The 50,087-nt window shown below is 71.3% G+C and carries 47 protein-coding genes; 20 read left to right on the forward strand and 27 right to left on the reverse strand.

Annotation, left to right across the window (positions count from 1 at the left end):
- A partial coding sequence (locus ABGB17_RS34380; RefSeq protein WP_347637691.1) for a cytochrome c oxidase assembly protein occupies nucleotides 1–705 on the forward strand: 705 nt, incomplete at its 5' end.
- Nucleotides 706–759: 54 nt separating this feature from the next.
- Here the strand turns inward: ABGB17_RS34380 and ABGB17_RS34385 are convergent.
- The 4 genes from ABGB17_RS34385 to ABGB17_RS34400 form a co-directional block, all read right to left on the reverse strand.
- Nucleotides 760–1,650, reverse strand: a complete 891-nt coding sequence (locus ABGB17_RS34385) for a CoA ester lyase (protein ID WP_347637693.1) — start codon at nucleotides 1,648–1,650, stop codon at nucleotides 760–762.
- Nucleotides 1,651–2,826: a CoA transferase gene (locus ABGB17_RS34390; RefSeq protein ID WP_347637695.1), complete on the reverse strand. Its 1,176-nt coding sequence runs from the start codon at nucleotides 2,824–2,826 to the stop codon at nucleotides 1,651–1,653.
- A gap of 12 nt (nucleotides 2,827–2,838) precedes the next feature.
- Nucleotides 2,839–3,717 (reverse strand): ribokinase, encoded by an 879-nt coding sequence (locus ABGB17_RS34395; protein ID WP_347637697.1) that lies wholly within the window; start codon nucleotides 3,715–3,717, stop codon nucleotides 2,839–2,841.
- Nucleotides 3,718–3,803: 86 nt separating this feature from the next.
- On the reverse strand, nucleotides 3,804–4,679 hold the full coding sequence (locus tag ABGB17_RS34400; RefSeq protein ID WP_347637699.1) for a helix-turn-helix transcriptional regulator: 876 nt from the start codon (nucleotides 4,677–4,679) through the stop codon (nucleotides 3,804–3,806).
- A 103-nt stretch (nucleotides 4,680–4,782) separates the two neighbouring features.
- On the opposite strand from ABGB17_RS34400, the gene ABGB17_RS34405 reads away from it, so the two are divergent.
- Nucleotides 4,783–6,165, forward strand: coding sequence for an MFS transporter (locus tag ABGB17_RS34405; RefSeq protein ID WP_347637701.1), 1,383 nt, complete (start codon nucleotides 4,783–4,785; stop codon nucleotides 6,163–6,165).
- 6 nt (nucleotides 6,166–6,171) lie between these two features.
- Here ABGB17_RS34405 and ABGB17_RS34410 read toward each other — a convergent pair whose 3' ends face one another.
- Nucleotides 6,172–7,125: a GNAT family N-acetyltransferase gene (locus ABGB17_RS34410; RefSeq protein ID WP_347637703.1), complete on the reverse strand. Its 954-nt coding sequence runs from the start codon at nucleotides 7,123–7,125 to the stop codon at nucleotides 6,172–6,174.
- Between the two features lie 107 nt (nucleotides 7,126–7,232).
- Here ABGB17_RS34410 and ABGB17_RS34415 point away from each other — a divergent pair, with 107 nt between their 5' ends.
- The gene (locus ABGB17_RS34415) at nucleotides 7,233–8,201 is read left to right on the forward strand and encodes a magnesium transporter CorA family protein (RefSeq protein WP_347637705.1); all 969 of its coding nucleotides are present in this window, start codon (nucleotides 7,233–7,235) and stop codon (nucleotides 8,199–8,201) included.
- On the opposite strand, the gene ABGB17_RS34420 is transcribed toward ABGB17_RS34415, so the two are convergent.
- Nucleotides 8,198–8,509: a hypothetical protein gene (locus tag ABGB17_RS34420; protein ID WP_347637707.1), complete on the reverse strand. Its 312-nt coding sequence runs from the start codon at nucleotides 8,507–8,509 to the stop codon at nucleotides 8,198–8,200. The two genes, ABGB17_RS34415 and ABGB17_RS34420, sit on opposite strands and share 4 nt — an antisense overlap.
- Nucleotides 8,510–9,040: 531 nt before the next feature.
- On the opposite strand from ABGB17_RS34420, the gene ABGB17_RS34425 reads away from it, so the two are divergent.
- Nucleotides 9,041–9,601, forward strand: a complete 561-nt coding sequence (locus ABGB17_RS34425) for a hypothetical protein (protein WP_347637709.1) — start codon at nucleotides 9,041–9,043, stop codon at nucleotides 9,599–9,601.
- Nucleotides 9,602–9,605: 4 nt separating this feature from the next.
- On the opposite strand, the gene ABGB17_RS34430 is transcribed toward ABGB17_RS34425, so the two are convergent.
- The 7 genes from ABGB17_RS34430 to ABGB17_RS34460 form a co-directional block, all read right to left on the reverse strand.
- Entirely contained in the window at nucleotides 9,606–10,040 is a 435-nt protein-coding gene (locus ABGB17_RS34430; RefSeq protein WP_347637711.1) for a nuclear transport factor 2 family protein, read from the reverse strand.
- 231 nt (nucleotides 10,041–10,271) lie between these two features.
- Nucleotides 10,272–10,478, reverse strand: coding sequence for a DUF397 domain-containing protein (locus ABGB17_RS34435; protein ID WP_347637713.1), 207 nt, complete (start codon nucleotides 10,476–10,478; stop codon nucleotides 10,272–10,274).
- Nucleotides 10,468–11,292, reverse strand: coding sequence for a helix-turn-helix transcriptional regulator (locus ABGB17_RS34440; RefSeq protein WP_347637715.1), 825 nt, complete (start codon nucleotides 11,290–11,292; stop codon nucleotides 10,468–10,470). The genes ABGB17_RS34435 and ABGB17_RS34440 overlap by 11 nt, the downstream gene beginning before the upstream one ends.
- Nucleotides 11,293–11,517: 225 nt before the next feature.
- Nucleotides 11,518–11,799: a hypothetical protein gene (locus ABGB17_RS34445; RefSeq protein WP_347637717.1), complete on the reverse strand. Its 282-nt coding sequence runs from the start codon at nucleotides 11,797–11,799 to the stop codon at nucleotides 11,518–11,520.
- A gap of 60 nt (nucleotides 11,800–11,859) precedes the next feature.
- A complete protein-coding gene (locus ABGB17_RS34450) occupies nucleotides 11,860–12,717 on the reverse strand; it encodes an alpha/beta hydrolase (RefSeq protein ID WP_347637719.1) in 858 nt (285 codons plus the stop codon).
- Nucleotides 12,718–12,810: 93 nt separating this feature from the next.
- Complete coding sequence (locus ABGB17_RS34455; RefSeq protein WP_347637722.1) at nucleotides 12,811–13,095, reverse strand: hypothetical protein; 285 nt, start codon at nucleotides 13,093–13,095, stop codon at nucleotides 12,811–12,813.
- A gap of 265 nt (nucleotides 13,096–13,360) precedes the next feature.
- Nucleotides 13,361–13,753, reverse strand: a complete 393-nt coding sequence (locus ABGB17_RS34460; RefSeq protein ID WP_347637724.1) for a RidA family protein — start codon at nucleotides 13,751–13,753, stop codon at nucleotides 13,361–13,363.
- An 87-nt stretch (nucleotides 13,754–13,840) separates the two neighbouring features.
- Here ABGB17_RS34460 and ABGB17_RS34465 point away from each other — a divergent pair, with 87 nt between their 5' ends.
- The 5 genes from ABGB17_RS34465 to ABGB17_RS34485 all read left to right on the forward strand — a co-directional run bounded on the left by ABGB17_RS34465 (nucleotide 13,841) and on the right by ABGB17_RS34485 (nucleotide 17,852).
- Nucleotides 13,841–14,323, forward strand: coding sequence for a MarR family transcriptional regulator (locus ABGB17_RS34465; protein WP_347637726.1), 483 nt, complete (start codon nucleotides 13,841–13,843; stop codon nucleotides 14,321–14,323).
- A complete protein-coding gene (locus ABGB17_RS34470; RefSeq protein WP_347637728.1) occupies nucleotides 14,316–15,170 on the forward strand; it encodes a haloalkane dehalogenase in 855 nt (284 codons plus the stop codon). Before ABGB17_RS34465 ends, ABGB17_RS34470 begins: the two co-directional genes overlap by 8 nt.
- 295 nt (nucleotides 15,171–15,465) lie before the next feature.
- Nucleotides 15,466–15,729: a helix-turn-helix transcriptional regulator gene (locus ABGB17_RS34475; protein WP_347637775.1), complete on the forward strand. Its 264-nt coding sequence runs from the start codon at nucleotides 15,466–15,468 to the stop codon at nucleotides 15,727–15,729.
- Nucleotides 15,726–16,658 carry a hypothetical protein gene (locus ABGB17_RS34480; protein WP_347637730.1) on the forward strand — a complete coding sequence of 311 codons (933 nt, stop codon included), beginning with the start codon at nucleotides 15,726–15,728 and terminating at the stop codon, nucleotides 16,656–16,658. Before ABGB17_RS34475 ends, ABGB17_RS34480 begins: the two co-directional genes overlap by 4 nt.
- 219 nt (nucleotides 16,659–16,877) lie before the next feature.
- A complete protein-coding gene (locus tag ABGB17_RS34485) occupies nucleotides 16,878–17,852 on the forward strand; it encodes an aldo/keto reductase (RefSeq protein WP_347637732.1) in 975 nt (324 codons plus the stop codon).
- A gap of 77 nt (nucleotides 17,853–17,929) precedes the next feature.
- Here ABGB17_RS34485 and ABGB17_RS34490 read toward each other — a convergent pair whose 3' ends face one another.
- The 3 genes from ABGB17_RS34490 to ABGB17_RS34500 are packed head-to-tail and all read right to left on the reverse strand — an operon-like array spanning nucleotide 17,930 to nucleotide 20,020.
- The gene (locus tag ABGB17_RS34490; protein ID WP_347637734.1) at nucleotides 17,930–18,496 is read right to left on the reverse strand and encodes a hypothetical protein; all 567 of its coding nucleotides are present in this window, start codon (nucleotides 18,494–18,496) and stop codon (nucleotides 17,930–17,932) included.
- A 2-nt stretch (nucleotides 18,497–18,498) separates the two neighbouring features.
- Entirely contained in the window at nucleotides 18,499–19,230 is a 732-nt protein-coding gene (locus tag ABGB17_RS34495) for a hypothetical protein (protein ID WP_347637736.1), read from the reverse strand.
- A gap of 28 nt (nucleotides 19,231–19,258) precedes the next feature.
- Nucleotides 19,259–20,020: a DUF2589 domain-containing protein gene (locus ABGB17_RS34500; protein WP_347637738.1), complete on the reverse strand. Its 762-nt coding sequence runs from the start codon at nucleotides 20,018–20,020 to the stop codon at nucleotides 19,259–19,261.
- Nucleotides 20,021–20,210: 190 nt separating this feature from the next.
- Between ABGB17_RS34500 and polX the strand changes: the two genes are divergently transcribed.
- The 4 genes from polX to ABGB17_RS34520 all read left to right on the forward strand — a co-directional run bounded on the left by polX (nucleotide 20,211) and on the right by ABGB17_RS34520 (nucleotide 27,362).
- On the forward strand, nucleotides 20,211–21,893 hold the full coding sequence (gene polX, locus ABGB17_RS34505) for a DNA polymerase/3'-5' exonuclease PolX (protein WP_347637740.1): 1,683 nt from the start codon (nucleotides 20,211–20,213) through the stop codon (nucleotides 21,891–21,893).
- A gap of 357 nt (nucleotides 21,894–22,250) precedes the next feature.
- A complete protein-coding gene (locus tag ABGB17_RS34510) occupies nucleotides 22,251–22,568 on the forward strand; it encodes a CU044_2847 family protein (RefSeq protein ID WP_347637742.1) in 318 nt (105 codons plus the stop codon).
- Between the two features lie 2 nt (nucleotides 22,569–22,570).
- Complete coding sequence (locus ABGB17_RS34515; protein WP_347637744.1) at nucleotides 22,571–26,794, forward strand: trypsin-like peptidase domain-containing protein; 4,224 nt, start codon at nucleotides 22,571–22,573, stop codon at nucleotides 26,792–26,794.
- 31 nt (nucleotides 26,795–26,825) lie between these two features.
- Nucleotides 26,826–27,362: a hypothetical protein gene (locus ABGB17_RS34520; RefSeq protein WP_347637746.1), complete on the forward strand. Its 537-nt coding sequence runs from the start codon at nucleotides 26,826–26,828 to the stop codon at nucleotides 27,360–27,362.
- Nucleotides 27,363–27,537: 175 nt separating this feature from the next.
- Here the strand turns inward: ABGB17_RS34520 and ABGB17_RS34525 are convergent, their stop codons facing one another.
- The 9 genes from ABGB17_RS34525 to ABGB17_RS34565 form a co-directional block, all read right to left on the reverse strand.
- Nucleotides 27,538–29,148 carry a cation acetate symporter gene (locus ABGB17_RS34525; protein WP_347637748.1) on the reverse strand — a complete coding sequence of 537 codons (1,611 nt, stop codon included), beginning with the start codon at nucleotides 29,146–29,148 and terminating at the stop codon, nucleotides 27,538–27,540.
- Nucleotides 29,141–29,434 (reverse strand): DUF485 domain-containing protein, encoded by a 294-nt coding sequence (locus ABGB17_RS34530; RefSeq protein WP_347637777.1) that lies wholly within the window; start codon nucleotides 29,432–29,434, stop codon nucleotides 29,141–29,143. The genes ABGB17_RS34525 and ABGB17_RS34530 overlap by 8 nt, the downstream gene beginning before the upstream one ends.
- Nucleotides 29,435–29,644: 210 nt before the next feature.
- Entirely contained in the window at nucleotides 29,645–31,375 is a 1,731-nt protein-coding gene (locus ABGB17_RS34535) for a cation acetate symporter (RefSeq protein WP_347637750.1), read from the reverse strand.
- Nucleotides 31,372–31,752 carry a hypothetical protein gene (locus ABGB17_RS34540; RefSeq protein WP_347637752.1) on the reverse strand — a complete coding sequence of 127 codons (381 nt, stop codon included), beginning with the start codon at nucleotides 31,750–31,752 and terminating at the stop codon, nucleotides 31,372–31,374. Before ABGB17_RS34540 ends, ABGB17_RS34535 begins: the two co-directional genes overlap by 4 nt.
- Complete coding sequence (locus tag ABGB17_RS34545; protein ID WP_347637753.1) at nucleotides 31,749–32,540, reverse strand: LytTR family DNA-binding domain-containing protein; 792 nt, start codon at nucleotides 32,538–32,540, stop codon at nucleotides 31,749–31,751. The genes ABGB17_RS34540 and ABGB17_RS34545 overlap by 4 nt, the downstream gene beginning before the upstream one ends.
- 94 nt (nucleotides 32,541–32,634) lie before the next feature.
- Entirely contained in the window at nucleotides 32,635–33,828 is a 1,194-nt protein-coding gene (locus ABGB17_RS34550; protein ID WP_347637779.1) for a histidine kinase, read from the reverse strand.
- Nucleotides 33,829–33,983: 155 nt separating this feature from the next.
- Nucleotides 33,984–34,415: an HIT family protein gene (locus ABGB17_RS34555; protein WP_347637755.1), complete on the reverse strand. Its 432-nt coding sequence runs from the start codon at nucleotides 34,413–34,415 to the stop codon at nucleotides 33,984–33,986.
- Nucleotides 34,412–35,569, reverse strand: coding sequence for an acyl-CoA dehydrogenase family protein (locus ABGB17_RS34560; protein WP_347637757.1), 1,158 nt, complete (start codon nucleotides 35,567–35,569; stop codon nucleotides 34,412–34,414). Before ABGB17_RS34560 ends, ABGB17_RS34555 begins: the two co-directional genes overlap by 4 nt.
- A gap of 16 nt (nucleotides 35,570–35,585) precedes the next feature.
- The gene (locus tag ABGB17_RS34565; RefSeq protein WP_347637759.1) at nucleotides 35,586–36,098 is read right to left on the reverse strand and encodes a MaoC family dehydratase; all 513 of its coding nucleotides are present in this window, start codon (nucleotides 36,096–36,098) and stop codon (nucleotides 35,586–35,588) included.
- 178 nt (nucleotides 36,099–36,276) lie between these two features.
- Here ABGB17_RS34565 and ABGB17_RS34570 point away from each other — a divergent pair, with 178 nt between their 5' ends.
- Entirely contained in the window at nucleotides 36,277–37,440 is a 1,164-nt protein-coding gene (locus tag ABGB17_RS34570) for a MalY/PatB family protein (protein ID WP_347637761.1), read from the forward strand.
- 3 nt (nucleotides 37,441–37,443) lie between these two features.
- Here the strand turns inward: ABGB17_RS34570 and ABGB17_RS34575 are convergent, their stop codons facing one another.
- Together ABGB17_RS34575 and ABGB17_RS34580 are read right to left on the reverse strand one after the other, a co-directional pair.
- Nucleotides 37,444–38,382 (reverse strand): diacylglycerol kinase family protein, encoded by a 939-nt coding sequence (locus ABGB17_RS34575; protein ID WP_347637763.1) that lies wholly within the window; start codon nucleotides 38,380–38,382, stop codon nucleotides 37,444–37,446.
- Between the two features lie 132 nt (nucleotides 38,383–38,514).
- Nucleotides 38,515–41,295 carry an immune inhibitor A domain-containing protein gene (locus ABGB17_RS34580; protein ID WP_347637765.1) on the reverse strand — a complete coding sequence of 927 codons (2,781 nt, stop codon included), beginning with the start codon at nucleotides 41,293–41,295 and terminating at the stop codon, nucleotides 38,515–38,517.
- A gap of 184 nt (nucleotides 41,296–41,479) precedes the next feature.
- Here ABGB17_RS34580 and ABGB17_RS34585 point away from each other — a divergent pair, with 184 nt between their 5' ends.
- The 6 genes from ABGB17_RS34585 to ABGB17_RS34610 form a co-directional block, all read left to right on the forward strand.
- Nucleotides 41,480–42,838: an FAD-linked oxidase C-terminal domain-containing protein gene (locus ABGB17_RS34585; protein ID WP_347637767.1), complete on the forward strand. Its 1,359-nt coding sequence runs from the start codon at nucleotides 41,480–41,482 to the stop codon at nucleotides 42,836–42,838.
- Between the two features lie 70 nt (nucleotides 42,839–42,908).
- Complete coding sequence (locus ABGB17_RS34590; RefSeq protein WP_347637769.1) at nucleotides 42,909–44,450, forward strand: protein kinase; 1,542 nt, start codon at nucleotides 42,909–42,911, stop codon at nucleotides 44,448–44,450.
- Between the two features lie 91 nt (nucleotides 44,451–44,541).
- Nucleotides 44,542–46,074, forward strand: a complete 1,533-nt coding sequence (locus ABGB17_RS34595) for a carboxyl transferase domain-containing protein (RefSeq protein ID WP_347637781.1) — start codon at nucleotides 44,542–44,544, stop codon at nucleotides 46,072–46,074.
- Between the two features lie 5 nt (nucleotides 46,075–46,079).
- Complete coding sequence (locus tag ABGB17_RS34600; RefSeq protein ID WP_347637771.1) at nucleotides 46,080–48,179, forward strand: biotin carboxylase N-terminal domain-containing protein; 2,100 nt, start codon at nucleotides 46,080–46,082, stop codon at nucleotides 48,177–48,179.
- On the forward strand, nucleotides 48,179–48,946 hold the full coding sequence (locus ABGB17_RS34605) for an enoyl-CoA hydratase-related protein (protein ID WP_347637773.1): 768 nt from the start codon (nucleotides 48,179–48,181) through the stop codon (nucleotides 48,944–48,946). Before ABGB17_RS34600 ends, ABGB17_RS34605 begins: the two co-directional genes overlap by 1 nt.
- A 68-nt stretch (nucleotides 48,947–49,014) precedes the next feature.
- Nucleotides 49,015–50,087 (forward strand): acyclic terpene utilization AtuA family protein (locus tag ABGB17_RS34610; RefSeq protein ID WP_347637783.1); only part of this gene is annotated, 1,073 nt, incomplete at its 3' end.

The following is a 50,087-nucleotide window of genomic DNA, read 5'->3' on the forward strand; positions in this document are numbered from 1 at the left end:
GTGTGGGCAGTGGCGCGGCAGGACGGGCGGTGGAGCCCGTGGCGGACGGGGGCTTTCCTGGTGGGGGCGGGGGTGCTGGGGCTGGGGGTCGCGGGGCCGGTGGCGGAGGCGGCGGCGGACTTCCGGGGGCACATGGTGCAGCACCTGCTGATCGGGATGTTCGCGCCGCTGGGGCTGGTGCTGGGGGCGCCGGTGACCTTGCTGCTGCGGTCGGTGCCGGTGGGGGTGGGGAGGCGGGTCGGGGGGGTGGTGCGGTCCCGGGTGTGTCACCTGCTCGCGAACCCGTGGACGGCGCTGGTGCTCAGCGTGGGGGGCATGGTGGTGCTGTACTGCACGCCGCTGTACCGGGTGGTGTCGGGGTCGGCGGTGCTCCACCATCTGGTGCACCTGCACTTCCTGCTGGCGGGGTACCTGTACGCCTGGGTGATCGCCGGGCCTGACCCGGCGCCGCGGCGGCCGGGGGTGCCGCACCGCCTGGTGGTGCTCGGGGTCGCGGTGGCCGTGCACGCCTCGTTGTCGCAGCTCATGTACGCAGGGCTGCTCGTGGACGTGCCGGCGCCTCCGGAGCAGCGGCGGGGGGCGGCCGAGTTGATGTACTACGGCGGGGACGTCGCCGAGCTGCTGCTGGCCTTCGCGCTGGTCGCCACCTGGCGGCCGGTCCGGCGTCCCGGGCTCGGCGGCAAGGCGGGCGTGGTCGGCCGTTGAGCGCGGGCAGGACGCGACGGCGTTCCCGATCCGGTTCGCGCGGGAGGTGGTCCCTCAGAGCTGTCGTCCGCCTGCGGCGTCGGCGAGGGTCGATCGGGCCTGGCGGACGATGGCCTCGTCCACGAAACGGCCGTCGGGGAGGACGGTGGCGCCGGAGCCGGAGGCGGTGAGGACGGCCTCGGCGGCGGCGATCTCGGGGGCGGTGGGGCGGTAGGCGGCCACGATGACGGGGAGTTGTGCGGGGTGGATGGCGGCCCGGCCGCGGAAACCCATGGCGCGGCCGAGGCGGCAGGAGGCGGCGAGGCCGTCCAGGTCGCGGAAGTCGGTGTAGACGGACTGGGCGGGGGCGGGCAGGCCGGCGGCCTTGGCGGCGACCACGATGCGGGACCGTGCCCAGGCGAGGCCCGTCTCGTCCCGTACGCCCAGCTCGGCCCGCAGGTCGGCCTCCCCGAGGCCGATGGACGCCACCGACGGGTGCGCGGTGGCGATCTCGTAGGCCCGTTCAAGGCCGACGGCCGACTCGACGAGCGGGTGCAGCGGCACGCCGGGCACGGCGTCCGCGACGGCCATGATCAGGGCGGGCGACTCGGCCTTCGGCAGGCGCAGCCCCGCGCTCCCCGCCGCCACCGCGGCGAGGGCCCGCAGGTCGGCCCGGCCCCAGGCGGTCCGTACGTCGTTCACCCGCACCTGCACCCGCGCCAAGGTGCCGTCCCCGTCCTGCCGTCGCGGCGCGGGCACATGACCGGCAGGCGCACCGGCGGGGTCGCGGGGGCGCTCCCCCTGCCGTAACGACGTCAGCAACGCGACCACGCCCGCGCGTGCGGCGTCCTTGGCGGCGGAGGCGACGGCGTCCTCCAGGTCGACGACGATCACGTCGGACGGGCCGGCGAGGGCCTTGGCGATCAGGTCGGGGCGGTCGGCGGGGGTGTAGAGCAAGGTGAGCATTCAGATCACGCCCTTGGCGCGCAGGGAGTCGAGGTCGGCGGGGGTGAGGCCGAGGGTGGTCAGGACGGCGGCGGTGTCGGAGCCGTGGGGGCGGCCCGGCCAGTTGATCCGGCCGGGGGTGGCGGACAGGCGGAACATGACGTTCTGCATGCGCATCGGCCCGAGGTCGGGATCCGTGACAGTGGTGACGGCGTCGAGGGCGCTGAGCTGCGGGTCCGTCATGACGTCGCGGACGTCGTAGATCGGCGCGACGGCGGCCTCGGCCTTCTCGAACGCCTCCAGCACCTCGTCGCGGGTCCGGGCGCCCACCCAGGCGGCGACGGCGGCGTCCAGCTCGTCGGCGTGCTCGGCCCGCCCGGCGCCGGTGGCGAACCACGGCCGCCCGGCCAGGTCGGGGCGGCCGACCAGGCGCATGACGCGCTCGGCGATGCTCTGCGCCGAGGTGGACACCGCGACCCACGTGCCGTCCGCGCAGCGGTAGGTGTTGCGCGGCGCGTTGTTGACGGAACGGTTGCCGGTGCGTGGCGGCACCACGCCGAGCCGGTCGTAGACGGTGGGCTGCGCGCCGAGCACGGTCAAGATGGGTTCGACGATCGACATGTCGACCACCTGCCCGGAGCCGGTCGTCTCCCGGGCCCGCAGCGCGGTCATCACCGCGTACGCCGTCGCCAGCGCGCAGATGCCGTCGGCCAGGCCGAACGGCGGCAGCGTGGGCGGGCCGTCCGGCTCACCGGTCATCGCGGCGAACCCGCTCATCGCCTCGGCGAGCGTGCCGAAGCCGGGGCGGCGGGCGTACGGCCCGAACTGCCCGAAGCCGGTGACCCGGGCCAGCACCAGGCCGGGGCTGGCGGCGCGCAGCCGGTCGTAGGAGAGGTTCCAGCGCTCCAGCGTGCCGGGCCTGAAGTTCTCGATGACGACGTCGGCGTCCGCGGCCAGCCGCACCAGCAGGTCCTGTCCCTCGCGGGCGGACAGGTTCAGCGTCATGGTGCGTTTGTTGCGGGCGAGCATCTTCCACCACAGGCCGCCCGGCCCGTGGCCGCGGGACGGGTCAGGTCTGGCGGGGTGCTCCACCTTGATGACGTCCGCCCCGAAGTCCCCGAGCAGCATCGCCGCCATCGGCCCGGCGAACAGCGTCGCCAGGTCCAGGACCCGGATGCCGTCCAGAGCGCCTTCCATGTGTTCCCCCGTTCATCGCAGCGCGGCGTCGATCTCCGCCCGGGCAGGCATCGACGTGCCGGCCCCGGGTCGCCGCACCGACAGGGCCGCCGCCGTGGCCGCGAACCGAAGCGCCTCGGGGGCCGGGCGGCCTTCGGCACGGGCGACGGCGAGCGCGCCGGCGAAGGCGTCCCCGGCCGCCGTGGTGTCCACCGCCCGGACCGGCACGGCGGGGACGTGCAGCCGCTCCCCCGTCCGCGATCCGTATCGTGCCCCCTGCGCGCCCAGAGTGATCACCGCTTCTGGCACGAGTTCCAGCAGCGCCTCCAGGGCCTCGCCCGGGTCGGCGTGGCCGGTGATGGCGGCGGCCTCGTGCTCGTTCGGCACGATCAGGCCGACGGCGGCGAGCAGTTCCGGCGGCAGTTCGGCGGCGGGGGCCGGGGTGAGCACGACGGGCACCGTGGCGGCGCGGGCGGCGGCGACCACGGCCTCCATGGGCAGTTCGAGCTGGAGCAGCAGGGCGTCGGAGCGCGCGATGACGTCGAGGTCCTCCGCGGTGGGCCCGGTGACGGTGCCGTTGGCGCCGGGGATGACGACGATCGAGTTGCCGCCGTCGTCGTCCACCACGATGTGCGCGATGCCCGACGACCCGGGCACCACCCGCAGCCGCGACACGTCCACCCCGGCCCCGGCCAGCGCGCCGCGCAGCACCGGGCCGAACGCGTCGTCGCCCACGGCCCCGATGAACGCGGCGCCCGCGCCGGACGCCCTGGCCGCCGCGACGGCCTGGTTGGCGCCCTTGCCGCCGGGGACGGTGGCGAACGACCGGCCGGTCACCGTCTCCCCCCGCCTGGGGGCCACCGGGGTGTACGCCACCAGGTCCATGTTCGCGCTGCCGAACACCGAGATCACGTCCGCCTCCTCCACGCCGGGCCAGGGCGGGCCCGGCCCCGTGAGGCCCGGTCCCCCGCTGATCCTGCCGCACGGGGTGGGGCCGCTCAGTGGGTGTGCGGGGCCACCGTGGGGGCGGGGTTGGCACGCAGCCACGCGAGGCGGTCGCGGCTCTCGTCGTCCATGGGTGTGTAGACGACCACGCGGGCCTCAGCCGGCGAGGACAGCGCCATGCTGGTGGACATCGTGCGCACCAGGCCGGTGCCGGTGGGCTGGAAGATCTTCATCCGGGAGCCGGGGCGGGCCACCTCGTGCTCGGCCCACATGCGGGCGAAGTCGGGGCTGGCCGCGGACAGGGCGCGCACGAACTCCTCCCAGTACGGCTCGCCGAGGTGCCGCACGAACGACGCGCGCAGCGTGGCGACCATCAGCGGGCGTTCCTGCTCGGCGTCGAGCAGGGGGTGGCAGCACGGCGGGCACATGAAGCACTGCCAGATCGCGTTGCGCCGGGGCAGGTCCTCGGTGACCATCGCCGGGAACAGCAGGGCGTACGAGGCGTTCCAGGCGAGCAGGTCGTACCGGCCGTTGTACACGCAGGCGGGCATCGGATCCAGGCTGTGCAGGATCTGGCGCACCTCGGAGGTGAGCTCCTCGCCGGACTCGTGCTGCGGCACCTCGGGCACGTCGGCCAGGCGGTACAGGTGCTCGCGCTCGGCGGCGTCCAGGCGCAGCGTGCGGGCGACGGCGTCGAGCACCTGCACGCTGGCGTTGATGCGGCGGCCCTGCTCCAGCCAGGTGTACCAGGTGACCCCGACCCCGGCGAGCTGCGCGACCTCCTCGCGCCGCAGCCCCGGGGTGCGGCGGCGCGGCCCCGGCGGCAGCCCCACGTCGCCGGGCGTGATGCGGGCGCGGCGGCTGCGCAGGAACGCGGCCAGCTCGGCGCGCCGGGGCGGGGTCGTGGTCACGCGGTGTACACCGGTCATGCTTCGCATACTTCCAAGTGAGCGGGCATCGTGCCAGGTGGTGGCGGTACCAGGATAAGCAGGCTCTCACCACCCGTATCCGCCGCGGACCACGATGGCCGGCGTGACCATAACCGCTCCACCCGTGAACCACCGGGCCGCGCGCACATCCGGCGGGGTGCTCGCCGTCGTGCTCGCCGGCCAGTTCATGGCGATTCTGGACGTCTCCATCGTCAACGTCGCCGCCCCCACCGTCCGCGCCGGCCTGGAGGCGTCCGGCTCGGGCCTCCAGCTCATCATCTCCGGGTACACCGTCGCGTACGCCATGCTGCTCATCACCGGCGCCCGGCTCGGCGGGCTGCGCGGGGCGCGGCGCGTGTTCCTGCTCGGCCTCGCCGTCTTCACCGCCGCGTCGCTGGCCTGCGGCCTCGCGTGGTCGGAGGCCGCGCTCATCGTGTTCCGCCTGGTCCAGGGGGCCGGGGCGGCGCTCATGGTGCCGCAGGTGCTGAGCGTCATCCAGTTGCGGTTCGAGGGCGCGGCGCGGGCCCGGGCGCTGAGCGCCTACTCGGCCGTGCTCGCGGGCGGGATCGTGGCCGGGCAGGTGCTCGGCGGGGCCCTGGTGAGCGCCGACCTGTTCGGCTCGTCCTGGCGGCCGGTGTTCCTGGTGAACGTGCCGATCGGCCTCGTGCTGCTGGCGTACGGGGCGCGGCTGCTGCCCCGCGACCACGTGCCGCGCCACCAGGGGGTGGACGTGCCGGGACTGGTCACCCTGTCGGCGGCGGTGTGCCTGATCGTGGTGCCGCTGGTGCTCGGGCACGAACGGCACTGGCCGCTGTGGGGCTGGACGTCGATGGCGGCCGGCGTGGTGCTCGCCGGGGTGTTCACGCTGGTGGAGCGGCGGGCCCGGCACCCGCTGATCTCCGGCCGGCTGCTGCGGGCCCCTGGGCTGTCGCTCGCCACGCTCGGCGTCTTCGCGGCCATGCTCACCTGGGGCGGGTTCCTGTTCGCCCTGGGGCTGTATCTCCAGGGTGCGCTCGGGGACGGCCCGATGCGGGCCGGGCTGACCTTCGCGTCCGGCGCGGCCGGGTTCGCCGGGATCAGCCTGACGTGGCAGCGGCTGCCCGCCCGGCTGCACCGGGCGCTGATCCCGGCGGGCTTCGTGCTGGCCGCCGCCGGATACCTCGGCATCGGCGGGGTGCTCGCCGGGGGCGGGCACGGCGAGCCGTACCTGGAGATCCTGCTCCTCGTCGCCGGGGCCGGGCTCGGCGCCGCCTACAGCCCGCTGTTCACCGTGGCGCTGGCCCGGGTGGCCCCCGCGGACGCGCCGGACGCGAGCGGCCTGCTGGCCACCACGCTGCAGCTCGGGCAGGTGGTGGGGGTGGCGACGTTCGGCAGCCTGTTCCTCGGGCTCGGCGCGACCCCGCACGCGCTCGCCGTCACCCAGGTGGCGCTGACCGTGCCGGCGCTGATCGGCGCGGGCCTCGCCCTGCCGCTGCTGCGCCGCTGACGCCGGTCACCACGCGCGGCGCCAGATGTCGATGGTGAGGACCGGGCGCATGCCCGCCGACAGGTAGAGGTCCAGCGCCGGGGAGGTGTTGGCCGAGTCCACGTGCAGGTAGGTGGCCGCCCGGCCCTTGGCGGCGTCCACCGCGAAGGCGTGCCGCAGCAGCAGGCGGCCGAGGCCCCGGCCGCGGAACTCGGGCAGCACCGCCAGCACGCGGACGTACCCGGAGTTCTCGTCGGAGACGAACATGTCGGAACCGAGCAGCATGCCGGCGGGTGTGCCGTCGACCGTGACCAGCAGGAGTTGCCCCCAGTCGTGCGTGCTGGACGCCTCGAACTCCGCGCGCCACCCGTCGTAGTCGCGGGCCACGAAGCCGAAGTGCTCCGCGAAGCCCTTCTGGTGCACCTGGTGCGCCGCCCTGAGGAGGTGCTCGGCCTCGGCGGCCCGGCGCACCTCGACGCCGTGCGGCGGACGGGGGGCGTCCACCGCGCCGTCGTGGTCGACGCGCAGGCGGTGGAAGCTGCGCTCGGCGGCGAAACCGTGCCGCTCGGCCAGCTCACGCTTGCGGGTGTCCCGCGGGTAGAGGCCGACGTCGGCCACGGCGCGCGGCGCGGCCGCCTCGTCGGCGATCTCGCGTACCCGGCCGAGCACGACGTCCCACAACCAGGCCGCCACCCGCTCGTCCAGCGAGCAGACCTCGATGTCGCACTCCCCGCCGTCCCCCTTGCGGCGGGCATATCCCCACCCCACGACGTCGCCGTCGCGCAGCACCACCCAGGCGTCCCGCGACCGGTCGAGTGCCGGGTCCGTCAGCTCGTCCGCCACGTCGTCGAGCGTCATGTCCGGGTGCCCCAGCACCTCGGTGTCGCATGCCGCCACCAGCCCGTGGATCGCCCCCGCGTCGTCCACCTCGGGGCGCCGCACCTCGTACGGCCCCTCCGGCGTCTTCGTGCCGTCGTTCACGAACCCCGTTCTACACCTCGGCCCGCACGGGATCGAACAGGTTTTCCCGAAGCCGCCGCCACGGTCCGCCGGAAATGTGAAGATGCCGCGCGTTAAGCTGGTCGGCCATGGCGCGCACCCGTCTGTACCGTCACGGCGTTCTGGAGGCCGAGGGGTTCCCCGTCGCGGAGGTCTCCGACCACCTGCACGACCCCGAGGCCGTCGTGTGGTTCGACCTGCTCAGCCCGACGCCGGAGAAGCTGGCCGTGGTCAGCGAGGAGCTCGGGCTGCACCCGCTGGCGATCGAGGACGCGCTCCACCCCCACCAGCGGCCGAAGATCGACGTCTACGACAGCCACCTGTTCCTCACGGTCTACGCCGTCAGGCTCACCAACGGCGGGCTCGACCTGTCCGAACTGTCGCTCTTCGTGACCAAGAACGCCCTGGTCACCGTGCGCGACAGCGACTCCTGCGACATCGACGCGATCATCGCCCGCTGGGACAACACCCCGCGCATGGCCAAGCACGGCGTCGCGTTCCTGCTGCACGGCGTGCTCGACTACGTGGTGGACGGCCACTTCGACGTCGCCGAGGACCTGGACGACCGGGTGGAGCAACTGGAGGACCAGCTCTTCTCCGACACCCCCGCGACCGGCCGCGCCATGCAGCGCCAGATGTTCGACATCCGCCGCACCACCGTCCGCTTCCGCCGCATCGTGCTCCCGATGCGCGAGGTCGTGACCAGCCTCATGCACCGCGACCTGGAGATCATCCCGTCCGACATGGCGCCCTACTACCAGGACGTCTACGACCACGTGCTGCGCGTGTCGGAATGGACCGAGTCCCTGCGCGAACTGGTGGGCAACGTCTACGAGACCCATCTCAACCTGCAGGGCAACCGCATGAACGACATCATGAAACGCGTCACGAGCTGGGCCGCCATCATCGCCGTCCCCACCGCCATCACCGGGTTCTACGGCCAGAACATCCCCTACCCCGGCTTCGGCCACGCCGCCGGCTTCTGGTCCTCCACCGCGCTCATCGCGGCGATCTCGGTGGCGCTGTACGTCGTGTTCCGCAAGAACGAGTGGCTCTAGGCCGGTGATCCGGGGCCGTTCCAGGAGAACGGACGGCCCTGGCCCCGGCGGGCGCCGCGTCCGTCCTGGATGGCGTTCCACTCCTCGTCCGACACCGGCGGCGTGCCGAGGGCACGCGCCGCCTCGTCCAGCCCGGCACGGTTCAGCCGCCAGCAGTGCATCAGGCACTCCGCCCGCCTGCGCTGCCGCTCACTCGCCACGATCAGCGCCATCGCCGCCCGCACCCGTCTCACGCTCCCCCGGTTCACCCGGCCCCGTTCCCGGAGCCCGTCCGGCGCCTCGGCCGCGTCGTCCTCCCCTGCCGTCACCCCACCTCCCCGGTTCCTTGTCCGCCGCGCCGCGTCCCCGCAACTCCGCGTACCGCCCCGCCACCCGCCGCGCCGTGGTCACCGGATCGTCCGCCGGGCTGTAGCTGTACGTGCGCCGCCGCGTCGTCTCCGACACCACCCCCGACCACCAGAAATAACACCGCCCGTCGGTCCACGCCACCAGATCCGCGCACACCGCCACCAACGCCACCCCCCTGCCCTCATGCACCTCCCCACTGATCCCGTGCCCCTCCAGCACCCGTCTCAGCCGATAAGCCGCCCGGACCGCCGCCTCCTCCCGCCGGCCCTCGTCACCACCCATGACCACCACCCGGCACCCCCCGACATAAGGCCATGCACTCGAACGTAGGAAGCCCTCGCACGCCCGGCAAGAAGATTCCCGATAGTTGCTCGTCACCCTGCCCCCGGCGGGAGCCTTCGCCGCGGATGCTCCGCCGGGAACCTCCCGCGGCGCACGGCCGGTATGAGGCATGACGTCCCCGTCCCGGCAGACCGACAAGGAACCCACCGATGCGTCACCCGAAGGCCGCCCTCACGGCCACCGCGTCCCTCGCCCTCTGCGCCGCGTCCCTCGCCGGCTGCAGCCGCCCCGCCGGGTCCCCGTCCCGGGCCGCGTCCACCCCGCCGTCCCCGGCCGTCTCCACCGCGACCGCGGCGACCACCGCCGCGCCGGAGGCGGAGGACTGTGCCGTCACCGAGCCCGCGGACCGGAAGGCCGAGCCGCCGGCCGGGGTGCCGCGGGACGGGGAGGACCGGTGGTACGGCGAAGGGGTGCTCTGGGTGTCGCTGCCCGATCCCTCCTACCGGCCGGAGAAGGGACCGGACGGGTACGCCATGAAGGTCGGGTGGTGGCGGCTCGCCGAGGGGCCGTTGACGGTCGGGGCCACGCGGGTGACCGGCGCGGGGAACCGGCGGGACGTCGGCAAGGGGACGATGGTGCCGCACATCCCGTCCGGCTACGGGCCGACCGGGTTCCAGGCCGGCGGGCTCGGCTTCCCCGAGCCCGGCTGCTGGCACGTCACCGCCACGCTCGCGGGGACGAGCATCGATTTCCGGGTGCGCGTCGCCTGACCCGTCAGTGCTCGGCGGCCACGGGGACCAGGCCGTCCGCGACGAGGCCGGTGAGCACGGCCTCGCCGAGGGCCTGCACGGCCGAGTGGGGGCGCACCATGACCGTGAACTCCTTGATCAGGCCGGCCTCGTCGAAGTGCAGCATGTCCATGCCGTGGATCTGCTTGCCTCCGGCCGTGGCGCGGAAGAGCAGGATCTCCGACGGCGTCTCCTGGCCGTCCGCGCTGGTCTCCGCCGTGCCGGTGAAGCTCCCGATGTACCTCAACTCCTCGAACGTGCGCATCAGCACCCCGAACAGGCCCATCACCATCTGCCTGCCTTCGAACGGGGTGAACTTCACGGGGCTGTACAACCGGATGTCCTCGGCGAACAACTCCTCCAACGCCCCGAGATCACGCTTCTCCACGGCGGCACGGAAACTCTCGGCGGTCGTCGTCACGGCCCAACCTCCATGATCAGGAAGACTTCCATTCCTGCTCATTCTGGTACGGCCGGACGGTCCTCGTCCTGCTCGGTGCGGAGCTTTCCCTGGCCGGTCCCGGCGTGCCGCCGGGAGCCCACACCCACCGCCTTTACATTGTAGATTTTCTGGGTTGGACGTCCGGTTGCCGTCGATGGACGAGGCGTCGTACCGGGTGGCCTGGTGGGAGTCACCCACGCCGACGGCCGCTCAGCCGACCGGTATGCCCGCCTTGACCGCCCCCAGGAACAGGGACCACTCACGCCGGGCACACATCACCACAGCGCCACCGGTGTCCTTGCTGTCCCGCACCGCGACCAGCCCCGCGGGGCCCCAGGCCACTTCCACGCAGTTGCCGCCCTCATCTCCGCTGAAGCTGCTCTTGCGCCATTCCGCGTTTCGAAGGTCAGAAACCACTTTGGTGCACCGCTTCCTCTATGAGTAGGAGTGACTGCTTGAACGGTACGGCTTCGGCGCGGATCGCGTCATACCTACGGACCAGCCGCGCGATCGTGGAGCGATCGTCGACGGTCCGCCCGTACGGCTGCGCCTCCGCGTATGCGGCGTACGGGGAACCGTTGCGCTCAGCGATGATGAATCCACCGACCAGCCCGCAGTGGGCCTGAGGCGAGAACGGCACGACCTGGATCGTCACGTCGGGATGCCGGGCCATCTCCAGCAGGAATTCGAGCTGCTCCGCCATGACCGCGGGCCCGCCGATGGTGCGGCGGATGACAGCTTCGTCGATGACGACGTTGACCGCGGGCGGGCACTCCCGGTTGAGGATCGAGCGCCGCTGCATGCGCCCCGCCAGCCGTTCCTCCAACTGCTCCTCGGTCGTCCCCGGCGAGCTCGCCAGGATCTCCCGGGCGTACGCCTCCGTCTGGAGCAGCCCCGGCACGATCGTCGGCTCCCAGGCGCGCAGCCCCGTCGCGTCCTGCTCCTCCTCCAGCCAGGGCCGGAAGTGCTCAGGCGCCTGCTTCCAGCGCGTGGCGCCGTACAGCCGCACCATGGTGCCCTCGATGCCCAGGGCCCGGTCGCAGAGCTCCGCGAACCGCTCGGTCGGGGCGCGCTTGGCCAGCTCCACCAGATTGACCAGCGAATCGGAGAACCCCATGCGCGCGGCGAGCTGCCGCTGCGTCAGCCCCGCCAGCTCACGCTGACGGCGCAGTTCGTAGGCGAAGAATGCCCGTGGCGATTCATTGGGATCTATCTCTTTCCGGGGGGACAAATCACACCCACCTCTCCGAAGCCGGGCGATCCGGTAAATCGACAAACCTGCTGACAGGAACTGTCGGCAGAACGTCGTCACTTTCGGCAACGAATCATAGCCCTCCGTCGCCATCCTGGTGGGGCGAAGTTTCCACGACAACGAATCCCGGAAAAGGGCGCACCCATGACGCCAGGAAATCTGCTGGGAGCCGTCGACCTCATCGGCGCACCCGAGTCGGTATCCCTAGCCAGGAAGTTCGTACGGGAAAAACTCGGCCCCCACCACCCGGCCGTGGACGAGGTGACCCTCCTGGTGTCCGAACTGGTCACCAACGCCATAATGCATTCCGCCTCCCGCGACGGCGGAAAGGCGACCGTGGCCATGGCCGACTGCCACACCTTCATTCACGTCGACGTGACGGACGCCGGCGGCGGCACGATATCCCGCGCCGATCGCGGCGCGCTCGCCGAGAGCGGCCGCGGCCTCATGCTCGTCGAGCTGATTTCCCGCGAATGGGGTGTCCACCAGGACGCCGCCGGCCGCACGGTGTGGTTTCAGATCTCCTACGACCGCCGTATTCGGATGTCAGGCGGCCGGGGTGCCGTCCCTCAGCCAGGTGGCGACGGTCGTCGTGAAGCGGGCGGGGGCGTCGCGCCAGGGGAAATGACCTGTCTCCGGCTGGGTGACGCAATCGGCGTCCGGGAAGAGGGCCGCGTATCCGGCCACGGCGGAGGGGACGGAGTTCAGGTCGTACGCGCCGGCCAGGAGGAGGACGGGGGAAGGGTGGGATCCGAGGGCGACGCGGGTGGCCTCGGGGGTGAAGGCGCCCTCTGAGGCGAAGACGGCGGCGGCTTCCTGGTTGCGCTGGGTGGCGTCGGCCTTGTGGAGGGTCTGGTTCTCGGTGGTCCAGCGGCCGTAGGAGAAGGGGGCGATGGCGTCCCACGCGTCCGGGGCGGGGTGGCCGGAGACGATGCCGGTCAGGGCGGCGAAGGCCTCGGGGTACCACGGTTCGTTCTCACGAAGGCGGGCGATGTCCAGGCGGTCCTCGCCGGTGACGGGGATGCCGGGGGCGGCGAGGCTGGGGGTGACGAGGACCAGCCTGCCGACGCGGGCGGGGTGGCGGGTGGCGTAGTGGACGGCGATGTTGGTGCCCGCCGAGTGGGCCAGCAGGTCCATGCGGTCGAGGCCGAGGTGGACGCGCAGGGCCTCCACATCGGCGGCCAGGCGGTCGCAGCGGTACGTCGCGGGGTCCTCGGGGGGTGCCGAGGCGCCGGTGCCCCGGAGGTCCAGCCTGACCAGGCGGCGGTGCCCGGACAGGCCGCCGAGGTCACCGAGGTAGGCCGAGTCCTGCATCGGGCCGCCGGGGACGCAGATCAGCGGGGCTCCCTGGCCCTGGACGTGGTAGGCGAGCCGGGTTCCGTCATATGAGGTGAACGCAGGCATGAGCACGTTCCTTTCGAAGAGGGCGGGGCCGCGCGCCTCGTCCCCGGTGGGGGACGCCGGTGCGCCGGACGTCCCGGTGGGGTGGCCGGGTGGTCAGAAATCGCCCTCGGCGACCTGGAGGACGGTCAGGCCGAGAGCGCGCCACATCGTCACGACGGACCTGCGGTCGTCGATGACGCCGGTCACGCCCTGGTGGGCGAAGTGGCGGCGGTAGATGTCGCGTTTGACTTTGACGTCGGGCCGGTTGTCGTGGTCGGCGCGCATCCACAGGCCCTCGGTGTGGTCCCAGTGGCCGATGTGGGTGGCGAGCCAGAACTCCGTCTGGCGGCGGCACCGCTCCTTGCGGCCGGACAGGTAGGCGATCCGGTGGCCGGCCACGAACAGTGCCTGGACGACGGCGACGACCGGGGCGTTGGGGACGTCCTCGCCGACGCGGTCCCAGTCGTAGGGGCTGCGGTCGCCGCGCAGGGCGAGGGTGCCGTCGATGTCGACCAGCCACAGGCCGCGCGCGTCCGCGCGCGGCGGGCGTTCCGTGTACGTCAGCTGGGCCTGCTCACGACGGTGGCTGCTGGGTGCGACATGGGCGTCATGCTAGGGCGGGCGGCTCGGGGCGGGCAATCGACTTTCCCGCCCCGGCCCGGGGTCAGGCGCCGCAGGGGCGCCGGGCGTAGACCTCGATCTCGATCCTCATGCGGGGGTCGGAGAGGCCGCACTGCATCATCGTGGCGGCGGGGCGGTTCGGGCCGAGGGCACGGTGGATGGCGGGCCAGCAGTGCTCGAAGTCGTCGCGGTCGGGCAGCAGGTAGCGGACGCGGACGACGTCGGCGAAGGTGCACCCGGCTTCCGTCAGGGCCGACTCGATGTTGCTCAGGCACTGTTCCACCTGGTCGACGATGTCGTCGGAGATGGTCATGGTGGCGTAGTCGAAGCCGGTGGTGCCGGAGACGTGGACGTGGTCGCCGTCCACCACCGCCCTGGCATACCCGACCTGCTCCTCGAACGTGGAACCACTGAAGATCGCGCGCCGCTCGGTCATGGACGAACCGTAGAAGATCAGCCACGGGGCTCGCCACCCTCGACTGGACAGTAGCCATGTACATAGTAGCCATGTACTCTATTTCCCATGAGCACGGAACCGCCGGGGCCGACCCCCGGATACCTGGTGTGGCGGCTGGCCAACAGGTGGCGGGTCGCCGTGGACCGCGCGCTCGCCCCGCGCGGCCTGACCCACAGCCAGTACGTGGTGCTGGCCTCCCTGTACGGCATGGAGGGCGCCGAGACGTCCCCCAGCCAGCGCGAACTGGCCGGCCACACCGGCCTGGAGGCGCTGTACGTGTCCAAGCTGGCCCGCACGCTGGAGGCCGACGGCCTCATCGAGCGCACCCGGGACCCCAGGGACACCCGGGCGGTACGGCTCGCGCTCACCCCCCAGGGCCGGGAGGCCGTCCGCCCCGCCATCGGCACCGTGCGAGCACTGCTCGACCGCCTGCTCCAGCCGCTCGGCGGACGGGACGACCCGCGTACCGCGGCGTTCGTCCGCGACCTGACGGCCCTGCTGGACGCCCCCCTCGACCTCCCCGACACCGAGAGGAACCCCGATGCCTGAGGTACGTGTACTCGACTCGACCATGCACTACGAGGACTCCGGGAGCGGGACGCCGTTCGTGTTCCTGCACGGCAACCCGGCCTCGTCCCACCTGTGGCGCGACGTCCTGCCCCGGATGGGCCCCGGGCGGATGCTGGCACCCGACCTCATCGGCATGGGCAGGTCCGGCAAACCCGACATCCCCTACCGCTTCGCCGACCACGCCCGCTACCTCGACGCCTGGTTCGACGCCCTCGGCCTGGACCGCGTCGTGCTGGTCGGCCACGACTGGGGCGGCGCCCTCGCCTTCGACCACGCCGCACGCCACCCCGGCCGGGTGCTCGGCGTCGCCTTCCTGGAGACCATCGTCAAGCCCATGTCCTGGGACGACCTGTCCCCCCAGGCCAGGAAACGCTCGGAACTGATCCGCGGCGACGCGGGCGAGGAACTGGTGCTCGACCAGAACCTCATGGTCCGCCAGGCCTTCACCGGCGGCGTGCTCACCCCGCTCACCGAGGACGCCCTGGCGCCGTACCTCGCCCCCTACCCCACCCGCGACAGCCGCCGCCCCCTCCTCGCCTGGGCCCGCCAGCTCCCCCTGGACGGCGACCCCGCCGACCTGCTCGTCCGCATCGAGGCCTACGACGCGTGGCTCGCCAAGAGCCCCGGCGTCCCCAAACTCCTGATGACCTTCGAGGGCTCCCCCACCCTCCTCATCGACGACCGCATGGCCGCCTGGTGCACGGAGAACATCGCCTCACTCGAAACCGTCCACTGCGGCCCCGCCGGCCACCACGCCCCCGAGGACCGCCCCGCGGAGATCGCCACCGCCGTCACCACCTGGGCCACCCGCCACGCCCTGCGCTAGCTCCCCAGCGGTGAACGGTTCACCTCTCGCCCGCTCCCCCCGGCCCTCTTCGCCCCGCACGGCGGAGAGGGCCTGGCCATGCACGGGTCCCCCCAGCCCCGGCGAGCACACGCGGTGAAGACCTCTTTGGTCCAGGAAAACACACCAGGCCCAGAGGGATCTCTGTCACCAGCACTGCCACGAAGTAACCACATTCACATCCGACCCTAGGTAGAGTACGAGTATGGGTACACCACGGATGACCCTTCAGACCCAACTTGTGCTCCGCGCGCTCCTGGTAGACGCGACCCGCGAAATGTACGGCCTGGAGATCTGCGCCGCAGCCGGCCTCCAACCGGGCACCATCCATCCGATCCTCGCCCGCCTAGAGGGAATCGGCTGGCTCGAGTCCCGGTGGGAGGACCTCGATCCCCATGAAGCCAAACGCCCGCGGCGACGTTACTACCAGTTGACACCAGACGGGCTGGAGCAAGCGCGTGTGGCGCTTGCCGAGGCCTCTACGAAGACACCTCAATTGTCCCTCCTGCCTCAGCGTCCGATTATGGGCGGTGCTACGTGAGTACTCAAAACGCTCGAGCGATCACGGAACGCGATGCAACCGTCAAACTGGCTGTAGCCGTTCAACTCGCCGGTGAAGCTGAACGCACCCAAAGCGAGGCGCTCGAGTTCGCCCACGAATTCGACACGTTCATCGATCAAGCACACTCGTCCAACCTGGCGGTCTATATGGACGTTGTCGCCTACCTCAACCGCCTCGATGCGCTCAGTCGGACATTCGAGCACAAGCTGAATTCCGTACACACGCTCGCCCGCCGTCTTGAAATAGATCACCACATCTACGAGGCGCGCGACTACATCCGAATTCTCATCGACAAGATCAATTGCGAACGCCCCCTCGACCGCCCGCGCTATCTGATCACCACAGGGCATGAAGTAGGGGTCGAACTGAGCCACACGCTGCGTGTAATGGCCTGGATCTTGTACGAGCTCTCCCGGACCGCCTGGGCCATGAGCGAAGCATCTCGGGCTGCCCTTGACTCCATACACAGTTCAGACGTTGCAAACCGCCCAGGCGACGTGTCACGGCCTGCGGCCGGCCTACTCAAAGTCGCTATTCAAATCGTGCCCAGCGCAAACCGGGAGCGTTATCGAGAAGAACTTCTGGCGGATCTGCATGACATTGCGTCAGGAAAGGCTCCAAGGCTGGCGCAGGTCCGCTATTCGATCAATCAAGTGCTCCGCGCCTTCCCTCTCCGATTAAGCCTTCGACGCCCGACATATTACGCACGAGACATAGCGTTCCGTCTCACGTACTGGCTATTGTCGTCCGACGTCCGGACGTGGGGATTTCTCGGACCTCTTCTCGCCTGGGGTATCGTCAACATCCACCTCCAACAGGGGTGGGGATCGGCACTCTTCACCCTGCCCGGCCTCGTCGCCTTCTACGCAGGGATCGAGTGGCTACGCAAGCGCTGGCGCGTCAAGTAGATCTTCAAATGCCTTCATAGGAGCAGCGGGGGACCGGTGTTGGAGATCAGCTTGCCGTCTGAGCCCCGGTTCGACGTGGGCCGGGGTGGCGTCCCACCATCTTCACGAATGTGACCGCCCCCGTAGAGGGCCGTGCCATGCGTGGGACCCGCACATCCCCGGCCCGCACGACAGGGTTAGCGTGGCGGGTGATCGGGTCTCGTCGGGCGGGAGGGTGTCATGGAGTACGTGCGGCTGGGGCGGACCGGGATGAAGGTGTCGCGGGTCTGCCTGGGGATGATGAGCTTCGGCGATCCGGAGCGGTGGCAGGGGTGGGTGCTGGACGAGGAGCGGAGCAGGCCGCTGGTGAGGAGGGCGGCCGAGGCGGGGGTGACGTTCTTCGACACGGCGGACGTGTATTCGTTCGGGACGTCGGAGGAGGTGACGGGACGGCTGCTGCGGGAGGTGTTCACGCGGCGCGAGGAGTACGTGCTCGCCACCAAGGTGTTCTTCCCCGTCGGGGAGGCGGTGAACGACGCCGGGTTGTCGCGCAAGCACATCATGTCGGCGATCGACGCGTCACTGACGCGGCTCGGCACGGACCATGTGGACCTCTACCAGATCCACCGATGGGACGACGCCACGCCGATCGAGGAGACGATGGAGGCCCTGCACGACGTGGTGCGCGCCGGCAAGGCCCGGTACATCGGCGCCTCCAGCATGTTCGCGTGGCAGTTCGCCAAGGCGCAGCACGTGGCCGAGGTGAACGGGTGGACGCGTTTCGTGTCGATGCAGGACCACTACAACCTTCTTTACCGAGAGGAAGAGCGGGAAATGGTGCCTCTGTGCGTGGACCAGGGGGTCGGGATGATCCCGTGGAGCCCGCTGGCCCGGGGGTTGCTGGCGCGGGCCGGGGGCGACGGGCAGGGGACGACGCGGGCCGGGGAGGACGGGCGGATCGAGGAGCTGTACGGGGGGCCCGGGGACGCGGCGGTGCTGCGGCGGGTGGCGGAGACGGCCGCCGAGCGCGGGGTGCCGGCGGCGCAGGTGGCGCTGGCGTGGCTGATGGCGCAGCCCGGGGTGTCGGCGCCGATCATCGGGGCGACCAAGGAGCGGCACATCGACGACGCGGTGGCGGCGGTCGATCTGCGGCTGAGCGACAAGGAGCTGGCGTCCCTGGCCGAGCCGTACGTGACGCGGCCGGTCAAGCACTGAGCCGATCAGATCACGCCGGGGATTCGATGTCCGTGGGGCGCCACCAGGGGTGCCGGACCGGCGCGGAGGCGGCCTGGTCAACCGGTGAGCAGGTCGGCGAGCATCAGGAGGATGTCGGCCGGGTTCAGGCTCAGGGCGATCCGCCGGGCCGCCGGGCCGGCCTCGGGGTCGTCGAGGAGTGAGCGCCAGACGTGCTCCAGCTCCGGCTGGGTGCGGGGACGGCCGGGGGCCAGGGAGAGCACGCCTTTCTGGGCGAGGTACGCCAGAAGGGGCAGGAGTTGGTCCCTGGTCTCGGCCAGGGTCCGCTGGACCTCGGCGTGGTCGCCGCGCAGACGCTCGGCGCCGCGTACGAGAACGTGCAGGGCCATGGCCCGTTCCGTCTCGCGGCGGCGCTGGGTGACGCGTTCGAAGGTGAGCGGGTGGACGCCGGCGCGGGCGGACACGAACTGGGCCTTGAGGGCGAGCATGTCGTTCTCGCCGCCGGCCGCGCCGATGGCCTGGTAGCCGGAGCTCGCGCCGTCCAGGAACCGGAGGACGGCGTCGCCGAGGCCGAGGTCGAGTGCCGAGTACGCGCGGAAGGCGTCGTTGGACAGCTCCAGCAGCTCCTCGTACCTGCGGAGCCGTTCGTGCAGGAAGGGGCGCACGGCTACTCGAACTCGACGACGGTCCGCGTCTGGCCGGTCGTCTCGTCGCGGAAGGACCGGAAGTACACGCCTTCCTCCACCAGTTCGACGTTGACCGTGCAGACACTCGTCCCGCCGCCGCTCCTCACCACGGCCGTCTCCGGGTCGACGAGCAGGCTCTCGATCTCGGTGCGTTCCACCACCGTCCTTCGCCGGACGGCGTCGAGCACCTCACGGGTCGTGCGGGCCAGCAGGTCACGCGCCGGGTCGGACCGGGTGTAGGGCTCCAGCAGGCCGGCCTCCCGCAGACCGGTGGTGAAGACCCGCTCCCACATCACGGTCACGATCGGGTCCGGGTGGTGCGGCTCGGGGTTGGCCGTGAGCCGCTCGTGGAACTCGTGGACGATGCCCGCCAGCCCGGCGGACGGCGTGCCCCCCGGCCCGGGGAGGTCCTTGCCGTCGGCGACCGCCACATGGGCCTGGACGCCGGCGGCGCGGGCGGCGACGAACCCGGCGAACTCCTCGGCGGGAAAGGCGAAACGCGTCAGGCTACGGAACCGCACATCGGACACCAGAACGGGAATGGAAAGGCTCACTTTCGGCATCGTGAATCGCGGCGCGGGAAAATGCCGCATCACCGGGTCGCTCGCGTACCGCTCGGCGACGGTCCGCGAGTAGGCGTCCGCCATTTCCCGCGCCCTGACCATCTCGAGAAACAGGTGACCGGCGTAGTCGCCCAGCCTGACGTCCGCCAACGCGCTCCCCCTCGCTCGTGTCCGCCAATCACGCCGAGAGCATGCCGATGACCTTCTCCAATCCCGCCGGCAGCTCGTCCTGAACGGCTTTCACATTCACGTTGAGCGCGTACTCCTTCTTCACCTCGACGTTGCTCGCGGTCTTGCGCTGGTAGGTCGCCGAGACCTTGAAGTTCACCGGGCCGAAGCCGCCGCCGGCCTCGGCCCCCACCCCGAGGTCGTCCGAGACGCTCGCGCTCTCCACGGAGTTGAGCTTGACGTTGAAGTCGACGACGACGTGCTCGATGCGCAGGGACGGGATGGGGAGCATGGCCAGCAGCGGCACCCGCACGTGGGTCGTCCTCAGCACGTCCTTGCCGTCGGGACCGACGTCGGTGCGGGTGTGCGAGAAGTCCACCATCACCAGTTCACGCTTGCTGAGGTCGGGCTTGTGCTCCGCGCCTCCTCCCCCGGTTCCTCCCCCCGTCCCTCCCGCCGGCGGCTTCGGGTCCGAGAACCCCACCTTGGTGATGAAGTCGACCGCGGCCATCGCGGAGGCCACCTGGGCGTCCACCGCCGCCTGGAGCGGGCCGCCGATCATCTTGCGGAAGTCGATGTTGTTGAGGTCGCTGGAGAAGTCCGTGGACGGCGTCGACATGACGTCGACGGGGGCCTCCGCGGCGGACGCCACCGCGCCGACGGCGGCGTGCGCCAGGTCCCCCGCCGCGGCGGCGACCTCCTCGGGGCTCGCGGGGTTCGCCGGGTTCGCCGCCTCGTCCCCGCGCTCGCCGGGCACGTTCGAATCGGCCATCTCTTCCCCTTCTTTTCAAGCGGCACGCCGCCGTCAAGGCCGCCTGAATTATGGAATAGCGAGCCACAGAACCGGCATGCCGAAGTGCCGGGTAATTCCAGGAACACGTCCATATTCCATGCCCGTGAACATGGCCGCAAGGAGGAAGTTGGAACACCAACCGGCGCCCGGACGGCGTAGGGTGACGGGTATGGGGCGGGCTAATGACGGGGCCGCGGCGGCGCTTGAGGAGTACGCGGACCTGTTCGCGATGACGGGCGGGGACGCGTTCCGGGTGCGGTCGTACCAGAAGGCGGCCAAGGCGATCGCGGGGCATCCTGAGGACATCTCGCGGGTGGACGTGCGCGGGGTGCCCGGGGTCGGTGAGGCGATCGCGAAGAAGGTCGAGGAGTACCTCGAACGGGGCAGCTTCCGGCAGCTCGACGCGCTGCGCGAGGAGGTGCCTGAGGGGGTGCGGCGCATGACGAGGATCGCGTCGCTGGGGCCGAAGAAGGCGGTGCTGCTGTTCCGTGAGCTCGGCATCGCCTCCCCCGAGGAGCTGGGGCAGGCGATCAGGGACGGGCGGCTCGCGGGGGTGCGGGGGTTCGGGGCGAAGACCGAGGAGAACCTGCTCAAGGGCATCGAGGAGCTTCAGCGGGCGGGCACGCGGGTGCACCTCGGGGTGGCGATGGACCTCGCGGAACGGGTGATCGCGTCGCTGCCCGCCGAGAGGATCGCCTACGCCGGGTCGCTGCGGCGCATGAAGGACACCGTCGGGGACATCGACGTGCTGGCCGTCGGGCCGGTGAGCCTGATGGACGAGTTCAAGGCCCAGCCGTACGTCACCGAGGTGATCGCGAGCGGCGAGCACAAGACGTCGATCCGCGCCGACCGGGGCCTGCAGGTCGATCTGCGGGTGGTGCCCGGCGAGTCGTGGGGCGCCGCCATGCAGTACTTCACCGGGTCCAAGGAGCACAACGTGCGCCTGCGCGAGATGTGCGTCAAACGCGGGTGGAAGCTGTCGGAGTACGGGCTCTTCGAGGGCGACGCCGTGATCGCGTCCCGCACCGAGGAGGACATCTACGGGGCGCTCGGCATGCAGTGGGTGCCGCCGCCGCTGCGCGAGGACGGCGGTGAGATCGAGGCGGCGCTCAAGGGGACGCTGCCCGAGCTCGTGACGACCGGGGACCTGAAGGGCGACCTGCACACCCATACCGACCTCACCGACGGCGTCGCGACGCTGGAGGAGATGGTCACGGCCGCCGCCGCGCGCGGGTACGCCTACTACGCGGTGACCGACCACGCCCCCAACCTGTTCATGCAGCGCATGACGCTGGAGAAGATGCGCGAGCAGCGCGAGGAACTGCACCGGCTGCAGGAGCGCTTCCCCGACATGCGGCTGCTGCACGGCACCGAGCTGAACATCGCCCCGGACGGCACGGTCGACTGGCCGGGCGAGATCCTTGCGGAGTTCGACGTGTGCGTGGCGTCGGTCCACTCCCACTTCACCCAGTCGCGCGAGGAGATGACCCGGCGCTTCGTCGCCGCCTGCGAGAACCCGTACGTGCACGTCATCGGCCACCCCACCACCCGCAAGATCGGCAAGAGACCGCCGGTGGACGCCGACTGGGAGACGGTCTTCGCCGCGGCGGCCCGCACCGGCACGGTGATGGAGATCGACGCCTACCCCGACCGCGCCGACCTCCCCTCGGACCTGGTGCGGATGGCCCGCCACCACGGCGTGAGGTTCTCCATCGACAGCGACTCCCACGCGGTGCCCCACCTGGCCAACATGCGTTTCGGGGTGGGCATCGCCCAGCGCGGCGGCCTGACCACCGCCGACGTGATCAACACCTGGCCGCTGGACCGCCTCCTCGACCTCCTCGCCTCCTAGGCCAAGGACCTGCCCACCCGGCCGCCGATCAGGACCGGGGCCGGACGAGTCGCGCGCCGGCATCGTGCCAGGCGGCGCGTGGATCCACGTCGCGACGGTGCGACCGTGGGATTCTGCCGCGGTCTGGGGACGGGGACTCGATGTCAACAGGGACGGCCGAACACTACAGAAGGTGCAAAACGCCGTCGAGACGGACGCTGCAATTGCTGATACAGCACTTAATTCCCCATAGCAACCGAAAATCGGACATTAATCCTCTTTTGTCTTCGCGCTTGACTCTTAAACCATCTCGATTTGCCCCATCAGCCGACTAATCGTTTAAAATCCGTAATCCGGCGCCACATCGTAGGAGCCACCGTGAGTGAACTGTTGCGGGTACCCCTGGAAGGCGGGGGTTACTTCCTGGCCGAGACATCGGCTGATGGCGTGGGCCCAGAGCGAGCCGCGCGTCCCGGCAAGATCGTTTCCGCCGGGATCGCATCACTGGAGGAGGCGCTCCAGCCGGTGCGCGACGCCGCCCGTGCCACTCTCGCGACATTCCGCGGCACCGGTCCGGACGAGGTGGAAATCGAGTTCGGGGTAAAGATCACTGCCGAGGCCGGGGCGGTCATCGCGAGAACCGGAGTCGAAGGCCACCTTGTCGTCAAGCTGATCTGGCGTGAGGCCCCTGAATAGACATGGATGCTGATGCGGCCGGTCCGGTGGCGCGAGCCGTCGCGGTGGTGCGTGACACACATGGACGGGCGGCGGGCATGGGATTTCTGGTCGGCCCGGCCGAACTCGTCACGTGCGCGCATGTAGTCACCGAGGCGGCCGGCGACCTCGCGGCCTTGGGACCCGGGCTACGGATCGCGGTGGAGTTTCCACTGGTGGCCGCCGGCATGCTCGTCGAGGCAGAGGTGGTGTGCTGGCTGGACATCGCCGATGACGAGTCGGGGGACATCGCCGGGCTCCGGCTGATGTCGCCGCCGGCCGGACTCGAACCGCTCCGGTTGGCCCGCGCAACGAAGGTGTGGAAGGACCCGTACATCACCTTCGGGATGCCTACCGGCCAAGACGCCGGCGTGTGGAGTGAGGGGAAGCTCCTCGCTCCACAGCGTCTTGGCTGGCTACAGCTCGAAGATTCCCGGCAGACGGGCTTCCCGGTGATGCGCGGCTTCAGCGGCGCGCCGGTCTTCGACACCGTGCTGGGAGCGGTCGCGGGCATGGTGGTGGCGGTGGAAAGCGAGGCGGGCAGACGCACGGGATATGCGCTGTCCACGCGCAGTCTTCTCGATGCCTGGCCAGAGCTGCGCCACGCTACGACGCCGTCGTCACCGTATCGAGGCTTGGCGGCGTTTCGGGAGGAGGACGCGGAAGTTTACTTCGGACGCGAACAGGAGACGACGAGGCTCCGCCGTCTCGCCGAGACCCGAAGGGGCATATGCGTCGTCGGGGCGTCGGGCAGCGGCAAGACTTCTCTGCTGCAGGCCGGGTTGATGCCCTATCTACGTATGTCGGGAAAACCGGTCTTGTTGCTCCGGCCCCGCGCCACCGCCTCTTTCCAGGCCACCCTCGCGCGTGGCTTCGCCGCCCTGCTCCCAGCCCCCGCTCGTACCGGGAAGCCTGAGGTGGCATCGGATCCCACCGATGACCGGTGGCTCACCGAACGGTCCGCTCGCACCGTCGAGGAGGAACTCGCCGCTGGACGAATGCACGAGCTGATCCAGGAGTGCAACGATCAGCTGGGGGAGATCGTCGTCATCGTGGACCCCTTGGAGGAACTGCTGATCAGTAACGACAGCAGGTCCATGGAAACCTTGGAGGCTCTTCTCGAGGTCATCGATGACTCATCCTCCCGAACCCCAGGGCTACGAGTTGTGGCGGCCGTGCGCGCCGACTTCCTGGAGACGATGCTGCGCCTCCCGAAGGTCGCCGGCCGTCTGGCGGCCGACCCGCTGTTACTGGGCACGCTCGACGACAGGGCACTCGGCCGGGTGATCACCGGCCCGATCGAGCCTTGGTGGGGCGTTGACTTCGAACCGGGGTTGGTCGAACGCATGCTCGCGGAGGCGCAACCCGCAGCCGAACCGTTGCCGCTGCTGCAGTTCACCCTCGACCAACTGTGGCGGCGACAGGCAAACGGCCTGATGACGCACGCTGCTTACGAGGAAATCCGCGGGGTGACCGGGGCTCTCGCCGACTACGCCGAAGAAATCTGGCGCGATGTCCTGACACCGGGACAGCACGACACCGCCAGGTGGCTGTTCGGGCAAATGGTCCGATCCGACAGATCGGGGCGGCACACCGGGCAGCCGGTGGCGCTCAACTCCCTCAGCCCCGCCCGCCGCTCGGTCGCTGTTCGGCTTGCCTCATCACGTCTCTTGGTCACCCGGGCGGGGGGGACCGTCATGTTGGCGCATGACGCCCTGATTCGCGAGTGGCCCCGGCTGGCGGACTGGGTGAGGGCGGACACCGATTTTCGTACCTGGCAGGACGACATCGCCGCGCGTGCCGCGCAATGGCTGGCGGCAGGGCGGGAAGCGACGGAACTGCTCGGCGGATCTGTGCTGGCCAGGGCGTTGAAGTGGCTTGCCGAGCGTGGCGACGATCTCAATGAGGACGAGCGGGCGTTCATCATGGCCAGCCGCACCGCCCGCCGTCGCCGGCTGCTCCGCAGGGTGGGCACGGTCTCGGCGGCCATCGTCATGATGGTCGTGCTGATCGCGGCCTTGACCCTGCTCAGGGTTCAGGATCGCGACGCGGATGCCGGCCGGCGGGTCTCCGCGTCGCGTCAGCTCGCCGCCCGCTCAGCCGATGCTCGGGCCGCTCCGGACGTCGCGGCATTGACGGCCATCGCCGCGTATCGAACGGAGCCGACACCTGAAGCGTGGACCAATCTGCTCCACCAGTATCTGCGCTTGCGGTCGGTCGAGAAGGTGTTGCCCCTGCCGGATGGGAACATTCAGGCCTACGCGACCGGCGATCATGGCCGGCAGGTCGTCATCCTCACCGCGGCAGGAGCGGCACTGCTGTGGCCGGGACAGAAAATTCACACACTTGTTCCTGGTCAGGTGTCCGGAACGGCCATCTCGCGTGACGAGCGTCGGGTCGCGACGGCGACCTTCACCGGTGAGTTGCTGCTGTGGGATACCAGAGATGTGACGGTGATCGCCCGGCTGGCTGTCCCACGACTGCGCCCCGGGGTGGAACGGTCGATCGAATCCCTCAGTTTCGACCCCAGCGGAAGACATCTGGTCGGCAAGCTGACAAGCGGACGCGGGGCATTTGTCTGGGACATACGCGACCCCGGCGCCCAGCCACAGATCCTCACCCCCGACAAGGTGGCCGGCCACAAACGTTTCACCGCCGTCTGGAATGGCACCGAGGGCCGGATTTTCACAGTCAGCGTAGGTGCGAGTGGCGGCGACTTCCAGACTTTTCTCGCGATGTGGGAGGGCACCCCGCCGTCGGTGCGACGCAGAGATGTCGCACCCGGTTTCGCCCCTCCCGGCTATGGCGTGCTATCACGCGATGGCGAGGTGCTGCTCGGGTGCCAGGCGGAAATCCGCGAGGTTGAGACGTTGTGGAGTTGGAGACTTGTCGACCTACTGACGGGAGTGTCCTACGGTGTGCCGTACAACGGGCGCCTGCCGTCCTGCCTGGAAAAGGACGCGACCTTTCCGATGAGTGACGGATCCCGAGCGACCCTGCTCTTCGACACCATCATCCGGCCCGCCAACCAGATCAAGGCCCGGACGCGGGAACCCGGCGGCATCGGTCCCGACATAGCGACTCCCGGCCAGCGGCCCTTGCCCCTTGCCGGCGGCCGCCTACTGATCACCACCAGTGGGCCGACCCTGTCCGTGCTGAAAGCGGAGGCAGGTACGATCCGGCCAGGCCTGCCAGGATTCGGATTAGAGGACGTCGAGGTCTCCGGTGACCTCGTGGCCACATACGGCGACACCCTGACCCTTTATGCGGGAAGCCCGCCTACGCGGAAGGCGCGGATCCCGTCGCAGTCCGCACACAAGTTCGCTTTCGTCGGGAGATTCCTCGCCGAAGGCACCGCACAGGGTGTGACGATCCATGAGGTGCCCTCACTGGGCATTCACGGCACGATCCCGATCCCCGGTGCGGCCTCGACCGCCACGGTACCCGAGATCGCCGGCGCCTCGGATGGTCGGCTTGTCGTGCTCAAAGACGGTGTCATCACCCAGTGGGATCCCGTGAACCTCGTGCCGGCGGCGGCTCCTCTCACCGTGCTCACCGCACCCGGCGACCAGGGCGGCCAGCTCTCCCAAGCCCGAATAGCGATCGCGCCGGTCGGCCCGCAGAGCGCCATGCGCATGCCGAGCACCATCCGCATGGTTGCCGTCACCGTGCCGGGAACTCCACGCGTCGAGGTATGGGACATCCAGAACCGCCGCCGCCTGGGTGTCGCGGTGACCGCCTCGGGGAAGCCCGCCGAGTCGGTCAGGTTCGATACCTCAGGGCAGCATCTCGCTGCGGTGGATTCCAACGGTGGTGTCACGGTGTGGGAGTCCAAGACCTGGCACGAGGTTATCTCCGCGGAAGATCCCAGTGGGTCGGCGCGGCTGCTCGGCTTCAGCGGCGGCCACCTGATCACCATCAAGGAAGGGGGAGTACTCCATGTGATGAGCACGGATGGACACGAGGCATGGGTGAACCTGGTAGGACCGATCTTGACGTCGGCCGACAGCTCGCTTCAATACGCGTTGTCAGCAAGCGGTGAACAGTTCGCGGTGGCAGCCGAGCACGATGTGCTCCGGACGCTTGCGTTTTCCCCTGAGGTCTGGATCCGGCACCTGTGCGCGCTTGCCGATCGTGAGCCCACGCCGGGAGAAAGGGCCCACTATCCCGACGGCGCCACCAAGCAACCCCTCTGCTCGCGCTCCTAAAGGAGATCAGGTGCTCCGCTTGTGTACGGCGATGCTCACCATGACGCTTCTGGCTGGCTGTGCCGCCGGAGGCGTGAACGTACCCGACCCCACGCCGGCCGTGGTGGGGGAAACGAGTAGCCCCAGCCCGGCAACAGCCTACGACGCCGCCGCCGTGCGACGGCTGATGGAGGCGGACAAAGTAACCAAAATCATCGATGACGGCAGCCGGCAACCGGGACCGCTGCGTGCAGCACATGGCATCTGCCCTCACTGGCCGAAGGACTGCCAAGTGGCTTACTTCTTCTACGGCGACGACAAGGTAGGGGAGGTCAGGGCGCAGATCCTAGCGGTCGAGGGCTCTGATGGCCGCGTCGTTACCTTGGTCTTCCCCCAGTTCGGGCCGAACGACGCCAATTGCTGTCCTTCGCGCCCGGACCGGCATGTGCACTACACCTTCCGTGGCGGTGTCCTGGAGGCGGATCAGTCCCTTCCCCCGGGCAAGGTCTGGAACTACCTCGAGTGCACACCCGTCGACGCGCCCGGGTGCTCGTTCACGCTCGACCTGAACTCGCCGCCCCCTCGTTGAGCTCACCGACTGCGGTCGCCGAGACGGCTCTGGTCCCCCACCGCTCGATTGTGGGATGCCTGAGACCAGTGACCCGGATCGGCTCACATGAGAAAGGACCACCCGGACCCCGAGGGCCGGGTGGTCCCGTCCGGCCGGAGGCGGCGCGCCCCCGGCCGGGTGGATCCGCGGTGGGTCAGTGCGTGACGGCCTTCTCGGCGCCCGCGCCGGTGAGGGAGCGGACCTCGATCTCGGCGTACTTGGCGGCGTTGTACTCCTTGCTGAGCACGGTGCCGATGTAGCCGGCGAGGAAGCCGATCGGGATGGAGACGAGGCCGGGGTTGTCCAGGGGGAACCAGTGGAAGTCCGCCGTCGGGAACAGCGAGGTCTTCTTGCTGGAGACCACCGGGGAGAAGATGACCAGGAACAGGGCGGAGCCCAGGCCGCCGTAGATGGCGGAGACGGCGCCGGTGGTGTTGAAGCGCTTCCAGAAGAGGCTGTAGATGATGGCCGGGAGGTTGCCGGAGGCGGCGACCGCGAAGGCCAGGGCCACGAGGAACGCGACGTTCAGCGACTGGGCGAAGATGCCGAGCACGATGCTGACCGCGCCGATGGCGAAGGCGGCGATCCTCGCCACCCGCACCTCCTGCTGGTCGGTGGCGGTGCCCCTCTTGAAGACGTGGGCGTACAGGTCGTGCGCGAAGCTGGACGACGACGCCAGCGTCAGGCCCGCGACCACCGCGAGGATGGTGGCGAACGCGACGGCGGCGATGATGGCCAGCAGGATCGTGCCGCCCACGTCGCCGAAGATGATCTGGCCGACCTTCTCCGCGAGTTGTGGCGCCGCGGTGTTGCCCGCGGCGTTCTGCGCCGAGATCGCCTTGCTGCCGACCAGGGCGGCGGCGCCGAAGCCGAGCACCAGGGTGAGCAGGTAGAAGACGCCGATGATGCCGATGCCCCAGATGACCGACTTCCTGGCGTCCTTGGCGGTGGGTACGGTGTAGAAACGGATGAGGATGTGCGGCAGGCCGGCCGTGCCGAGCACCAGCGCGAGGCCGAGGCTGATCAGGTCCAGCTTGCCGACGAGGCCGGCGGCCTCGGTGCCGTACCGCAGGCCGGGCTCAAGGAACGCCCCGCCCTTGTCGCTCTGCGCGGCGGCGGTGCCGAGCACCTCCGACAGGTTGAAGCCGAAGTGCGCGAGCACCATGATCGTCACCAGAGCGGCGCCGCCCATGAGCAGCACGGCCTTGACGATCTGCACCCAGGTGGTGCCCTTCATGCCGCCCACGACCACATAGATGATCATGAGGACGCCGACCACCACGATGGTGCCGGCCTTGCCCTCGTCGGAGGTGATGCCGAACAGCAGGCCGACCAGCGCGCCCGCGCCGACCATCTGGGCGAGCAGGTAGAAGATGCTCACCACGATGGTGGAGACGCCGGCGGCCGTGCGCACCGGGCGCGGGCTCATCCGGAAGGCCAGCACGTCGGCCATCGTGTACTTGCCGGAGTTCCGCATCAGCTCCGCGACCAGCAGCAGCGCCACCAGCCACGCGACGAGGAAGCCGATCGAGTACAGGAAGCCGTCGTAGCCGTACAGCGCGATGATGCCCGCGATGCCGAGGAACGACGCGGCGGACATGTAGTCGCCGCCGATGGCGAGGCCGTTCTGCACGGGGCTGAACGACCGGCCTCCGGCGTAGAAGTCGGCCGCGCTCTTGGTGTGCCGGCTCGCCCAGAAGGTGATGCCCAGCGTCGCGGCGACGAACAACAGGAACAGGACGATGCCGAGCGCCTGCTCACTCATGCGTGCCTCCCTCGATGTCGGCGCGCAGCTTGTCCGACAGGGGGTCGAGCTTGCGGGCGGCGTGCCGCGAGTACCCCCAAGCGATCAGGAACGTCGACACGAACTGCAGAATGCCGAAGATCAGGGCGACGTTGATGTTGCCGAAGACCTTGGTGCCCATGAAGTCCCGCGCGAAGCCGGACAAGATCACATACAGTAGATACCAGACCAGAAAGGCGATGGTCACCGGGAAGGCCCACGAACGGTAACGCCGGCGCAGTTCCTGGAAATCGGGACTGGCTTGCATCTGTTCATATACCGATGACTCGTCATGTCGCGTGGCCACAAAACCTCCCACGTTGTGACTTGGATCACGCCTACGGTAGGAGGGGAGTGAGGGCGGCGCAGGCCCCGGCGCGCTTCCGTCGCCAAGCCGTACCTAACGCTCGGTCACGGGGGCGAGCGGTGCGCCGAAAGGGGCGTTCCACGCGACGAATGGTCCATGCCGACAAGCCGGTCAGGTCGAACGGGGCCGCCAGTCGCCGCGGTCGACGTTCAGCGCCTCGGGCGCGTGCAGCCGCACCATCGTACGGGCCACCCCCCGCGGTACCCGCCCGGGGGTGAACAGCGACACGGCGATCATCACGACGAACGCGATGGGCACGGTCCAGGCCGCGGGCTGGGCGAGCAGCGCGCCGGTCCAGCCGGTGTACGGCCCGCCGACGATCACCGCGATCACCGCGGCGCTGGCCAGCCCGCCGCCCGCGACCAGCCCGGCCATGGCGCCGGTGGTGGTGAGCCGCCGCCACCAGATGCCGAGCACCAGCAGCGGGCAGAACGACGACGCCGCCACCGCGAACGCCAGCCCCACCACGTCCGCCACCGAGAGCGACCGGGCCGCCATGGCGAGGCCGAGCGGCACGGCCACCGCGAGCAACGTGGCGGCGCGGAACGACGGCACTCCCCCGCGCAGGATGTCCTGCCCGATGACCCCGGCCACCGACACCGCGAGGCCGGAGGACGTGGACAGGAACGCGGCGAACGCCCCGGCGATGACGAGCGCGGTCAGCCACTCCCCGGCGGTGCCGCCGACCAGCCGCCCCGGCAGGGACAACACGACGGCGTCGGTGCGGCCGGTCATCAGCAGCTCGGGGGTGTACAGCCGGCCGAGCGCGCCGTAGACGGCGGGCATCAGGTAGAAGGCGCCGAGCAGGGAGAGCACCACCAGGGTGGTGCGGCGCGCGGCGCGGCCGTCGGGGTTGGTGTAGAAACGCACCAGCACGTGCGGCAGGCCCATGGTGCCGAGGAACGTCGCGAGGATCAGCGAGTACGTCGTGTACAGCGGGTGCTCGCGGCCCTGCAGCGGCAGCAGCCACTGCTGGTCGTTCAGCACCGGCAGGTCGTCCATGTGGGGCACCGGGGCCCCGGCGGGGAACGTCACCGTGGTGTCGTGCCGCACCCGGTGCTCCCCCGGGGTCAGGGTGAGCGGGGCGTCGCGCAGCCGGCGGCCGTCCACCTCGCCGGTGACCGTCACCTCCACCGGGGCGAGCACCCGCACGGTGACGTCGGTGCCGACCGCGACGGCGGTGCGCTCGGCGAACACCGGCGGGGCGTCGCCGCCGAGGTCGGGCCGCCCCTGGCCGTACCAGGCGAACAGCAGGAACACCAGCGGCACGGCGAGCGCGGTGAGCTTCAGCCAGTACTGGAACGCCTGCACGAACGTGATGGAGCGCATGCCGCCGGACAGCACGTTGACCGCCACCACCACGGCGACCAGCACACCGCCGGCCCAGGGCGGCGCCCCGGTGACCATGCGCAGCACCAGCCCGGCGCTCTGGAACTGCGGCATCAGGTAGAACCAGCCGATCAGCACGACCAGCACGCTCGCCATGCGCCGCACCGCCATCGACTCCAGGCGCGCCTCGGCGAAGTCGGGCAGGGTGTAGGCCCCCGAGCGGCGCAACGGGGCCGACACCAGGACCAGCAGCACGAGGTACCCGCCGGTCCAGCCGACCGGCAGCCACAACATGTCGGCGCCGTAGGCGAGGATCAGGCCCGCGATGCCGAGGAACGACGCCGCCGAGAGGTACTCCCCGCCGATCGCCGAGGCGTTCCACAGCGGCGAGACGGTGCGGGAGGCCACGTAGAAGTCGGAGGTCGTGCGGGACAGGCGCAGCCCGAACGCCCCGATCAGGATGGCCGCCACCACGACGACCGCCACGGCCGCCAGGCCGAGCGCGGGACTCACTGGCGTTCGACCAGGTCGGAGAAGTGGCGCTCGTTGCGCTCGGCCTGCCGGACGTACAACCAGGCCCCCACCACGAAGGCGGGGTAGATCAGCCCGGCCAGCACCACCCACGGCAGCGGCAGGCCGGCGACCCGCAGGTCGCGCAGGTGGGGCACCAGCAGGAACAGCAGCGGCAGCCCGCCGACGACGCAGCCGAGCACGGTGCAGACGAACAGCCCGAGGCGGAACTGGGTGCGGACCAGCGAGCGCATGTACACCTCGCCGAGCCGGGTCTGCTCGTCGATCTCCATGGTGGCCGGGTACCGGGGGCGGCGCGCGGCCGTGGTGCGCGGGCTGGTCACGACCTCACGGCGCGGCCGCTCGGGCGTCCGCGTCATTCGGCGCGGCCCTTCCTGGCCCGCCGCACCAGCAGGTCGCGCAGCTCGCGGGTGTGCCGGCGGCTCACCGGGATCTCGGTGTCGCCGATGCGCACGGTGCAGCGGCCGGAGTCGATGTGCAGCTCGTCGATGTGCTTGAGTGCCACCAGGTGGCTGCGGTGCACCCGGACGAACCCCCCGGCGGCCCAGCGCTCCTCCAGCACGGCCAGCGGGATGCGCACCAGGTGGCTGCCGGTGGCGGTGTGCAGCCGCGCGTAGTCGCCCTGCGCCTCGACGTACCGCACGTCGGAGCTGGCGACGAACCGGGTGACGCCCGCCAGCTCCACCGGGATGGTCTCGGTCTCCGGGGGCGGGCGTGTGGCGTCGGACGCCCCGCCGGGGGCAGCGGGGGCACCGGGCGCGCCGGGCAGGTTGGCGCAGACCCGGCGGACGGCCTCGGCGAGCCGCTCGGGGCGTACCGGCTTCAGCAGGTAGTCCTCGGCCTTGATCTCGAAGGCGTCCACCGCGTGCTCCTCGTAGGCGGTGACGAACACCACCCGGGGCGGCCGGGCGAACTGCGCGAGCAGCCGGCCGAGCACCACGCCGTCCAGGCCGCGCATGCGGATGTCCAGGAACACCGCCTCCACCGGCTTGCCGTCGGCCATCGCGCGGTCCAGCATCTTCAGGGCCGAGGCGCCGTCGCGGGCCAGCGCGACCTCGCCGATCCGAGGATCGGCGCGCAGCATGTAGGCCAGGTCTTCCAGCGCCGGCTGCTCGTCGTCCACCGCCAGCACGCGCAGGCCGGTCACATCCACTTCCATTCACCCGTCGCACACCCGAATTCCCTAGAGAGTGATGAATCAGGCGAGGTAAGTCAACGGGGTGGAGGGCCTCGGCGGGTAACTATACGGAGACGCCGGGGCGGTACTTCGGCAGCCGCACGTTGATCTTGGTGCCCGCGCCGGCGGCCGTCTCCACGACCAAGCCGTACTCGTCGCCGTACACCTGGCGCAGCCGCTCGTCCACGTTGGCCAGGCCCACGCCGCCCGCCCCCGAGCGCTCGTCGGTGTCGCCGGACAGGATGCGCCGCAGCCGGTCGGGGTCTATGCCCACGCCGTCGTCCTCCACGCTGATCGCGCATTCGGCCCCCGCGTCCTCGGCGATGATCGTGATGCGGCCCTCCCCCGCCTTGCCCTCCAGGCCGTGCCGCACGGCGTTCTCGACCAAAGGCTGCAGGCACAGGAACGGGACGGCGACCGGCAGCACCTCCGGCGCGATGCGCAGCGACACCCGCAGGTGGTCGCCGAACCGGGCCCGCTCCAGGGTGAGGTAACGGTCGATGGAGCGCAGCTCCTCGGCCAGGGTGGTGAACTCGCCGTGCCTGCGGAAGGAGTAACGGGTGAAGTCGGCGAAGTCCAGCAGCAGCTCGCGGGCCCGCTCGGGGTCGGTGCGGACGAACGAGGCGATGGTGGTGAGGGAGTTGTAGATGAAGTGAGGGGAGATCTGGGCGCGCAGCGCCCGCACCTCGGCCTCCATGAGCAGCGTGCGGGACCGGTCGAGCTCGGCCAGGGCGAGCTGGGAGTCCACCCACCGGGCCACCTCGCCGGTCGCCCGCACCAGGCCGGCCGAGGCGTGGTCGCCGTACGCGGCCAGCGACCCGACCACGCGGTCGTCGGTGGTGAGGGGCACCACGACGGCGTGGCGCACCGGGCACTCGGGGCGGTCGCACGCCACGGTGTCCGGGCCGAGCACCTGGGTGCGGCCGTCGCGCAGGGTGGCCTCGGCGTGGGCGAAGGCCTGCGGGGCGTGGTGGTCGCCCGCGCCGTCGTACACCAGCAGCTCCTCGCCGTTGGTGATCGCGATGGCGGGCGAGCCGAGCAGCTCGCGCAGGTGGCGGGACGCCTTGAGCGCGCCCGCCGCGGTGAGCCCGGCCCGCAGCGGCGGCGCGGCCAGGGAGGCGGTGTGCAGGGTCTCGAAGGTGGCACGCTCCGCCGGGCCGGTGCCGAGCTCGCGGCGCCCGCGCAGCACCCGCCACAACACGATCGCGGGCACCCCCGCGAGGATCAGCAGCAGGGGCAGCGCGAACAGCGGTTCCACGCCGCCGGAGCCTACTGCACGCCGCCGTGCCGCAGGCCGCACCCGCACCCTCCTGTGGACGAACGGCGCCCGCCGCTCGCCCGGCGGGCCGTCCACCGGGACGAACGGCACCCCACCGACGCCAGGCGGGCGGCCCGACAAGCCGTGCACGGCCGTCACATCTCGCCGACAGCGTCGCGGATACGGGCCGCGTACTCGGCGGCCTCGTCGTCGCCGGCGTACTTGGTGCGGGGCCAGAAGAAGCCGCGCAGGCCGTCCTTGGGGTTGCGGGGCACGACGTGGGTGTGCAGGTGGGGGACGCTCTGGCTGACGCGGTTGTTCATCGCGACGAAGGTGCCGGCCGCGCCGAGGCCCTTCTCGACGGCCGCGGCGATCGCCCTGACCCGGGCGAAGTACGGCCCGACCGCCTCGGGCGGCAGGTCGGTGAGGGTCTCGACGTGCGCGAGCGGCACCACCAGCACGTGGCCCTTGAACAGCGGCCGGTTGTCAAGGAACGCCGCCACGACGTCGTCGGACGTCACCACCGCCGCGGGCACCTCACCCGCCGCGATCGCGCAGAACAGGCACCCGCCCGCGGCCGCGCTCACCAGCCCACCTTCGCCGCGCCGGACACCATCGCCCGCGCGATCACCAGCCGCTGCACGTCGTTGGTGCCCTCGCCGATCGCCATCAGCGGGGCGTCCCTGTAGAGGCGCTCGACGACGAACTCCTGCGAGTAGCCGTACCCTCCGTGGATGCGCATGGACTCCATGGTGACGCGCAACGCGACCTCCGAGGCGAAGTACTTGGCCATCGCCGCCTCCGCGTTGACCGCCCCGGCCTCCGAACGGGACGCCGCCCAGTAGGTCAGCAGCCGCGCCGCCTGGATGTCGGTGGCCATGTCGGCGAGCTTGAGCTGGATCGCCTGGAAGTCCGCGATGGGCCGGCCGAACGCCTGCCGCTCCCGCGCGTAGCCGAGCGCCGCCTCGTACGCGCACTGCGACACCCCGACCGCGCGGGCCGCGATGTTGACCCGCCCGAGCTCCAGCGCCGACAGCACCTGCTGCATGCCGCGCCCCTCCACGCCGCCGAGCAGCCGGGAGGCGGGCACCCGCACGCCGTCGAAGACGACCTCGCAGGTCTCGGTGCCCTTGTAGCCGAGCTTCGGCAGGTCGCGGCTCACGGTGAACCCCAGATCGGCGTCCACCAGCAGCACCGACATGCCCTTGTGGGCGGGCTCGGTCACCGACGTCTTGACCAGCACGGGCAGCGGGTCGGCGTGCCGGGCGTTGGTGATCCAGGTCTTGGTGCCGTGCACGACGTACTCGTCGCCGTCCCGCACGGCCCGGGTGGCGATGCCCTGCAGATCGGTGCCGGCGCCCGGCTCGGTGAGCGCGATGCCGGTGCGGCGGGCGCCGGTGGCGAGGTCGGGCAGGTACGCGGCCTTCTGCTCCTCGGTGCCGTACGCCGCGATCATCCAGGCCGACAGGGTGTGCGAGCCGAGGACACCCGCCACGCCCATCCAGCCCCGGGCGATCTCCTCGAAGACCAGGGCGAACGACACCCGGTCCAGCTCCAGCCCGCCGTACTCCGCGGGCACGGTGACGCCGAACAGGCCGAGCCGCCGGAACCCCTCGACGATCTCGTCCGGGTAGCGGCCCTCGCGCTCCCACTCCGCGGCGACCGGCGCGATCTCCCTGTCCACGAACTCGCGCAGCGTGCGCCGGAACAGCTTCTGGTCCTCGTTCAGCTCGAAGTCCACGACCCGCCTCCGCCGTCTAGAGCGGCCCGGTCCGGGCCTCGGGAAAATGGTGCCGGTCCTGCGCCGAATCCCTTTTGTACACGAGGACGGCCCGCCGCCAGGACATCACCTCGTCGCCGTCCTGGTTGAGGCCCCGGGTGCGGCAGGTGACGACGCCTGCGTACGGCCGCGACCGCGACTCGCGCTTGTCCAGCACCTTGGACTCGGCGTAGAGGGTGTCGCCCGCGAACACCGGGTGAGTGAGCCGGATCTCGTCCCAGCCGAGGTTCAGCTCGGCGTTCTGGCTGATGTCGATCACCGACATGCCGAGCACGATCGCCACCGTCAGGCCCGAGTTCACGATGACCTTGCCGGCGGGGGCCCGGGCGGCGTAGTGGGCGTTGAAGTGGTTCTGGTTGGTGTTCATGGTCAGCAGCGTGAACCACGTGTTGTCCGCCTCGGAGATCGTGCGGCCGAAGGGGTGCTTGTACACGTCGCCGACCACGAAGTCCTCGTAGTAGCGCCCGATCCGGGCCTCGTACACGGTCACGGCCCCGCCCCTTCCCCGCTCGCACCGGCTCGTTCCCGATCATTCCAGCACGCGGCCCGGCGGCCGGGCCAGCGGGGGGCCGGGTCCGCCCGCCCCCCGACCTGCGCGAATCGCCCGATGTGCTAGTCATGACCATGTAACACCTGCGACGGCGTCCCCCTGACGGCGGAGGATCATCATGAGCGGCATCGGCCACGCCAACCCCCTGACCGCGTACGGCCTTCCGGCGCTGCGGCACCGGCGCAGCGCCAAGTGGCGGCAGTACCCGCCGGACGTGCTGCCGGTGTGGGTCGCGGAGATGGACACCCCGCTGGCGCCGCCGATCGCCGAGGCCCTCGCCGCCGCGGTCGCCCGGGGGGACACCGGGTACGCCGCCGCCGGCGCGCTTCCCGAGGCGTTCGCGGAGTTCACGGCCCGCCGGTTCGGGTGGCGGCCCGACCCGGCGTCCGTCCGGCTGGTGCCCGACGTCATGACCGGCATCGTGGAGGTGCTGCGCCACCTCACCGCGCCGGGGGGCCGGGTGGTGGTCAACACCCCGGCCTACCCGCCGTACTTCCACTTCATCCCCAAGATGGGGCGCCAGGTCGTGCCGAGCCCGCTCGCGCTCACCGCCGAGGGTTACCGGCTGGACCTCGCCGACCTGGAGCGGCGCTTCGCCGGGGGCGTGGACGCGTTCCTGCTGTGCAGCCCGCACAACCCCACCGGGGTGGTGTTCACCGAGGAGGAGCTGCTGGCCGTGGCGGAGCTGGCCGAGCGGCACGGCGTGCGGGTGGTCAGCGACGAGATCCACGGCCCGCTGGTCTACCCGGGTGCCCGTTTCGTGCCGTTCGCCGCGCTGGACGCCGCCGCCGCCGAGCGGTCGGTCACGGTGACGTCGGCGTCCAAGGCGTGGAACCTCGCCGGCCTGAAGGCGGCGGTCGCCGTGTTCGGGCCGGGCGCCGGGGCCGAGCTCGCGGCGATGGACGGCGAGATCGGCGAGCTCAGCGGCCTGTTCGGGGTGATCGCCGGGCAGGCGGCGTTCGCCGAGGGCGAGCCGTGGCTGGACGATCTGCTGGCCGGGCTGGACGCCAACCGGCGGCTGCTCGGCGACCTGCTGGCCGAGCACCTGCCCGAGGCCGGGTACCAGCCGCCGCAGGCGACCTACCTGGCCTGGCTGGACCTGCGCGCCCTCGGGCTCGGCGAGGACCCCGCGGAGTGGTTCCTGCGCCGGGGCGGCGTCGCCCTGTACTCCGGCCCGAAGTTCGGGCCGGGCGGCGCGGGCCACGCCCGGTTCAACTTCGCCACCGACCCCGCCCTGCTGACCGAGGCGGTGGAGCGCATGGCGGCGGCCCTGCGCTCCTGAGGGTCAGGTGTCGACGAAACCGGCGGGGACCATCACGCGCAGGCCGTTGGGCTCGGTGCGGATGGTCAGCGGGGTGCTCAGGCGCACCTCGCCGTCCACGTCGGCCGGCATGGGCGGGTCGGTCTCGATCAGCATCTCGGCGCCGGTGACGAACGGGCCACCGGCGAGGCTGCGCCACCGGCCGGTGGTGGCCCGCACCAGCGTCTCGGCGAGCAGCCGCAGCTTGCGGCCCGAGCCGAGCTGGTAGGCCACCAGGCGGCGGTTGTCGATGCTGATGTCCCTGGCGATCTGCCAGCCCCCGTGGTAGCGGCCGTTGGCGATGTTGAGCTGGTGGGTGAGCAGCTCGTGGCGGCGGCCGTCCACCGTGACGTACGCCCGGAACGGCCGGTGCCGCGGCAGGGCGGCCAGCGCGGTCAGGGGGTAGGCGGCCCGGCCGAGCAGCCGCTTGAGCCACGGCTTGACGGTGCCCGCCACCTCGACCGACACCCCGAAGCTGGCGAGGTTGGCGAACGGCGTGTCCCCCGCCATGCCGAGGTCGATGTCGGCGACCTTGCCGAGGCCGAACACCTTGACCGCGCGGGCGAGGTCGAGCGGCAGCCCGAGGCTGCGGGCGAAGTTGTTGGTCGTGCCGAGCGGCAGCACGCCGAGGGCCACGTCGCGGTGCGCCACGTGTTTGACGGCCTCGCTGAGGCTGCCGTCGCCGCCGCCCACCACCAGCAGGTCCGGCTGGAGGCCGAGCGCCTCCTCGAGGATCTCGGGGAGCCGCGTGGGGTCGGTCACCGCGTAGGTGCGCATCGGGCGGTAGCCCTCGTCCCGCAGCAATCGCAACGCGTCGAAATACAGGCGGCGGCCCCGGCGCGACCTGGTGTTGACCACCAGCACCAGGCGCCGCAGATCGCGGATCGCCTTGGTGTGCTCCGTCTTGCTCCGCAACTCGCTCACCGATCACCCGTCCCCGTAGACAGCGTCCCGGGACATGCTATTTGAGGCGGGAAAGCGAACGGGGCGGGTACGGCAGTGCCGTACCCGCCCCGCGGGAGCCCTCAGGTCAGCCGCCCGAAGGTCACTTCAAGGTCACTTCTTCGACGAGGTCACCTGGAGGATGACACCGAGGTTGCCCGGCAGCGGCGAGACCAGCTTGATCTGCACGCCGAGCTGCTTGCCCTCGTCGCCGGGGTTGCCGGTGCCGAGCGTGAACCCGTTGACCGTCTCGCCGTACAGGTCCGTCGCCGGGGTGCCGTCGGGGTTGACGACTCGCACCGAGTACGGCTGGTTGTCCTTGGACGGGACGACCGCCGAGCCGTCGCGGAACCGGTAGTACAGGCCGTCGTCACGGATCTCCAGACCCGGGTACCAGCCCTTGGCGTCGGTGAACGCCTTGACCGGGTTCTGCGGGCTGAAGTTCGTGCAGACCTGGACGAACGGCGCCGACTCGAGGCACTCCTTGAAGGAGTACGTCTTGTTGAAGCCGAACGCCGCGTTGGAGGACTGCGGCCGGGACGGGATGTTCTTCAGCACGCCCGGGTCCGCCTCGGCCGCGGCGCCGGTGCGGCGCAGCGGGTCGAAGTGGGAGTCCACGAGCAGGAGCTGACCCTTCGGGCCCGCCGACGGCAGCGACCAGATGTTGGCCGAGCCGTGGTTGACCGTGTAGGCGGTGTCGCGCAGCCACACCAGCAGACCCGGCGCGTTGTACGGGGTCTTCTCCACCTTCCAGGCGCCGTCACGGAGCCAGGTGGTGTCGTAGGCGTACTTCAGGCCGTTGTCGAACCCGTCCAGGTTGCGCCACTCGGCGAGGTAGTACTGCGCGCTCTGCTGGGAGCCGCTGTACCGCTGCCAGCCGGCACCGGTGGTGTCGGTGAAGCTGCCGGTGGCGGCGGTCCAGCCGTTGGCGCCCGACTCGACGTCGTCGCTGAAGACCGTGGTGGTGCCGTTGGTCACGGAGAAGTCGTCGAGGAACCAGCCGCGGTCGTTGAACGCCGCGTCGGTGGCGTAGCGCGTCCGCAGCGTGATGTTCTGGCCGGCGAACGGAGCGAGGTCGACGTAGAGGTGGCGCCAGCCGCCCGACTCGCCGGTGAGGCCGTACTTCTTGCCGCCGTAGTCGACCATGCGCTTGTTGGGGTCGGCGTAGCCGTCATCGGTGGAGGCGAGCGAGCCGTCCTCAGCGTAGATCTTCTGCTCGTTCCAGGTCGCGCCGCCGTCGGTGGAGACCTCGACGAAGCCGTAGTCCCAGTCCGCCTCGATCGTGTAGTCGGTCCAGAACCGGAACTTCACGTCGGAGCCGGACGGCACCGCGATGGAGCGGGTGAGCCGGACGTCCGCCCAGTCCTGGTCGCTGTTGGACCACCACAGGTTGGACCCGCTGTGCGGGGTGCTCAGCGTCACCGTCTTGGGCGGCAGGTTGACCCGCACGCCGTCCTCGGTGAGCTTCGGCGTGCGCGAGGCCTGGCCGACGGTCACCAGCTTGGTCCCGGTCCCGGGATCGACGACCTTCGGGTTGGCCCAGCCGAGCACCCACTTGTCCCACAGGCCCATGTGGGTCGGCATGGACTGGAAGATCGGGCCCGAGTGGGAACCAGTGGACATCAGGTCCCAGAACTCCACGGAGGTGTCGCCACCGCCGCTGGAGTCGTACAGGTCGGGCAGGCCGAGGTCGTGGCCGTACTCGTGGGCGAAGACGCCGACGCCGGAGTCCTCGGGCTGCACGATGTAGTTCGAGATCTTGACGTTGGTGCCGGGCACGGTGTAGCCGCCGGGGATGGCGCTGGAGTGCGCCCAGATGGCGTAGGTGCCCTCGGCGCCGCCGCCGCCCGACTTGTCCTCACCGGCGTGCACGAGCACCAGGTGGTCGACGACACCGTCCGGCTCGTTGACGTTGCCGTCACCGTCCGCGTCGGAGGTGTCTTCCTTGTCGTAGTCGGCCCACGGGAAGCTCGGGTTCTGCGCGGCCAGGACGTTCACCGCGTCGATGCCGAGCTGGGCGGCGCCACGCGGGTTGTCCGGGTGGCCCGACATGTCCTGCGGAGCGGCGTTACAGGCGCCGGCGCCGTACCACGCCTCGGAGTGCGGGACCTTCAGCCAGCCGATGGCCTCACCGGTGACGGTGTAGGCGCCCTTCGACATCTCCTCGTACATCTTCTTCATGGTGTAGCCGGAGATGTCGATGCCCTTCTTGCCGTCCCGGGGGTCGGTCAGGTCCGTGCGGACCCGCTGGGTGATCCCCCTGTCGGAGTAGAGCATCGCGTTGTAGTGGGCGTTGTTGAAGTCAGGCACCCACATCGAGTTGTTGTCCTTGCCCCCGCCTCCTGCCTGCGCGGGGTTGGGGATCTTGTTGTGCAGCGGGCCGTTGACCTTCGTGCCCGGCGGCTCGGTGACGCAGACGCTGGTGTCGTCGGTGCTGGTCGGACGGCTCCAGCCGGAGAAGTCGTCGTTGGCGTTCTCGTTGAACTCCACGAGCAGGGTCAGCAGCTTGGCTTCCTGCGTGGTGTTGGCCTTCTTGTACAGCCATTCGTACGGGTTCTTGCCGGTGCGCGCCGCCTGGCGCTCGTGCTTGGTGAGCACTCGCGCGGCGACCGGGTTGCCGAGGCTGTGCTTATGGTCGAATTCCTCGGCAGTGGGCGCACTGCCCTTCCGCTTGCCGGCGTTGGTGTCGACCTTCTCCGCGGCCTTGGTGGCCGAGTCGGCCTGCACCCGCGGAGGGGCGTAGTTGATGTAGTAGTCGCTCGCCTTGGGCTGGTACCGGGCAACGGTGCCGTCCCCCGCCGTGGCCGGGGACACCGAACCCGTGACCACGAGCCCCGCCGCCGCCAGTCCCAGAACCGGCAGCGTGGCGACGAGACGCCTGACTCTGCGTGACAACAGGGATCCTCCTCATACAACGCCAAGAATCGGCAAAGCGGACGTTAGAGGAAAAAGTAAAGGGAAAGTAAAGTAAACTTGGGTTGTTGCTGAATCGTCATCTGGTCGAGTCGAATGGCCCGATCCCGTCGGAGGATCCGCTCCCGAGTGGGCGAATCGCCGCGCGGAACATAAAGTCACAGGCGTGAACCACCTCGCTGACCTGGTCGGCGCCCTGCCGCCCGGCCGCGTCCTGACCGACCCCGACGTGGCCGCCTCCTACGCCCGCGACCAGACATTCCTCGCGCCGGGCACGCCGCTGTGCGCGGTCGCCGCCGAGACCCGCGACGACGTGGTGGCCACCCTGCGCTGGGCCACCGAGCACCGGGTGCCGGTGGTGCCCCGCGGCGCCGGCACCGGGCTGGCGGGCGGCGCCACCGCGGTGGACGGCTGCGTGATGCTCTCCCTGGCCAAGATGACGGCCGTCCGCGAGTTGTCGCCCGCCGACGAGATCGCCGTCGCGGAGCCCGGCGTGATCACCGCCGACCTGGACCGCGCGGCCCGCGAGCACGGGCTGATGTACGCGCCGGACCCGTCCTCGTACGAGATCTCCACCATCGGCGGCAACCTCGCCACCAACGCGGGCGGGCTGCGCTGCGTGAAGTACGGCGTGACCCGCGACTCGGTGCTCGGCCTTGAGGTCGTGCTGGCCGACGGGCGCGTGCTCGCCACCGGGCGGCGCACCATGAAGGGCGTCACCGGGTACGACCTCACCGGCCTGTTCGTCGGGTCGGAGGGCACGCTCGGTGTGATCACCGAGGCCACGCTGCGGCTGCGGCGGGCGCCCGACACGCCGCCCGCGACGTTCGCCGCCGAGTTCCCCTCCCTGCGGGCCGCCGGGGACGCCGTGGCGGCCATCGTCGCCGCCGGGTGCCGTCCCTCGCTGCTGGAGCTGATGGACCGCAACACCCTGCGGGCCATCGACGACTGGAAGAACATCGGCCTGGAGCCCGGGGTGCGGGCCATGCTGATCGGGCAGTCCGACGACGGCCGCCCCGGCGAGGCCGAGCGCATGGCCAAGCTGTGCGAGGCCAACGGCGCGGGTTTCGTGGCCGCCACCTCCAGCCCCGAGGAGAGCGACGAGCTGATCGGGGTGCGGCGGCTGGCGTACCAGGCCAAGGAGCGGCTCGGCGCGTGCCTGGTGGAGGACGTGTGCGTGCCCCGCTCCGCGCTGCCCGAGATGATCTCCGAGATCGAGGCCGCCGCGGAGCGGCACGGCGCGCTGATCTGCACGGTGGCGCACGCCGGGGACGGCAACCTGCACCCGGTGTTCGTCTTCGACCGCGGGCTGCCCGAGCCGCCGCCGCACGTCTGGGCGGCGGCCGACGAGGTGTTCCGCGCCGCGCTCCGCCTCGGCGGCACGCTGACCGGCGAGCACGGGGTGGGCGTGCTGAAGCGCCGCTGGCTGGACCTGGAGCGGGGGCCGGTGTCCGGGGACGTGCAGCGCGGGATCAAGGACGTCTTCGACCCCTTGGGCATCATGAACCCCGGCAAGGCCATCTGACACGGGCTGTCCCGCTGGTAGCGTGCGCAAGGCCGACAAAACTCACCAAGTCACGGTTACGGGGGTCCCAGTGACGCAGGCGCTCACCGGCGGCGACCCGCCCCGCCTGGGCGCGTTCGAGATCGTCGGGCGCCTCGGGGAGGGCGGCCAGGGCGTCGTCTACCTCGGCCGCGGGCCGTCCGGCGAGCCCGTCGCCGTCAAGCTGCTGCACGCCCGCCTGTCGGAGGACAGCGACGCCCGGGCCCGGTTCCTGCGCGAGGTGTCGGTCGCCCAGCGGGTCGCCCGGTTCTGCACCGCCCCGGTGCTGCACGCCGACGTCGCCGGGGACCGGCCCTACATCGTCAGCGAGTACGTGCCGGGGCCGTCGCTGCGGGCACTGGTGGAGCGGGACGGGCCGCGGCGGGGCGCCGCGCTCGACCGGGTGGCGGTCAGCACGGCCACCGCGCTCGCCGCCATCCACCGCGCCGGCATCCTGCACCGCGACTTCAAGCCCGCCAACGTGCTGATGGGGCCGGAGGGGCCGGTCGTCATCGACTTCGGCGTGGCCCGCGCCCTGGACACCCCCGGCGCCACCCTCACCGCCGACACGCTCGGCACCCCGGCGTACCTGGCACCCGAACAGCTCGGCGGGGGGCCGCTCACCCCCGCGGTGGACGTGTTCGCGTGGGGCGTCACCATGGTCTACGCGGCCGGCGGACGGCCCGCGTTCGGCGCGGACTCCATCCCCGCGGTGATCAACCGCATCCTGAACGAGCCACCCGACCTGCGGGCCCTCGACGGGCCGCTGCGCGACCTCGTGGCCGCGTGCCTGGCCAAGGACCCCGCGCGCCGGCCCACGGCCGAGCAGGTGGTGTCCCACCTGATGGGCCGGCCGTCCACGCCGCCGGCCCCGCCGCGCGAGCCGCGCCGCCTTCGGCCGGTGCTGCTGCCGGTGGCGGCGGGTGTCGTCGCCGCGGTGCTCGCGGCGGGCGTCACGCTGGCCCTGCGGACCGGCGGGGCGTCCCCGCAGGCGCAGCCGCCGGTCGTCGCGGGCGTCGAGGGCGGCGAGTCGCCCACCGCGGAGGCGCCCGCCACGGCGGCGTCACCGTCGCCCCGGCGGACCCGCACGCCGTCCCCGAGGGCCACCCGCCCGGCGGCGGCCCGCACCCCCCGCCCGTCGGCGTCGCCGTCACGCGCCCGCACACCGTCCCGCACGCCGTCGCCGTCCCGCACCCCCAGCCGTACCCCCACGGCCACCCCCACCCCGACACCGTCCGCGACACCCAAGCCGACGGCCACCCCGAAGCCCAACCCGTACACGGCGGCACAGGTCTGCGGGTCCGGGTACAGCCGGGTGGACGCACACGCGCTCGGCACGAAGGCCACGGTCGTGCTCATGTACAACGCGACGGCCGGCAAGAACTGCGTGGTGACGCTGTCGAAGTACGTCGCACCGCAGAAGGTCAAGATGTCGGTGGTGCTGAAGGTGCAGGGCGGAACCTCCGGCTCCGACGCCGGAGCGTTCACCGCCTACGCCGGGCCGGTGCGGCTCACCGCGCAGAAGACGTGCGTGATCTGGGGCGGGAGCCACTCGGGGACCTCCTGGCAGAGCGGCTGGTCGCACTGCGGGTAGCCTGCGTCGGGAGAACGATCTCCAGGAGACCAGCGTGATCCACAGCAGGCTCGATCCCGCCGACCCCACCGTCAAGGCCAGGCGGGCGGCCATGCTCGCCAAACTCGCCGAGCTCGACGCCGAGCACGCCAAGGCCGTCGCGGGTGGCGGCCCGAAATACGTCGACCGGCACCGCGCGCGGGGCAAGCTGACGGCGCGGGAGCGGATCGAGCTGCTGGTCGACGCGGACTCGCCGTTCCTTGAGCTGTCGCCGCTCGCCGCGTGGGGCAGCGACTTCCCTGTGGGGGCGAGCGTGGTCACCGGGATCGGGGTCGTCGAGGGCGTCGAGTGTGTGATCGTCGCCAACGACCCCACCGTGCGGGGCGGGTCGTCCAACCCGTGGACGCTGCGCAAGTCGCTGCGGGCCTCGGACATCGCGCTGGAGAACCGGCTGCCGCTGATCAACCTGGTGGAGTCGGGCGGGGCGGACCTGCCCACCCAGAAGGAGATCTTCATCCCGGGCGGGCAGGTGTTCCGGGACCTCACGCGGCTGTCGGCGGCCGGGGTGCCGACGATCGCCCTGGTGTTCGGCAACTCCACGGCCGGCGGCGCGTACGTGCCAGGGCTGAGCGACCACGTGGTCATGGTGCGGGAACGGGCCAAGGTGTTCCTCGGAGGGCCGCCGCTGGTCAAGATGGCCACCGGGGAGGAATCGGACGACGAGTCGCTCGGCGGGGCCGAGATGCACGCCCGGGTGTCGGGGCTCGCCGACCACCTGGCGCTCGACGAGCACGACGCGCTGCGGATCGGGCGGCGCGTCGTACGGCGGCTCAACCGGCGCAAGGACCCCGTCCCCGCGGGGACGCCGCCTCTGTACGACGAGGAGGAGCTGCTCGGCGTGGTGCCGGAGGACCTGAAGGTGCCGTTCGACCCGCGTGAGGTGATCGCGCGGGTGGTGGACGGCAGCGAGTTCGACGAGTTCAAGGCGCTGTACGGTGCCGGGCTCGTCACCGGGTGGGCGGAGCTGCACGGGCACCCGGTCGGGATCCTGGCCAACGCGCGGGGTGTGCTGTTCAGCGAGGAGTCGCAGAAGGCGGCGCAGTTCATCCAGCTCGCCAACCAGACGCGGACGCCGCTGGTGTTCCTGCAGAACACCACCGGCTACATGGTGGGCAAGCAGTACGAGCAGGGCGGCATCATCAAGCACGGCGCGATGATGATCAACGCGGTGGCCAACTCGTCCGTGCCGCATCTGACCGTCGTGATGGGGGCGTCCTACGGGGCGGGCAACTACGGCATGTGCGGGCGGGCGTACGCGCCCCGGTTCCTGTTCTCCTGGCCGAGCGCCAAGTCCGCGGTGATGGGCCCCGCGCAGCTCGCCGGGGTGTTGTCGATCGTGGGCCGGGCGGCGGCCCAGGCGCGCGGGCAGGCCTACGACGAGGAGGCCGACGCGGCGATGCGGCAGATGGTGGAGGCCCAGATCGAGGCGGAGTCGCTGGCGTTCTTCCTGTCAGGGCGGTTGTACGACGACGGGGTGATCGACCCCAGGGACACCCGCACCGTGCTCGGCCTGTGCCTGTCCGCCATCGGGAACGCGCCCGCCCCCTCCCCCGCACCCGCCGGTTTCGGCGTCTTCCGGATGTGACCGACATGATCAGACGACTGCTGGTGGCCAACCGGGGCGAGATCGCCCGCCGGATCTTCCGCACCTGCCGGGCACTCGGCGTCGAGACGGTGGCGGTCTTCTCCGACGCCGACGCCGCCGCGCCCCACGCCGCCGAGGCCGACCACGCGGTGCGGCTGCCCGGGACGCGGCCCGCGGACACCTATCTGTCCGTGCCGTCGATCCTCGCCGCCGCCCGCGCCGCCGGCGCGGACGCCGTGCACCCCGGGTACGGCTTCCTGTCGGAGAACGCGGAGTTCGCGCAGGCCGTGCTGGACGCCGGCCTCACCTGGGTCGGGCCGCCGCCGGGGGCCATCGCGGCGATGGGCTCCAAGATCGAGGCCAAGGAGCTGATGGGCCGCGCCGGGGTGCCGCTGCTGGCGTCCCTGGACCCCGAGGCCGCGCTCCCGTACCCCGTGCTGGTGAAGGCCTCCGCCGGTGGCGGCGGCCGCGGCATGCGGATCGTGCGCGACCCCGCCGAGCTGCCGGACGCGCTGGCCGCGGCCCGCCGTGAGGCCGCGTCCGCGTTCGGCGACGGCGCCGTGTTCGTGGAGCCCCTGCTGGAGGACGCCCGCCACATCGAGGTCCAGGTCCTCGCCGACACCCACGGCACCGTGTGGACCCTCGGCGAACGCGACTGCTCCCTGCAACGCCGCCACCAGAAGGTCATGGAGGAGACCCCCGCCCCCGGCCTCGCGCCCGCCACCCGCGCGCTGCTCCTGGAGTCCGCCGTCAAGGCCGCCACCGCCATCGGCTACGTGGGCGCCGGCACCGTCGAGTTCCTGGTCAAGCCCGGCCCGTCCGGCGACACCGTGGCGTTCCTCGAGATGAACACCCGGCTCCAGGTCGAGCACCCGGTGACCGAGTGCGTCTACGGCGTGGACCTGGTCCGCCTCCAGCTGGAGATCGCCGAAGGCATCCGTCTCCCTCCCACGCCGCCCGCCCCCTCCGGCCACGCCATAGAGGTCCGCCTCTACGCCGAGGACCCCGCCGACGACTGGCGCCCCCACAGCGGCCCCCTCCACCGCTTCGAGGTCCCCGGCGTGGACGCGCACTTCACCGTCCCCCAAGGCACCGGCTACCGCCTGCGCCTGGACTCCGGCGTGGAAAGCGGCTCAGAGGTCACCGTCCACTACGACCCGATGCTCGCCAAACTCATCGCCACCGGCCCCACCCGCCGAGGCACCGCCCGCCGCCTCGCCACAGCCCTCGCCACCTCCCGCCTCCACGGCCCCACCACCAACCGCGACCTGCTGCTGAACGTCCTGCGCCACGAAGCCTTCCTCGCAGGCACCGTCCACACCGGCTTCCTGACCCGCCACGACCTGACCTCCACGGCCCCCGTCCCCCCGGCCACCGGCACGGTCGCAGCGTCGGTCCCCATGCCGCCCACCACCGGCACAGAGCCCCTCCCCCCGGCCACCGACGTGGGGGCCGCGTCGGAGGGAGCCGCCCCCCTACCCACCCTTTCCACCCCCGCGCCGTCAGGCGCGGGACGGATCGGGCCGGCGGCGCTGGCCGCGGCGCTGGCGCTGGCGGCCGGGCGGCGGGACGGGGCCCGGGTGCTCGGGGGGTTGCCGAGCGGGTGGCGGAACGTGGTGTCGCAGCCGCAGCGGGCTTCGTTCGAGGGGCCCGCGGGGCGGATCGAGGTGGCGTACCGGCTCACCAGGGACGGGCTGGTCGCCGAGGGGTTCGAGGGGGTGCGGCTGGTGTCCGCGAGCGCCGGCGAGGTGGTGCTTGAGGCCGGCGGGGTGGTGCGGCGCTTCGCCGTGGCCCGGTACGGGGACGTCGTGTTCGTGGACTCGCCGCTCGGGTCGGTGCGGCTCGTGTCGCTGCCCCGGCTGCCGGAGCCCGAGGTGACCGCGGCCCCCGGCTCCTTGCTGGCGCCCATGCCGGGTACGGTCCTGCGGGTCGAGGTCACGCCGGGTGCGGCCGTCACCGCGGGGCAGCCGATCCTCACGTTGGAGGCGATGAAGATGGAGCACCAGATCCGGGCCCCGGCGGCGGGCGTCGTCGCCGCCCTGGACGCGGCCCCCGGCCGCCAGGTCGAGGCGGGCGCCGTGCTCGCCGTCATCGAGGAGGCGTGATGCTCGTCGGTCTGGAGACGCGCGGCGGGGTGGCGACCCTCACCCTGGACTCCCCCGCCAACCGCAACGCCCTGTCCACCCGTCTGCTCGCCGAGCTCCAGGACGCCCTGGCGACGGCGATCGGCGACGACGCCACGCGGGTGCTCGTCCTCACCGGCACCGGCCCGGTGTTCTGCTCCGGCGCCGACCTCAAGGAGCAGGCCCCGTCCGGCGCCCCGGTGACCGGCGCGTTCCCCGACGTCCTGCGCGCCATCTGGGAGAGCCCCAAACCGGTGGTCTGCCGCCTCAACGGCACCGCCCGGGCGGGCGGCCTCGGCCTCGTGGCGGCCTGCGACTTCGCCATCGCCCCCGACACCGCCACGTTCGCGTTCAGCGAGGTGCGTCTCGGCGTGGTCCCCGCGATGATCGCGGTGACCGTGCTGCGGCGCCTCGACCCCCGCGCCGCGGCCGAGTACTTCCTCACCGGCGAGGTCTTCGACGCCGCCCGCGCCGTGGAGATCGGCCTGCTCACCCGCGCCGTACCGCCCGGCGACCTGGACCCGGCGGTCGCCCACTACACCGGGATGCTGCTCAAGGGCGGCCCCGAGTCCCTCGCGATCACCAAGCAGCTGGTGCGCACCGTCCCCGCCCTGCCGGTGGAGGAGGGCCTGCGGCGGATGGCGGACCTGTCCGCCGAGCGCTTCACCTCACCCGAAGGGCAGGAGGGCATCAGAGCGTTCATGGAGAAACGCCCCGCCTCGTGGATCCCGCCGCGGGACCCGTCGTGACCGGGAAGCCCCTGCGGGTGGCCAACTGCAGCGGTTTCTACGGGGACCGCCTGTCCGCCGCCCGCGAGATGGTCGAGGGCGGCCCCATCGACGTCCTCACCGGCGACTGGCTGGCCGAGTTGACCATGCTGATCCTGGCGGGCAACCGCCTGAAGGGCCGCCCCGGCTACGCCCGCACGTTCCTCACCCAGATGGAACAGGTACTCGGCACCTGCCTGGACCGCGGCATCAAGATCGTCTCCAACGCGGGGGGCCTCGACCCGGCCGGCTGCGCCGAAGCCGTCACGGACCTCGCCGCCCGCCTCGGCCTGAACGCCACGGTCGCCCACGTCACCGGCGACGACCTCCTGGCCGCCGGCACCGACCTGGGCGACATGATCAACCTCGACACCGGCGAACCCCTGACCGCCACCCCCCTGACCGCGAACGCCTACCTGGGCGGCCGCCCCATCGCCACCGCCCTGGAGGCAGGAGCCGACGTCGTGGTCACCGGCAGGGTGACCGACGCCGCCCTGGTCACCGGCCCCGGCATGTGGCACTTCGGCTGGACCGCCGGCGACCTCGACGCCCTGGCGGGCTCGGTGGTCGCCGGCCACGTCATCGAGTGCGGCTGCCAGGCCACCGGCGGCAACTACGCCTTCTTCGAGGAGATCCCCGACCTCCCCACCTGCGGCTTCCCCATAGCCGAGCTGCACGCCGACGGCTCCAGCGTCATCACCAAACACCCCGGCACCGGCGGCGCCGTCACCACAGGCACCGTCACCGCCCAACTCCTGTACGAGATCGCCTCCCCCCAGTACCCGGGCCCCGACGTCACCACCCACTTCGACACCATCCACCTCACCCAGCAAGCCCCCGACCGCGTCCACATCACCGGCGTCCGCGGCACCCCCCCACCGCCCACCCTGAAGGTCGCCCTCAACTACCTCGCCGGCTACCGCAACACCATGACCCTGGTCCTCACCGGCCTGAACCTGCAAGCCAAGGCCCACCTAGCCGAAGAGGCCATCTTCACCCGCATCCCAAGAACCTCCTTCTCCGAACTCCACATCGACCTCACCCCCATCACCACCCCACCCACCACCGCCCCCACTCCCTCACCACCCAAAGTCCCCACCCCCATCACCCCGCCATCTCCCAC

Source organism: Sphaerisporangium sp. B11E5 (assembly GCF_039871875.1).
Taxonomy (GTDB): domain Bacteria; phylum Actinomycetota; class Actinomycetes; order Streptosporangiales; family Streptosporangiaceae; genus Sphaerisporangium.

Excerpts from the sequence above, each read along its gene's own strand:
- ABGB17_RS34570 (WP_347637761.1), top strand. The coding sequence starts at position 36,277 with ATGAGCGGCATCGGCCACGCCAACCCCCTGACCGCGTACGGCCTTCCG.
- ABGB17_RS34475 (WP_347637775.1), top strand. The coding sequence starts at position 15,466 with ATGTACGGCCTGGAGATCTGCGCCGCAGCCGGCCTCCAACCGGGCACC.
- ABGB17_RS34385 (WP_347637693.1), bottom strand. The coding sequence starts at position 1,650 with ATGCTCACCTTGCTCTACACCCCCGCCGACCGCCCCGACCTGATCGCC.
- ABGB17_RS34530 (WP_347637777.1), bottom strand. The coding sequence starts at position 29,434 with ATGCAAGCCAGTCCCGATTTCCAGGAACTGCGCCGGCGTTACCGTTCG.
- ABGB17_RS34450 (WP_347637719.1), bottom strand. The coding sequence starts at position 12,717 with ATGCCTGCGTTCACCTCATATGACGGAACCCGGCTCGCCTACCACGTC.
- ABGB17_RS34415 (WP_347637705.1), top strand. The coding sequence starts at position 7,233 with ATGGCGCGCACCCGTCTGTACCGTCACGGCGTTCTGGAGGCCGAGGGG.
- ABGB17_RS34465 (WP_347637726.1), top strand. The coding sequence starts at position 13,841 with ATGAGCACGGAACCGCCGGGGCCGACCCCCGGATACCTGGTGTGGCGG.
- polX (WP_347637740.1), top strand. The coding sequence starts at position 20,211 with ATGGGGCGGGCTAATGACGGGGCCGCGGCGGCGCTTGAGGAGTACGCG.
- ABGB17_RS34425 (WP_347637709.1), top strand. The coding sequence starts at position 9,041 with ATGCGTCACCCGAAGGCCGCCCTCACGGCCACCGCGTCCCTCGCCCTC.
- ABGB17_RS34500 (WP_347637738.1), bottom strand. The coding sequence starts at position 20,020 with ATGGCCGATTCGAACGTGCCCGGCGAGCGCGGGGACGAGGCGGCGAAC.
- ABGB17_RS34605 (WP_347637773.1), top strand. The coding sequence starts at position 48,179 with ATGCTCGTCGGTCTGGAGACGCGCGGCGGGGTGGCGACCCTCACCCTG.
- ABGB17_RS34390 (WP_347637695.1), bottom strand. The coding sequence starts at position 2,826 with ATGGAAGGCGCTCTGGACGGCATCCGGGTCCTGGACCTGGCGACGCTG.
- ABGB17_RS34540 (WP_347637752.1), bottom strand. The coding sequence starts at position 31,752 with ATGACGCGGACGCCCGAGCGGCCGCGCCGTGAGGTCGTGACCAGCCCG.
- ABGB17_RS34525 (WP_347637748.1), bottom strand. The coding sequence starts at position 29,148 with ATGAGTGAGCAGGCGCTCGGCATCGTCCTGTTCCTGTTGTTCGTCGCC.
- ABGB17_RS34600 (WP_347637771.1), top strand. The coding sequence starts at position 46,080 with ATGATCAGACGACTGCTGGTGGCCAACCGGGGCGAGATCGCCCGCCGG.
- ABGB17_RS34515 (WP_347637744.1), top strand. The coding sequence starts at position 22,571 with ATGGATGCTGATGCGGCCGGTCCGGTGGCGCGAGCCGTCGCGGTGGTG.
- ABGB17_RS34595 (WP_347637781.1), top strand. The coding sequence starts at position 44,542 with ATGCTCGCCAAACTCGCCGAGCTCGACGCCGAGCACGCCAAGGCCGTC.
- ABGB17_RS34460 (WP_347637724.1), bottom strand. The coding sequence starts at position 13,753 with ATGACCGAGCGGCGCGCGATCTTCAGTGGTTCCACGTTCGAGGAGCAG.
- ABGB17_RS34485 (WP_347637732.1), top strand. The coding sequence starts at position 16,878 with ATGGAGTACGTGCGGCTGGGGCGGACCGGGATGAAGGTGTCGCGGGTC.
- ABGB17_RS34470 (WP_347637728.1), top strand. The coding sequence starts at position 14,316 with ATGCCTGAGGTACGTGTACTCGACTCGACCATGCACTACGAGGACTCC.
- ABGB17_RS34520 (WP_347637746.1), top strand. The coding sequence starts at position 26,826 with ATGCTCACCATGACGCTTCTGGCTGGCTGTGCCGCCGGAGGCGTGAAC.
- ABGB17_RS34400 (WP_347637699.1), bottom strand. The coding sequence starts at position 4,679 with ATGACCGGTGTACACCGCGTGACCACGACCCCGCCCCGGCGCGCCGAG.